At 66.2% G+C, this 49,288-nt stretch carries 41 protein-coding genes and 1 tRNA gene; 31 read left to right on the forward strand and 11 right to left on the reverse strand.

Translation table 11 applies throughout. From position 1 onward, the window contains the following. Positions 1 to 636: 636 nt before the first annotated feature. A tRNA-Gln gene (locus HWN72_RS00005) sits at positions 637 to 710 on the reverse strand. A gap of 155 nt (positions 711 to 865) precedes the next feature. On the opposite strand from HWN72_RS00005, the gene HWN72_RS00010 reads away from it, so the two are divergent. Next, on the forward strand, positions 866 to 2,230 hold the full coding sequence (locus tag HWN72_RS00010) for a Ppx/GppA phosphatase family protein (RefSeq protein WP_036528496.1): 1,365 nt from the start codon (positions 866 to 868) through the stop codon (positions 2,228 to 2,230). Then, on the forward strand, positions 2,227 to 2,907 hold the full coding sequence (locus HWN72_RS00015; protein WP_008833541.1) for an RlmE family RNA methyltransferase: 681 nt from the start codon (positions 2,227 to 2,229) through the stop codon (positions 2,905 to 2,907). The genes HWN72_RS00010 and HWN72_RS00015 overlap by 4 nt, the downstream gene beginning before the upstream one ends. Positions 2,908 to 3,716: 809 nt before the next feature. Here HWN72_RS00015 and HWN72_RS00020 read toward each other — a convergent pair. After that, a complete protein-coding gene (locus HWN72_RS00020; RefSeq protein WP_008832976.1) occupies positions 3,717 to 4,328 on the reverse strand; it encodes a cytochrome c family protein in 612 nt (203 codons plus the stop codon). 135 nt (positions 4,329 to 4,463) lie between these two features. On the opposite strand from HWN72_RS00020, the gene HWN72_RS00025 reads away from it, so the two are divergent. The 9 genes from HWN72_RS00025 (at position 4,464) to HWN72_RS00065 (ending at position 12,734) form a co-directional block, all read left to right on the forward strand. Further along, entirely contained in the window at positions 4,464 to 5,363 is a 900-nt protein-coding gene (locus tag HWN72_RS00025) for a prephenate dehydratase (RefSeq protein ID WP_008832975.1), read from the forward strand. A gap of 159 nt (positions 5,364 to 5,522) precedes the next feature. Continuing rightward, positions 5,523 to 6,224, forward strand: coding sequence for a hypothetical protein (locus HWN72_RS00030; RefSeq protein WP_008832974.1), 702 nt, complete (start codon positions 5,523 to 5,525; stop codon positions 6,222 to 6,224). Then, positions 6,221 to 7,540, forward strand: coding sequence for a DUF4350 domain-containing protein (locus HWN72_RS00035; protein WP_211149442.1), 1,320 nt, complete (start codon positions 6,221 to 6,223; stop codon positions 7,538 to 7,540). Before HWN72_RS00030 ends, HWN72_RS00035 begins: the two co-directional genes overlap by 4 nt. After that, positions 7,537 to 8,508 (forward strand): MoxR family ATPase, encoded by a 972-nt coding sequence (locus HWN72_RS00040; protein ID WP_008832972.1) that lies wholly within the window; start codon positions 7,537 to 7,539, stop codon positions 8,506 to 8,508. Before HWN72_RS00035 ends, HWN72_RS00040 begins: the two co-directional genes overlap by 4 nt. A 4-nt stretch (positions 8,509 to 8,512) precedes the next feature. Continuing rightward, on the forward strand, positions 8,513 to 9,841 hold the full coding sequence (locus HWN72_RS00045; protein ID WP_211149443.1) for a DUF58 domain-containing protein: 1,329 nt from the start codon (positions 8,513 to 8,515) through the stop codon (positions 9,839 to 9,841). Beyond that, entirely contained in the window at positions 9,838 to 10,857 is a 1,020-nt protein-coding gene (locus tag HWN72_RS00050; protein WP_069708760.1) for a stage II sporulation protein M, read from the forward strand. The genes HWN72_RS00045 and HWN72_RS00050 overlap by 4 nt, the downstream gene beginning before the upstream one ends. Continuing rightward, positions 10,854 to 11,756 (forward strand): RDD family protein, encoded by a 903-nt coding sequence (locus HWN72_RS00055; RefSeq protein ID WP_211149444.1) that lies wholly within the window; start codon positions 10,854 to 10,856, stop codon positions 11,754 to 11,756. The genes HWN72_RS00050 and HWN72_RS00055 overlap by 4 nt, the downstream gene beginning before the upstream one ends. A 4-nt stretch (positions 11,757 to 11,760) precedes the next feature. Then, a complete protein-coding gene (locus HWN72_RS00060; RefSeq protein ID WP_211149445.1) occupies positions 11,761 to 12,222 on the forward strand; it encodes a GNAT family N-acetyltransferase in 462 nt (153 codons plus the stop codon). Continuing rightward, positions 12,222 to 12,734 (forward strand): GNAT family N-acetyltransferase, encoded by a 513-nt coding sequence (locus tag HWN72_RS00065; protein ID WP_069708762.1) that lies wholly within the window; start codon positions 12,222 to 12,224, stop codon positions 12,732 to 12,734. Before HWN72_RS00060 ends, HWN72_RS00065 begins: the two co-directional genes overlap by 1 nt. Before the next feature lie 122 nt (positions 12,735 to 12,856). Here HWN72_RS00065 and HWN72_RS00070 read toward each other — a convergent pair whose 3' ends face one another. Continuing rightward, positions 12,857 to 13,879 (reverse strand): zinc transporter ZntB, encoded by a 1,023-nt coding sequence (locus HWN72_RS00070; protein ID WP_036528482.1) that lies wholly within the window; start codon positions 13,877 to 13,879, stop codon positions 12,857 to 12,859. An 88-nt stretch (positions 13,880 to 13,967) separates the two neighbouring features. On the opposite strand from HWN72_RS00070, the gene ispG reads away from it, so the two are divergent. Further along, the gene (gene ispG / locus HWN72_RS00075) at positions 13,968 to 15,098 is read left to right on the forward strand and encodes a flavodoxin-dependent (E)-4-hydroxy-3-methylbut-2-enyl-diphosphate synthase (protein ID WP_036528480.1); all 1,131 of its coding nucleotides are present in this window, start codon (positions 13,968 to 13,970) and stop codon (positions 15,096 to 15,098) included. A gap of 150 nt (positions 15,099 to 15,248) precedes the next feature. Here ispG and HWN72_RS00080 read toward each other — a convergent pair whose 3' ends face one another. Further along, on the reverse strand, positions 15,249 to 16,121 hold the full coding sequence (locus HWN72_RS00080; protein ID WP_211149446.1) for a LysR substrate-binding domain-containing protein: 873 nt from the start codon (positions 16,119 to 16,121) through the stop codon (positions 15,249 to 15,251). A gap of 162 nt (positions 16,122 to 16,283) precedes the next feature. Here HWN72_RS00080 and HWN72_RS00085 point away from each other — a divergent pair, with 162 nt between their 5' ends. The 5 genes from HWN72_RS00085 (at position 16,284) to HWN72_RS00105 (ending at position 22,089) form a co-directional block, all read left to right on the forward strand. Beyond that, positions 16,284 to 17,141: a transketolase gene (locus HWN72_RS00085; protein WP_008829411.1), complete on the forward strand. Its 858-nt coding sequence runs from the start codon at positions 16,284 to 16,286 to the stop codon at positions 17,139 to 17,141. A gap of 31 nt (positions 17,142 to 17,172) precedes the next feature. Then, positions 17,173 to 18,180 carry a transketolase family protein gene (locus HWN72_RS00090; protein ID WP_211149447.1) on the forward strand — a complete coding sequence of 336 codons (1,008 nt, stop codon included), beginning with the start codon at positions 17,173 to 17,175 and terminating at the stop codon, positions 18,178 to 18,180. A gap of 100 nt (positions 18,181 to 18,280) precedes the next feature. Next, on the forward strand, positions 18,281 to 19,597 hold the full coding sequence (locus HWN72_RS00095) for an MFS transporter (RefSeq protein ID WP_248005702.1): 1,317 nt from the start codon (positions 18,281 to 18,283) through the stop codon (positions 19,595 to 19,597). 18 nt (positions 19,598 to 19,615) lie between these two features. After that, the gene (locus HWN72_RS00100) at positions 19,616 to 20,491 is read left to right on the forward strand and encodes an NAD(P)-dependent oxidoreductase (protein ID WP_211149448.1); all 876 of its coding nucleotides are present in this window, start codon (positions 19,616 to 19,618) and stop codon (positions 20,489 to 20,491) included. A 230-nt stretch (positions 20,492 to 20,721) separates the two neighbouring features. After that, positions 20,722 to 22,089 (forward strand): carbohydrate porin, encoded by a 1,368-nt coding sequence (locus HWN72_RS00105; RefSeq protein ID WP_211149449.1) that lies wholly within the window; start codon positions 20,722 to 20,724, stop codon positions 22,087 to 22,089. A gap of 75 nt (positions 22,090 to 22,164) precedes the next feature. On the opposite strand, the gene HWN72_RS00110 is transcribed toward HWN72_RS00105, so the two are convergent. The 3 genes from HWN72_RS00110 to rpoB form a co-directional block, all read right to left on the reverse strand. Beyond that, a complete protein-coding gene (locus tag HWN72_RS00110; protein WP_036528472.1) occupies positions 22,165 to 22,743 on the reverse strand; it encodes a hypothetical protein in 579 nt (192 codons plus the stop codon). A 567-nt stretch (positions 22,744 to 23,310) separates the two neighbouring features. Continuing rightward, a complete protein-coding gene (gene rpoC, locus HWN72_RS00115; RefSeq protein WP_211149450.1) occupies positions 23,311 to 27,597 on the reverse strand; it encodes a DNA-directed RNA polymerase subunit beta' in 4,287 nt (1,428 codons plus the stop codon). 80 nt (positions 27,598 to 27,677) lie between these two features. Next, complete coding sequence (gene rpoB / locus HWN72_RS00120) at positions 27,678 to 31,844, reverse strand: DNA-directed RNA polymerase subunit beta (protein WP_211149451.1); 4,167 nt, start codon at positions 31,842 to 31,844, stop codon at positions 27,678 to 27,680. Positions 31,845 to 32,289: 445 nt separating this feature from the next. Between rpoB and HWN72_RS00125 the strand changes: the two genes are divergently transcribed. The 8 genes from HWN72_RS00125 (at position 32,290) to HWN72_RS00160 (ending at position 37,847) form a co-directional block, all read left to right on the forward strand. Further along, entirely contained in the window at positions 32,290 to 33,396 is a 1,107-nt protein-coding gene (locus HWN72_RS00125) for a hypothetical protein (RefSeq protein ID WP_008829402.1), read from the forward strand. A 185-nt stretch (positions 33,397 to 33,581) separates the two neighbouring features. Further along, on the forward strand, positions 33,582 to 33,749 hold the full coding sequence (locus tag HWN72_RS00130) for a hypothetical protein (protein ID WP_156799875.1): 168 nt from the start codon (positions 33,582 to 33,584) through the stop codon (positions 33,747 to 33,749). A gap of 24 nt (positions 33,750 to 33,773) precedes the next feature. Next, positions 33,774 to 34,319, forward strand: a complete 546-nt coding sequence (locus HWN72_RS00135; RefSeq protein WP_008829401.1) for a DUF2975 domain-containing protein — start codon at positions 33,774 to 33,776, stop codon at positions 34,317 to 34,319. Further along, a complete protein-coding gene (locus tag HWN72_RS00140) occupies positions 34,319 to 34,546 on the forward strand; it encodes a helix-turn-helix transcriptional regulator (RefSeq protein ID WP_008829400.1) in 228 nt (75 codons plus the stop codon). The genes HWN72_RS00135 and HWN72_RS00140 overlap by 1 nt, the downstream gene beginning before the upstream one ends. 83 nt (positions 34,547 to 34,629) lie before the next feature. After that, positions 34,630 to 35,796, forward strand: coding sequence for a low temperature requirement protein A (locus HWN72_RS00145; RefSeq protein ID WP_211149452.1), 1,167 nt, complete (start codon positions 34,630 to 34,632; stop codon positions 35,794 to 35,796). 310 nt (positions 35,797 to 36,106) lie between these two features. Next, on the forward strand, positions 36,107 to 36,619 hold the full coding sequence (gene rplJ, locus HWN72_RS00150; RefSeq protein ID WP_008829398.1) for a 50S ribosomal protein L10: 513 nt from the start codon (positions 36,107 to 36,109) through the stop codon (positions 36,617 to 36,619). A gap of 87 nt (positions 36,620 to 36,706) precedes the next feature. Beyond that, the gene (gene rplL, locus HWN72_RS00155; RefSeq protein WP_008829397.1) at positions 36,707 to 37,081 is read left to right on the forward strand and encodes a 50S ribosomal protein L7/L12; all 375 of its coding nucleotides are present in this window, start codon (positions 36,707 to 36,709) and stop codon (positions 37,079 to 37,081) included. 151 nt (positions 37,082 to 37,232) lie between these two features. Further along, positions 37,233 to 37,847: a hypothetical protein gene (locus tag HWN72_RS00160; RefSeq protein ID WP_211149453.1), complete on the forward strand. Its 615-nt coding sequence runs from the start codon at positions 37,233 to 37,235 to the stop codon at positions 37,845 to 37,847. 94 nt (positions 37,848 to 37,941) lie between these two features. Here the strand turns inward: HWN72_RS00160 and HWN72_RS00165 are convergent, their stop codons facing one another. Beyond that, complete coding sequence (locus HWN72_RS00165; protein ID WP_211149454.1) at positions 37,942 to 38,376, reverse strand: nuclear transport factor 2 family protein; 435 nt, start codon at positions 38,374 to 38,376, stop codon at positions 37,942 to 37,944. Next, the gene (locus HWN72_RS00170) at positions 38,373 to 38,795 is read right to left on the reverse strand and encodes a cytochrome c family protein (protein ID WP_172705011.1); all 423 of its coding nucleotides are present in this window, start codon (positions 38,793 to 38,795) and stop codon (positions 38,373 to 38,375) included. Before HWN72_RS00170 ends, HWN72_RS00165 begins: the two co-directional genes overlap by 4 nt. A gap of 90 nt (positions 38,796 to 38,885) precedes the next feature. Between HWN72_RS00170 and HWN72_RS00175 the strand changes: the two genes are divergently transcribed. From HWN72_RS00175 to HWN72_RS00190, 4 genes are all read left to right on the forward strand, one after another. Beyond that, positions 38,886 to 40,304: an MATE family efflux transporter gene (locus tag HWN72_RS00175; protein WP_211149455.1), complete on the forward strand. Its 1,419-nt coding sequence runs from the start codon at positions 38,886 to 38,888 to the stop codon at positions 40,302 to 40,304. Positions 40,305 to 40,480: 176 nt separating this feature from the next. After that, positions 40,481 to 40,768: a co-chaperone GroES gene (groES, locus tag HWN72_RS00180; protein ID WP_008829392.1), complete on the forward strand. Its 288-nt coding sequence runs from the start codon at positions 40,481 to 40,483 to the stop codon at positions 40,766 to 40,768. 41 nt (positions 40,769 to 40,809) lie between these two features. Further along, positions 40,810 to 42,453, forward strand: coding sequence for a chaperonin GroEL (gene groL, locus HWN72_RS00185; RefSeq protein ID WP_008829391.1), 1,644 nt, complete (start codon positions 40,810 to 40,812; stop codon positions 42,451 to 42,453). A gap of 324 nt (positions 42,454 to 42,777) precedes the next feature. After that, entirely contained in the window at positions 42,778 to 43,839 is a 1,062-nt protein-coding gene (locus HWN72_RS00190) for a serine hydrolase (protein ID WP_211149456.1), read from the forward strand. 73 nt (positions 43,840 to 43,912) lie between these two features. On the opposite strand, the gene HWN72_RS00195 is transcribed toward HWN72_RS00190, so the two are convergent. After that, positions 43,913 to 44,239 carry a hypothetical protein gene (locus HWN72_RS00195; protein ID WP_036528456.1) on the reverse strand — a complete coding sequence of 109 codons (327 nt, stop codon included), beginning with the start codon at positions 44,237 to 44,239 and terminating at the stop codon, positions 43,913 to 43,915. 200 nt (positions 44,240 to 44,439) lie between these two features. Here HWN72_RS00195 and polA point away from each other — a divergent pair, with 200 nt between their 5' ends. Beyond that, the gene (polA, locus tag HWN72_RS00200) at positions 44,440 to 47,283 is read left to right on the forward strand and encodes a DNA polymerase I (RefSeq protein ID WP_211149457.1); all 2,844 of its coding nucleotides are present in this window, start codon (positions 44,440 to 44,442) and stop codon (positions 47,281 to 47,283) included. Between the two features lie 176 nt (positions 47,284 to 47,459). Further along, complete coding sequence (locus HWN72_RS00205; protein ID WP_211149458.1) at positions 47,460 to 48,584, forward strand: mechanosensitive ion channel family protein; 1,125 nt, start codon at positions 47,460 to 47,462, stop codon at positions 48,582 to 48,584. Between the two features lie 120 nt (positions 48,585 to 48,704). On the opposite strand, the gene HWN72_RS00210 is transcribed toward HWN72_RS00205, so the two are convergent. Continuing rightward, complete coding sequence (locus tag HWN72_RS00210; RefSeq protein WP_008829704.1) at positions 48,705 to 48,932, reverse strand: hypothetical protein; 228 nt, start codon at positions 48,930 to 48,932, stop codon at positions 48,705 to 48,707. Between the last annotated feature and the right edge of the window lie 356 nt (positions 48,933 to 49,288).

Raw genomic sequence — 49,288 nt, forward strand, 5'->3', positions numbered from 1 at the left:
GACATTACAACGACTTAGACGCTAAGAGCCAAGCTCCACGGAAGCCCGTGTCCGCACTAGGTCCGTTTTCCAACACAACATTTCTTGAGCAGCACAACGCCCGCACCGCTCGTTAAAGGCAGCGCAGCGGCGTGTGCCAGCGTCTCTAAGATGAGGAGCGGGCGTAACTTCCTGTTAGCCCCGCAAAGGCAGAAATCGCAGGCAGGGAGACCGCCTTCGGAGGACCTGCCCCGCCTCTGTGTCGCCATCGCCAGCTATCGCCTCAAGAGTACCCGCCGTCGCGGAGCAGGTTAGGGAGGCGACTAAGGCGGTGCTGTCCATGTCTGTCCGGAAATTTGTGCTCAGTACGTTTCGGCGCAGAGCATTCATCGTACGCATCCGGCGCATGATGACATACGCCAGGCATGGCCGAGACGATTGCCGGCATAAGCCGACTGTTGATCCAGGCGCGCCCATCATCGCTTGAGCGGGAGAACGAGCAGCCGTATCACCGCAAAGTCGCCACAGGCGCAGCCCTCGACGCCGCACAGTAGCTGGCAGATCCTGCAAAGCGGGTACGAGAGCCAGCAGCGACACTCGGCGCGGACGTCATTCGTCGCAGCGGGCCAAGTTCGTTTCATGGATGTATGGAGAGATTGGATGCCCCGCGAGGATTCGAACCTCGATAGACGGAATCAGAATCCGTAGTCTTACCATTAGACGACGGGGCATCGGGAGGCGTCCCACTAGCGGCGGTCGTGATTCGGGTCAAGCACCTTGATGCACTAAAAAACCGCTGCCCTTGCCGGTTGGCGCGCGGGGCGTTAGCATCGCTTTCAGGTGCCCGCCCGATCGGCGGGAAGACATTAGAACGAGTATCGAATTTATGGCGGACCACGATCCGCCGGTTGCCAAAGTCGAAGTGTCCGGAACAGCCAAGGTGACGGGTCGTCCGTCGCGGCGGCGCAAGGGTAGAAGGGGCAAGGCGAAGGCGTCTGCAAGTTCCCAGTCCAGCCCTCAGCCGTCCGGCACGAAAGCCAAGGGGAAGGCGCGCCCGAAAGGCAGCGCTACCAAACCCGAGGCAGCCAAGGCGCCGCGCGTAGAAAAGACAGCCGCACCGCCCGCACAGGCGCCGACGCAGCCGGTTCGTCCGGTTTCTTCGATGGCCGCCCCTTCGATGGCCGTCCCCGTGGGGCAGCCCGGGGGGCAGGGTTCGGGGCGCCAGGCCTATGCGGCGATCGATCTCGGCACGAACAACTGTCGCCTGCTCATCGCGCGGCCCTCGGGCGAGAATTTCACGGTGATCGACGCCTTCAGCCGCGTCGTGCGGCTGGGCGAGGGCATCGCGCAGTCCGGGCGCCTGTCCGACGCAGCGATGGAGCGCACGCTGGCCGCACTGCGGGTCTGCGCGGACAAGCTGATGCGCCGCAACGTCTATCTCGCACGCTCTGTCGCCACGGAGGCGTGCCGCCGCGCGACCAACGGGCCGGAATTCATCGAACGGGTGCGGGAGGAAACCGGCATCCATCTCGACATCATCTCCGCGCGTGAAGAAGCGCGCCTGGCGGTGCTGGGCTGCCACGTGCTGCTGGAGGACGGCTTCGGTCCGGCGATGATCTTCGATATCGGCGGCGGCTCGACCGAACTGGTGCTGATCGAGAGCACCGGCACCGTTCCGCGCATCCTCGACTGGCAGAGCGTGCCCTGGGGCGTCGTCTCGCTCACCGAAAGCTGCGGGCCGGAAGGCACGACGCAGGCGGAACGCCTCGAACGGTATCGCCACATGCACAGCCTGGTGGCGGAGAGCTTCTCCGCGTTCTCCAAGCGCGTCGGTCCGGCGCGCGAGAGCGCCAGCCAGGAGGGGCCGTTGCGCCTGCTCGGCACCAGTGGCACCGTCACCACGCTCGCCAGCCTGCATCTCGAACTGCCGCAATACGACCGGCGCATGGTCGACGGGCTGATCGTGCCCGCCGAATCGATGCGCGGGATCAGCACGCGCCTGTCCTCCATGGCGATCGAGGAGCGACGCGAGCTCAACTGCATCGGGCGTGAGCGGGCGGACCTCGTGGTCGCCGGCTGCGCTATCCTCGAAGCGATCCTCGACCTCTGGCCGGCCGCGCGGCTTGGGGTTGCCGACCGCGGCATCCGCGAAGGCATTTTGCGCAGCCTGATCGCCTCGCACTCGCCGGGTCCGGCATCTGGAATTAGAAACATGACCGACACCATCCGTAACGCAGTCCACGCCCGATGAGCCGCTCCGGCCGCGATCCCGGCGAGCGGCTCAAGACAGCCAAGAAGCGCTCGACCAGTTCGGCGCGCTGGCTGACGCGCCAGCTGAACGATCCTTACGTCAAGAAGGCCAAGGCCGACGGCTATCGCAGCCGCGCCGCTTATAAACTGCTGGAACTCGACGAGAAATTCGAGCTGTTCAAGGGCGTGGAGCGCGCCGTCGATCTCGGTATCGCACCGGGAGGGTGGAGCCAGGTGCTGCGCCTGAAGCGGCCCAAGGCGAAGATCGTCGGCATCGATCTCCTGCCCACCGACCCCATCGAGGGGGTCACCATCTTCGAGATGGATTTCATGGCGGACGCGGCCCCGGCGGCGCTCGACGCGGCGCTGGAGGGAGCGCCGGACCTCGTGTTGTCGGACATGGCGGCGAACACCGTGGGGCACAAGCAGACCGACCATCTGCGCACCATGGGCCTGGTTGAAACGGCGGCGGACTTCGCCATCCAGTACCTGGCACCCGGCGGGACGTTCCTGGCCAAGGTGCTGGCCGGGGGGACGGACACGCAGCTTCTGGCGCTGCTCAAGAAGCATTTCACCAGCGTCAAGCACGCCAAGCCGCCCGCAAGCCGCAAGGATTCGTCCGAGTGGTATGTCATCGCGAAGGGCTTCAAGGGGCGCGGTGAGGCGGTTGAGGATTGACATTTTTCGCCATATAGGTTATATGGCCCGACATCCGGAGCAATGCAGATCACATTGCTTCGGTGTATCGGGTCGGCGTCGTGGGCCGGGATGCGGTTTCAGCCGTGATCACGCACCTAACGCGTCCGTTCGAAGACCCGGACTGTCTCTGCGCTACCGGAAACGCCGTCCATACGTTCCTGCGACACACGGCAGGACATGGGACGGCCATCCCGGATAGCCTTCGGCCGATAACGATGCGAACCCTAACGACGGCCACATGGGACTTTCCGATGGAATACAGGTCGAGCCGGGCTGCACCGTGAGTTACCCGGCCGCTCGCCAGAGCTTCACGGAACACAAAACCCCGCGTCCCAGCTTGGACGCTCCCGACGCCGACCCGATGTTACCTTCGGATGCGTTGATTTCCCCGGCGTAATGGCCCGCACTCGCCAGCGGGCAAAAGTCGTATGTGCTGCACGCGCAACCCCGTCATCCTCGCGAAGGCGGGGACCCATCTGATGCCGGTTCAACAGGCACCGTCAGGAGATGGGTTCCCGCTTTCGCGAGGATGACGGTTTTCTGGTGGCGCAAAGGTTGGCGCTCTGCTCATCGGGCTTCGGCAAGCTCAGCCTGATCGGGCTTGGGAGCTTTGTGCCACCGCCGCTCACCCTGAGCTTGTCGAAGGGTCCCAGCCTTCGCTGGGATGACGGGGTTGTTTGCAAGGTCGCGCCGAACTTGTCTCGTAAAGACGAAAACGGCCCGCTAGCGACTCGGCGGCGCTAGCGGACCGTTTTCAACCGGCGATCCCTTGAAGGGGCCGGATCGGGTTATTGCGCCGCCGCTTCGGACGCTTCCGGTGCGGCTTCACCCGCCGCAGGCGCTGCCGCGGCGTCGGCCGCCGGAGCCGCGTCTGCGGCCGGCAGCGGCAGGTTCGAGCCCTGCGAATTCAGGTAGGCGATGACGTTGGCGCGGTCTTCCGGCTTGGACAGACCGGCGAAGGTCATCTTGGTGCCGGGCGCGAAGGCCTTGGGGCTCTTGAGCCAGTCGTTCAGGCTGTCGAACGACCAGTTGCCGCCCTTGCTCTTGAGCGCGTCGGAGAACGCGAAGCCGCCCACGCCCTGGCCGATCGCCTCGCCCACCACGCCGTGCAGGTTCGGGCCGATGCCGTTGGCGCCGCCCGCATTGATCGTGTGGCACGAGGTGCACTTGGCGAAAGTCGCCTCGCCCTTGGCCACGTCGGCGGCGGCGAGAAGCGTCGCGATCGGTGGATCGCCGCCGCCCGGGCCTTCCTCGGCCACGCCTTCGACGGCATAGCCCGCAGTCTCCGGCGCGTGATGCTTGTCAGCCTGAAAATACATCGAACTGGCGATCGTCAGTCCCAGGCCGACGATGCCCGAAAAAAGAGTCCAACCGGCGATAGTATTGAAACGATCGTCCATTCAGCATGCCCCGCGGTGATTATTCACTCATCCTGTTGGCTTCGGGCATTAATGTCCGCCTTGATCCAGCGCAAGTGCCGATACGGAATTCGGCCATTGCGCTTGTTCGCCACGCCGCCTAATCGCGCGCACGTCATGCATGCTTATCCCCAGCCCGCCATCGCCCTCGTCGCCGAGATGGAAGCCGCCGCCCAGGCACAGCCCGCGCGCGCCGTCGCGTTTCAGGGCGCGCCGGGCTGCAACGGCCACCGCGCCGCGCTCGAATACGATGCCGGTTGCCTGCCGCTGCCGTGCTTCTCGTTCGAGGATGCGCTGGACGCGGTGAAGGAGGGGCGGGCCGACCGCGCGATCATCCCGATCGAGAATTCGCAGCACGGCCGCGTCGCCGACATCCACTTCCTGCTGCCCGAAAGCGGCTTGTCGATCGTGGGCGAGCATTTCACCCCGATCAGCCACGCACTGATGGCGCTGCCCGGCGCGAAAGGCCCGTTTTCGGCGGCCTACAGCCACCCGCAGGCGCTCGGCCAGTCGCGCCATTACTTGCGCGAGCGGGGCATCGTGCCGATGGCCTATGCCGACACCGCGGGCGCTGCGGCACTGGTGCGCGAGCAGGGCGACCCCGACGCCTGCGCCATCGCACCCCGGCTGGCGGCCGAACTCTACGGGCTCGACATCGTCGAGGACCGGGTGGAGGACGCCTCGGACAACACCACCCGCTTCGTGGTGCTGGCGCGCGAGCCGCTCGACCCGTTCGACCTCAAGGGCACGCAGGCGATGACGACCTTCATCTTCGAGGTGAAGAACATCGCGGCGGCGCTCTACAAGGCGCTGGGCGGTTTCGCGACCAACGGCGTCAACATGACCAAGCTGGAGAGCTACCAGATCGGCGCCAGCTTCGCGGCGACGACTTTCTACGCCGATATCGAAGGCGCCCCCGGCGAGGCGCGCATTGATTCGGCGCTGCAGGAGCTGGCGTTCCACTGCAAGTACGTGCGCCCGCTGGGGACCTACGAGCAGGCGCGCAAGCGGGGCTGACCCCTCCACCACCCGCTACGCGGGCGGTCCCCCTCCCCATTCCTGCGGAACGGGGAGGATTTGCCTGATCCTCCCTGTCGCGCAGCAATGGGGAGGTGGCAGTCGCGCAGCGACTGACGGAGGGGGCCTTTTCCCGACACGACGAACCCTTTCAACCGCTTGCGCCGCACTTCCCGCCATGCAATCGTGCCGGGCGTGACGATTGGCGGGGGCACTGAAGCGGGTTCGGCCGCAGACGCGGCGCGGGACTGGAAGGCCGTGCGCGACGCGGCGGACATCCAATTCACGCCGCTCCCGGACCCCAAGCCCGTTCCCCCCACCGACATTCCCGAATGGCTGAAAGCGCTCGGCCGGTTGCTGGAGGCGATCTTCACGCCGGTCGGCAAGCTGCTCGGCATGTCGTGGCCGGTGTTCCAGTGGATTCTCATCGCCGGAGCGGCGGCGCTGGCGCTGTTCATCCTCTGGCGCCTGCTGATCGAGCCTAGCCTCGACGCCTGGCGCAGCCGCCGTCCGAAGCTGGAGGAGGTCCACTGGACTCCGACGCAGGCCGAGGCGGTGGCGCTTTTGGAAGACGCCGACAACCTCGCCGCGCAGGGTCGCTATGGAGAGGCCGCGCATCTGCTGCTCCGGCGCAGCGTGCGCCAGATTTCCGACGCGCGGCCCGACTGGCTCCATCCCGCCAGCACCGCGCGCGAGATCGCCGTGCTGCCGATGCTGCCCGAGAGCGGCCGCAGCGCCTTCGCCGTGATCGCCGGGCGGGTCGAGCGTGCCCTGTTCGCGCTGCGGGATCTCGACGCGCAGGACTGGAGCGCCGCCCGCACCGCCTATGCGCAGTTCGCGCAAGTCGAGCTTCGGGCATGAACGTGAAGACGAAAGGCGTAGCAGTCGGCGCCAATCCGTTCTCGCTCTGGGCGGTGCTGGCGATGGTGGTGCTCGGCGCGCTGCTGTTCGTGGCGCTGCTGTGGATGATCGGCACCGGCATCGGCATGGGCACCGCCAACGACGGCAAGGCACATGCGGAGGGCAAGGGCCTCAACGGCTATGCGGCGATGGCCGACTACCTCGAACGGCGCGGCTTCGCGGTCGAGGCGACGCGCAATCCTGCGGCACTCAAAAGGCCGGGACTTCTGGTGCTTACCCCGCCCGCGATCATCAAGGGCAAGGAGATCGACAAGATCGTCAGCGCCCGGCGCTCGATCGGGCCGACGCTGGTGATCGCGCCCAAGTGGCAGCCGATGCCGCCGATCCGCGAGCAGCGCGACAAGGCGAAGAAAGGCTGGGTGCGCCTCGGCGGCGAAAGCACGCTGGACTGGCCGGGCTTCCTCGACGAACTGACGCTGAGCGACGATACCTTGCCGAAAGCGCAGGCGGGCTGGCGGGCCGACGGGATTTCCGGGACGCTGCCGACCGGCACCGTGCAGGCGGGCAAGGGCGAGGGGCTGGTGCCGCTTGTCGTCAGCCGCGACGGCAAGCTGGTGCTGGCGGGCTTCATGGACGACGGTGGTCGCTACGACGGCCTCGACGCGATGGCGCAGGACGGCCAGCACTATATCGAGGGCGAGGACTACGAAGAGGGCCGCTACCCGGTAGTCATGGTCTTCGAGCCGGACCTCCTCGACAACTACGGGATGGCCCGGATCGAGAGCGCGCAGTTGGCCGAGGCTCTGGTGCGCGCCACCGGAGTAGCGCCGGGCGGTGCTGTCGTCTTCGACATGACCCTGCCCGGCTACGGCCATGCGCAGAACCTGCTGACGCTCGCCTTCACGCCGCCGTTCCTTGCCGCGACGCTGTGCCTGTTGCTGGCGGCGGTGGCGGTGGGCTGGCGCGCGTTCCTGCGCTTCGGGCCGCCGCTGGTGCCCGAGCGGGCCATCGCCTTCGGCAAGCGCGCGCTGGTGAGCAATGCCGCCGGGCTGGTGCGCCGTACGCGCCGTTTCCACCTGCTCGGCCCGCCTTACGCCGACCGCGCGCGGGAACGGCTGGTCGCGGCGCTGGCCCTGCCGCGCGGCGTGGATGCCGAGCACACCGACGCCGCCATCGACCGGGCGCTTGCCGCGCGCGGGGCTGATGGTGAGCCCTTCTCCGTGATCGCCGCCCGCCTCCATGCGGCCGGGCGTTCGCACGATCTCCTCAAGGCCGCGCGCGATCTCCACGCGCTCGAAAGGACGCTGACCCGATGACCGAGACTGCACCCGATATCGCACAAGTAGGCGCGCTCGCGCAGGCGATCCGCGCCGAAGTGGGCAAGGGCGTGATCGGGCAGGCCGAGACGATCGAGCATCTGCTGATCGCGCTGATGGCGCGCGGCCATGTACTGCTGGAAGGACCTCCGGGGACCGCCAAGACCTTCCTTGCGCAGTGCTTCGCGGCGACGCTGGGGCTGGACTTCGGGCGCATCCAGTTCACGCCGGACCTGATGCCGGGCGACATTCTCGGCTCCAACCTGTTCAACTTCCAGACCAGCCAGTTCACCCTGACGCACGGCCCGATCTTCTGCGACCTGCTGCTGGCGGACGAGATCAACCGCACCCCGCCCAAGACGCAGGCCGCGCTGCTCGAAGCGATGCAGGAGCGCCGCGTGACGCTGGACGGCACCGCGCATCCGCTGCCGCCGCACTTCACCGTGGTCGCCACGCAGAACCCCATCGAGAGCCAGGGCGTCTACCCGCTGCCCGAGGCGCAGCTCGATCGCTTCCTGTTCAAGGTGCTGGTCGATTATCCCAGCGCCGAGGAGGAGCGTCGCATCGTCGCGCGCTATGGCGAGAATCGCGGTGCGCCGACACCGGCGGAGGTGGGCATCGTCACGGTCACGACCCCTGCGCAGCTGGAAGCGGTGACGCGGGCAGTGGCCTCGGTGAAGCTGGCGGACAGTGTCACCGACTACATCGTGCGCCTCGTGCGTGCGACCCGCGAGTCTGCGGACCTGTCGAGCGGTGCCTCCCCCCGCGCCGCCGTGTTGCTGGCCGGTGCCGCTCGCGCCCGCGCCGCGCTCGACGGGCGCGACTACGTGGTGCCCGATGATGTGAAGGCACTGGCGACTTCGGTGCTGCGCCATCGCCTGCTGCTCAGCCCGGCGGCCGAGATCGAGGGCAAGCAGGTCGAGGCGCTGGTCGCCCAGCTGGTCGAGCAGACCGAAGCGCCGCGCTGATCCGGTGAAGTTTGCCTTCGCCCCGATAGTCCCGACGGCCCGCGCGGCGGTGACGCTGGCGGCGATCGCCCCGGTTGCGCTGGTGATCGCGGCGGCGAGCCCGGACTTGTGGGTGATCGCGCCGGTCGCGGGGCTCGCCGTGCTGGTGCTGGTGGTGATCGACGCGCTGCTTGGCGGCCGGGTCGCGGACCTTCGGGTTACGGTGCCCGGCGACGTCGAAGTCGGCGCCGAGGGCCGGATGGAGGCCGCAGTCGCGCTGCGCTCCGGCAGGCCCTCGCGCGCGGAACTGGCGCTGGAGTGCGACCCGCGCCTCGCACCCGGCGGGCGGCTGGTGTTTCCGCTCACCGCCGGTGACGACGGCTGGCGCGGCTCCGGCACCTTCACGCCCTCGCGTCGCGGCACGGGCAAGGTCACCCGCGCATGGCTGCGCTGGACCGGGCCGCTGGGCCTCGGCGCGCGGCAGTTGGCGGGGACTCTGGACGAGACGGTGCGGGGCTGGCCCAACGTCGCCGCCGTGCGCTCCCCCACGCTGCAGACGTTCCTCAAGGATGCTCAGTACGGCCTGCTCGCCCGCCGCATCCGGGGCGAGGGCACGCAGTTCGAATCGCTCGCCGAGTACCAGCCCGGCATGGATCGCCGCCGGATCGACTGGAAATCGTCGGCCCGCCACGTGCACCTCTATGCCAAGGAATACGAGGTCGAGCGCAACAACCAGATCGTCTTCGCCTTCGACTGCGGGCAGGCGATGTGCGAGCCGATCGCCGGGATGCCCCGCCTCGATCGCGCGGTCTCGGCGGCGCTGGCGACGGCCTTCGTGGCGCTCAAGGGCGGCGACCGGGTCTCACTGTTCGGCTTCGCTTCGCGGCCCGAGGTGGCGACGCCCTTCGTCACCGCCAGCAGCGAGTTCCACCGCCTCCAGCGCGCGGCGGCGGGGCTGGAGTACCGCACGGAGGAGCCCAACTTCACCCTCGCCCTCGCTACGTTGGCGGGGAGGCTGCAGCGCCGCTCGCTGATCGTGATCTTCTCCGACTTCTCCGACCCCACCAGCGCTGAACTGATGATCGAGAGCATCGGACGGCTGGTGTCGCGCCATGTCGTCCTGTTCGTGACGATGGCGGACGAGGAACTGGAGACGCTGTCCACCGCCGAGCCCGACGACATGGAAGTGCTGTCGATGGCGGTTGCCGCCGATGGCCTGCTGCGCCAGCGCGCGCTCGTCACCCGGCGGCTGCGGCAGATCGGCGTCGATGTGATCGAAGCGCCGTGGCGGCAGGTCGGCACCCGGCTGATCGATGCCTACCTTGCCATCAAGCGTTCGGGAGCGATCGGATGAACGCGATATCGAATGCTGCCATCGAAAGCGCCGCGCTGCGTTCCGACCGCTTCCGGCTGGAGCGCGAGGCGGACTGGCAGCGGCTCGAGAACATCGTCGTGCGCATGGAGAAGGGCCGCCTGCGCGGCATCTCGGACGAGGACCTGCTGGCGCTGCCGGGCCTGTACCGCACGGTCGCCTCCAGCCTCTCCATCGCGCGCGAGACTTCGCTCGACGCGGCGACGCTGGGCTATCTGGAATCGCTGGTGCAGCGGGCGTGGTTCGTGGTCTACGGCCCGCGCTCGTCGTTGTGGGAGTGGCTGCGCGGGTTCCTCGGCGGCGGCTGGAGCCGGGCGGTGCGCGGCATCGGCTTCGAGATCGGGATCGCCCTGCTCGTCATGGTGGCGGGCGCGGTGGTCGGCTGGCTGCTCGTTTCGCACGATCCCGAATGGTACTTCGCCCTGATGGGCCGCGAGATGGCGGGCGAGCGCGTCCCCGGCGCCAGCGCCGATGCGCTGCGCGGCACGATCTTCGGCAATACCGAGAAGACGGGCATGAGCATTTTCGCTGCCCAGCTGTTCAGCAATAATGCGCAAGTCTCGATCCTCGCCTTTGCGCTCGGTTTTGCGCTCGGTATTCCGTCGCTGCTGCTGCTGGTCCACAATCTGGCCGGGCTGGGGGCGATGGGGTGGGTCTACTGGAAGGCGGGGCTGCTGCTCGACTTCGCGGGGTGGATCAGCATCCACGGCACGACCGAGCTGTTCGCGATCCTGCTCTCGGGCGCGGCGGGGCTGCATGTCGGGCGCGCGATCGCCTTTCCCGGCAATCGCCCGGTGCTGACCGCGACCGCCGAAGCCGGGCGCCGCGCGGCGGTGGTCATGGTGGGCGTAGTGCTGATGCTCGTCGTCGCCGCGCTGCTGGAGGGCTTCGCGCGCCAGCTGGTCGACCAGACGCCCGCGCGCCTCGCGGTCGGCGGATTCATGCTGCTGGCGTGGAGTGCCTACTTCTTCGCCTATCGCGGGAGGGCCGGGCGATGAAGCGCCGGATCAACCGTGCGCGCGTCGGCAAGCAGCGCGTGCTCGTGACGCCGGAGGGCATCGCGCTGCCGGTCACCGTGGCGGGGCGCGGCGCGCGCGTGGGGGCGCTGATCCTCGACCTTCTTATCATCGTCATGCTGATAATCGGCACCTCGATCGCGCTGATGCAGGTCGCTGGCGGCGCGGCGCAGATCGCGCAGGCGGTCGACGGCAAGGGGGCCGGGGCGCAGGTCTTGCAGTTCCTCATCGTCGTGTGGATCGTGGCGATGTTCCTGTTCCGCAACGCCTACTTCCTCTACTTCGAGCTGGGGCCAAGGGGCGCGACGCCGGGCAAGCGCATGACCGGCATCCGCATCGCCGCGCGCGACGGCGGCCGCCTCACCGCCGAGATGGTGATCGCCCGCAATCTCCTGCGCGATATCGAGATGTTTCTGCCGATCCCGCTCATCGCCATGGCGGGGCCAGACAACGGCATGGCCTGGCTGGCGGCGGCGGGGTGGCTGGCGATCTTCCTGCTCTTCCCGCTGTTCAACCGCGACGCCCTGCGCGCGGGCGACGTGATCGCGGGAAGCTGGGTGCTCGAACGCCCGAAGCAGAAGCTGGAGGCGGCGATGACGACCTCCGAAGCGTCGGTGGCCGAGCGCTTCCAGTTCCGCTTCGAGGATCACGAACTGGCGGTCTACGGCGAATTCGAGCTGCAGGCGCTGGAGCGCGTACTGCGTGAGGACCGGACCGACGCGGTCGAGACGGTCTACCAGACCATCGCCGAGAAGATCGGCCGCAACGACGGCTGGGGCGCCGAGCGGCGCTTCCTCTCGGACTACTACACCCAGTTGCGGGCGCGGCTGGAAGCGGGCATGCGGATGGGCCGCCGCAAGGCCGACAAGCACGCAGAGTAGACCGATGAACCTCACCATAAGGCCCGACGACCTCACCGGAGAGGCGGTGCTGGCGCTGCTCCAGTTCCACCTCGACGAGATGCATCGCTGGTCCCCGCCCGAGAGCGTCCACGCCATGCCCGCAGCGCGCCTGCGCCAGCCGGACGTCACGTTCTACTCCGCATGGGACGGCGATGTGCTGGCGGGCTGCGGCGCGATCAAGCACCTTTCCGAAAGCCACGGCGAACTCAAGTCGATGCGCGCTGCGCCCGAGTATCGCGGCCGGGGCGTGGGCAAGGCGCTGCTGCTGAGGCTGCTGGAAGAGGCGAGAGCGCGCGGCTACGCCCGTGTCAGCCTCGAGACCGGGCGGCCCGAGCCGTTCCACCCGGCCCACGGCCTCTACCGCGCGCACGGCTTCGTCGAGTGCGCGCCTTTCGGGGACTACGTCTCCGATGATTTTTCGATCTGCATGACCAAGGAACTGTAATGGAGCTTCGTACCGCCACCCCCGCCGATGCCGCCGCGCTGGCGCGTCTGGGCACCGACAGCTTCGTCGCCAAGTTCGGCCACCTCTACGTGCCGGACGACCTGGCGAACTTCCTTGCCGGTTCGCACAGCGAGGCCAAGGTGGCGAAGGAGATCGCCGACCCTGCGATGCGGGTGATGCTGGCGGAGCGGGACGGGCACCTGCTCGGCTATTGCAAGCTGGTGATGGCCTGCGGCTGGCCCGAACATGCGCGGTCAGGGAACGTGATCGAACTCAAGCAACTCTACACCGCGCCCGAGGCGACCGGGCAGGGCATCGGCGCGGCGCTGATGGACTGGGCGCTGACGGAAGCGGCGGCCTTCGGGGCGGGCGAGGTCCAGCTCTCGGTCTATTCCGACAACCCCGGGGCGCAGAAATTCTACGCGCGCTACGGGTTCGAGAAAGTCGCCGACATTCATTTCATGGTCGGCGAGCAGCGGGACGAGGAGTTCCTGTTCGCGAAGGTTCTTTAAGGCTCCTCCCTGTCGCGAAGCGATGGGGAGGGGGACCGCCCGCGTAGCGGGTGGTGGAGGGGGCGAACCCCTCCGTCAGCGCTTCGCGCTGCCACCTCCCCATTCCTGCGGAACAGGGAGGATCAGAACCACTTCAACCGCCTGAGCAGTGCGATCTCCACGCCCAGGATCGCCGCGCAGATGCCGACGATGATCCAGAAGCCGTGCGATCCCTGCTCCGCCAGCGGAATGTCGCCGACGTTGATCCCCAGCAAGCCGGTGATGAAAGTCAGCGGCAGGAACACCCCAGCCACCACCGCCAGCACATACTGCGTGCGCTGGCTGTTCGCGGCGGCGCGGGCGCGGATGTCGTCCTGCAGCACGACCGCCGATTCCTTGCTGATGTCGAGGTCGTCGAGATAGCGGCGCAGGCGGGCGATCGATTCGGCGATCTCGCGCCGGTCGTGGTCCTCGAACCAGCCGGGCGCGCCGTTGGCGATGGCGGTCAGCGCCTCGTGCTGCGGCGACATATGGCGCTTGAGGGCAAGGCTCTGGCGGCGGATCATGGCGATCTTGTCGAGGGTCTGGTCGGTATAAGTATCGGCCGTCTCGTCCTCGAGGTCGTCGATCATGGCGTTCATGTCGACGATGGCGTGGCTCATGCGGTCGATCAGGTGCTCGGTGAGCGCGGTGACGAGCGCGCCCGCGTCATGCGGCCCGCTGCCCGCGTCGAGATCGTCGGCGACGAGGCGGGGTGTCTGCAGCGGCGCGCGGCGCAGGGTGACGACGCGGCTGCCGTCGCTCCACAACTGCAGCGAAAGCATGTCCTCGGGCGCGGCGCCGGGGTTGAAGTTGATCCCGCGCAGCGTCGCCACCAGCGTCTGCCCCTCGCGAAAGGCGCGGGGGCGGTTGGCGTCGCTGGTGAGCAGTTCGGCCGTGGGCTCGGGGATGGCGCAGTGCGCCTCCAGCCACTCCTGCATGCCGGGATGGGTGCGCAGGAGATGGATCCACAGCACTTCGCCCTCTACGCCGGGCTTCCAGCGCTGTGCCTCTTTCCATCCGACCACGCGCGCACCGCCCCGGCCGTCGAGCACGCGCCCGAACAGCAGCGGAAGTTCGGAGGTCTCGTCGTCGGTGAGGGGTTTGTCGGAAGCATGCACAGTCATGGACGCGTGAATGCCCGAAATCGCGCGAAGTCGCCAGCACACCGGAATGCGTCTTCAATCCGCAAGGCAGAGCGCCTATAGAGGCTTCATGTCCTCCATCCGACCCTGGCGCGATATCGAGCGCCGCAAGAGCCGCCAGATCATGGTCGGCAGCGTCCCCGTCGGCGGCGATGCGCCGATCACGGTCCAGACCATGACCAACACCCTGACATCCGACGCGAAGGCGACGATCGAGCAGATCCGCCGCTGCGAGGATGCCGGGGCGGACCTTATCCGCGTCTCCTGCCCCGACGTCGAATCGACGGCGGCGTTCCGGGAGATCGTGCGCGGATCGCGCGTGCCGCTGATCGCGGACATCCATTTCCACTACAAGCGCGCTCTGGAAGCCGCCGACGCGGGCGCGGCGTGCCTGCGCATCAACCCCGGCAACATCGGCTCGTCCGACCGCGTCGCGGAAGTGGTGCGCGCCGCCAAGGCCAACGGCTGCGCGATCCGCATCGGCGTGAACGCGGGCAGCCTCGAGAAGCACCTACTCGAAAAGTACGGCGAGCCTTGCCCCGATGCCCTCGTCGAATCGGCGATGGACCACATCAAGCTGCTGCAGGACCACGACTTCCACGAGTACAAGGTGGCGGTGAAGGCCAGCGACGTGTTCCTCGCTGTCGCCGCCTATCAGGGGCTGGCGGACGCGGTGGACTGCCCGCTGCACCTCGGCATCACCGAGGCGGGCGGGCTGATCGGCGGCACCGTCAAGTCCTCGATCGGCATGGGCATGCTGCTGTGGTCGGGCATCGGCGACACCTTGCGCGTCTCGCTCTCGGCCGAGCCGGAAGAGGAAGTGCGCGTCGGCTTCGAGATGCTCAAGGCGCTCGGCCTGCGCACGCGCGGCGTTCGCGTGGTTTCGTGCCCCAGCTGCGCGCGGCAGGGCTTCGATGTGATCCGCACCGTGGAGGCGCTGGAAGAACGCCTGCAGCATATCAAGACGCCGCTCTCGCTCTCGGTGCTGGGCTGCGTCGTCAACGGCCCCGGCGAGGCGCGTGAGACCGACATCGGCCTCACCGGCGGCGGCAACGGCAAGCACATGGTCTATCTTTCGGGCGTGACCGACCACACCGTGCAGAGCGAATCCATGCTCGACCACATCGTCAGCCTGGTGGAAGCCAAGGCGGCGGAGATCGAGGCCGCCAACGCCGCGCAGGAAGCCGTCGCGGCGGAGTGAGGTGTTGGGGTGGGGCTGCGACCCTTCGACAAGCTCAGGGTGAGCGGGTATGGTGTAACAACCTCTCCGCACCCTTGGGTTGAGCAGAGGTAAGATGGACTTTTCAACCCCGCTCAGGCTGAGCTTGTCGAAGCCCCCACCGGCAGGATTTCAGGTCTCGGCCGAAGCCAGTTCCGCCAGCAGCCACGTCTCGAACGCCCGGATGATCGGGCGGTCCGCGTGGATCAGCGGATAGACCAGCGAATGCAGCGTCTCGCGAATCGTGCATCCCGGTAGCGGCGCGACCAGCCGCCCTTCCGCCAGTTCGCGCTGGGCGAGGCGGGTCGATTCGAGCGCTACGCCCAGCCCGTTGGCAGCAGTGGCGATCACCATGAAACTGCGGTCGAAGCGCATCGCGTAAGCCTTCGGCGCCGGGACGCCGGCAAGTTCCGCCCAGCGCGCCCAGGTCACGCGGTTGCGGTCGCCATTGATCAGCGGCAGCGCCATGACGTCCGCCGCGCAGGTGATCGAGGCGGCCATCTGCGGTGTGCAGAGCACCGTCACCTCCTCTTCGCCGAGCGGGATTGCCTTGACCGGGCCGGGCAGCGGCGGGCCGTTGACGATGTCGGCATCGACCTCGTCGGCGGCGAAGCGCGAATAGTCGGTGCTGGCGGTGATGCGGATGTCCATGCCGGGGTGGCTTTCGAGGAACGCGGGCAGGCGCGGGGTCAGCCACAAGGCCGCGAAGCTGGGCGCGGCGTGCAGGCGCAGGAACCGGGCGCGGCGGGCCGAGACTTCTTCCAGCCCGCGCCGGATCTCCACGAACCCGGCGGCGACGTGGCGGTACAGGGCCTCGCCGTCCGCGCTCAGTTTTATCTGCCGGAGGCTGCGGTCGAACAGGCGGGTGCCGAGGCTGTTCTCCAGCTTGGTCACCGCGTGGCTCACCGCGCTCGGCGTCAGGCCGAGTTCGTCGGCGGCCTGACGGAAGGAGCCCTGGCGGGCGGCGGCTTCGAAGACGCTGAGAGGCTGTAATGCAATCGGCATAGGTGAATCTCAGTCACCATATAGTGAGAAACGTCCATTTGTCATAGGTGCATGTGGAATTGATAAAGCGGCAACAGATCAGAAAAACTGACGCCGAGAGGATCGCACGAAGCGCCCACAGACTGGGGCCAAAGGCATCTCCTCGCGTCGTGAGGAGAATTGATGACCGTTTCCGCAACCAACATGCCGGTCGCCGAGCTTTCGCGCCGCGCCTACAACATCCGTCGCCATGCGCTGAAGATGGGTCAGGTCCAGGGCCAGGGCTATGTCGGGCAGGCGCTCGGCGTCGCCGACGTACTCGCCGTCTCGTACTTCCGCGCGCTGACCTACCGTCCCGGTGAGCCGGAGTGGGAAGGCCGCGACCGGTTCCTGCTTTCGATCGGCCACTACGCCATCGCGCTCTACGCGGCGCTGATCGAGGCGGGCGTGATCCCGCTGGAGGAACTGGAGACGTACGGTTCGGACGACAGCCGCCTGCCGATGTCGGGCATGGCGTCGTACACGCCGGGCATGGAAATCTCGGGCGGCTCGCTGGGGCAGGGTCTCGGCATCGCGGTGGGCATGGGGCTCGGCCTCAAGCGCAAGGGCACCGGGCAGTTCGTCTACAACCTGATGTCGGACGGTGAACTGGGCGAAGGTTCGACCTGGGAAGCCGCCGCATCGGCCGCGCACTGGAAGCTCGACAACCTCATCACGATCGTCGATTTCAACAACCAGCAGGCCGACGGTCCCTCCACGCAGGTACTGGGCATGGGCGACATCGCCGCCAAGTTCGCCGCCTTCGGCTGGCATGCGCAGTTCGTGAACGGCAACGACATGGAAGCGCTGGTCGAAGCCTTCGACAAAGCGCGCGAACTCGACGATCCGCGCCCCCGCGTGATCGTCGCCGACACCCTCATGGGTCGCGGCGTGCCGTTCCTGGAGGAGCGCGAGAAGACGCACTTCATCCGCGTCGATGAGGACGAGTGGGACAAGGCCATCGAAGTGCTCGACGCCGGCTACGCCGCCGCAGCCGCCTGATCCTCCCCAGATTTACGAAAGACTGACCGCAATGTCCGTTGAAGCACCCGCTAAACCGCGCCTGAAGACCTCCGCGATGATCGCCTCGATCGCCGCCGAGGGCCAGCGCACCGTCTCCGCTCCGTTCGGCCACGCGCTCTCGAAGCTGGCCGAGACGAAGCAGAACATCGTCGGCATGTCCGCCGACCTCGCCAAGTACACTGACCTGCACATCTTCCAGCAGAACCACCCCGACCGGTTCTACCAGATGGGCATGGCCGAACAGCTCCTCATGATGTCGGGCGCAGGCATGGCGCGCGAAGGCTTCCAGCCCTGGCTGACGACTTATGCCGTCTTCGCCGCCCGCCGCGCCTACGACTTCCTGTGCCTCGCCATCGCCGAGGAAGGGCTGGACGTGAAGGTGTGCTGCGCGCTGCCCGGCCTCACCACCGGCTACGGCCCCTCGCATCAGGCGACCGAGGATCTCGCGATCTTCCGCGGTATGCCCGACCTCACCATCGTCGATCCGTGCGACGCGATCGACATCGAGCAGGCGGTGCCGCAGATTTCCGACCACAAGGGCGCGGTCTACATGCGCCTGCTGCGCGGCAAGGTGCCCGCCGTCCTCGACGAATACGACTACAAGTTCGAACTCGGCAAGGCGAAGATGCTGCGTGACGGCGCCGACGTGCTGTTCATCTCCTCGGGCCTGATGACCATGCGCACCCTCGAAGCCGCCGACCGCCTGCGCGCCGACAAGGTCGAGGCCGCCGTGCTCCACTGCCCGACGATCAAGCCGCTCGACGAGAAGACCATCATCGAGGCCGTCGCCGCAAAGCCCGGTCGTCTGGTCGTGGTGGCCGAGAACCATTCGGTGATCGGCGGCCTGGGCGAAGCGGTCGCGGCCTGCTTGCTGGGCAGCGGCACGGTGCCTTCGGGCTTCCGCCAGATCGGCCTGCCCGACAAGTTCCTCGACGCGGGCGCTCTGCCGACGCTGCACGACCGCTACGGCATCTCGACCGACCAGGTCGTTGCCCGCACGCTTTCCTGGCTGGGTTAACCCTTCCGGGTCGCAACGGGAGCGCTTCCCGGCCGTTCTCAACGGGCCCGTGAAGCGCTCCTTCGAAAACCGTATCAAAGAACATAAAAGGAGAGAGGCGTTGAGTCTCGCAACCGAGATGCCGCGCGATGTCGCCGCGCCCAAGGACGAACACCGCGAACGCCTGTACGCCAAGGTGACCTGGCGGCTGATGCCGTTCCTGTTCTTCTGCTTCTTCGCGGCCTACCTCGACCGCGTGAACGTCGGCTTCGCCAAGCTGCAGATGGCGAGCGAGCTGGGCCTCAGCGAATATGTCTACGGCCTTGGCGCGGGCATCTTCTTCATCGGCTACGCGCTGTTCGAGGTGCCCAGCAACCTCATCATGCACAAGGTCGGCGCGCGGCTGTGGATCGCGCGGATCATGATTACTTGGGGCATCATCTCAGGGCTTTTCGCCTTCGCGCAGACGCCGATGCACTTCTACATCCTGCGCTTCCTGCTGGGCCTTGCCGAAGCCGGGTTCGCGCCGGGCGTGCTGCTCTACATCACCTACTGGTTCCCCTCGGCCCGCCGGTCGCGCGCGATGTCGATCTTCTTCATCGCCATTCCGATCTCGGGCGTGCTCGGCTCGCCGCTGTCGGGCTGGATCATGGACACCTTCCACGGCTCGTCGGGCTGGGGCGGCTGGCGCTGGCTGTTCCTGCTCGAAGCGATCCCCGCGCTGATCGCCGGCATCGCCACCTTCTGGATGCTGCCCAACCGCCCGGCCGACGTCGACTGGCTGTCGGCTGACGACAAAAAGATCATCGAGGCCGATCTCGCCGAGGACAACCGCGAGAAGACCGCGCACATGTCGCTCCGCCAGTTCCTGGCCGACAAGCGCCTGTGGCTGCTCAGCCTGCTCTATTTCTGCATCGTCATGGGTCAGTACGCGATCTCGTTCTGGCTGCCGACGATGGTGAAAGCGGCGGGCGTCACCGATCCGCTGGAGAACGGCCTGATCAGCGCGATCCCCTTCCTGTTCGCGGTCGTCGTCATCCTCGTCCTTGCCCGCAGCGCCGACCTTCGCCGCGAGCGCCGCTTCCACCTGATGCTGCCGATGGCGATGGGTGCGATCGCCCTTGCGCTCTCGCCGCTGGCGATCGGCAACCTGCCACTCTCGGTGCTGATCCTCTCGTTCGCGACGGCGGGCCTGCTGACCCAGACCGCGCAGTTCTGGTCGATCCCGCCCGCCTTCCTCGGCGGTGTGTGGGCGGCGGCAGGCATCGGCGCGATCAACGCGATCGGCAATGTCGCGGGCTTCGTCTCGCCCTTCGTCATCGGTTGGGTGGTGGACGCCACCAAGTCGCTGTCGGCGGGGCTCTACACCATCACCGCGGTCGAACTGATCGGCGTGGCCCTCGTGCTGCTGATCCCCGCCCGCCAGGTCAATCGCTGATCCATGGGAATACGTGAAATGAGCAAGGTAGCATTCGTCGGTCTGGGTGCCATGGGCATGCCGATGGCCCTCAATCTCCTGAAGGCGGGCCACGCCGTCACCGGTTTCGACCTTCGCACCGAGCCGATGGAGGCTCTGGTCAAGGCAGGCGGCTCCTCCGCCACCAGCGCGGCGGGCGCGGCCGAGGAAGCCGACGTGCTGATGCTGATGGTGGTCAACGCCGCGCAGGCCCGTTCGGTCCTGTTCGACGGCGGCGCGCTGGCGGCGCTGCCCGAACGCGCCGTGGTGCTGCTGACTGCGACCTGCCCGCCGATCGAAGTCGCCGCGATCGCATCCGAGGTCGAGGCCGCAGGCCGCCGTTTCGTCGATGCGCCGGTTTCGGGCGGCACGGCGGGGGCGAAGGCAGGCTCGCTGTCGATGATGGTCGCCTGTTCGGACGCGCTGTTCGCCGAACTCAATCCTGTGCTGTCGGGCGTCGGCGGCAAGCTGTTCCATGTCGGCCAGAACGCCGGGCAGGGCTCTGCGGTGAAGGTCGTCAACCAACTGCTGTGCGGCGTCCACATCGCCGCTGCCGCAGAGGCGCTGGCGCTGGCGAAGCAGGTGGGCGTCGAACCCGCGATGGCGCTGGAGATCCTCGGCGGATCGGCGGCGGCAAGCTGGATGCTCAACGATCGCGGCCCGCGCATGCTGGAGGCCGAGCCCGAAGTGACGAGCGCGATCGACATCTTCGTCAAGGACCTCGGCCTCGTGCTGGAGGCCGGGCGCGGCGCCAGGGCGGCGACCCCGCTGGCGGCGCTGGCCCACCAGTTCTTCCTGAGTACCTCGGGACGCGGCGACGGCACCGTCGACGACAGCCAGGTGATCCGCGCCTACGACCTGCTCAACGGGGCCTGACGTACATGCCCATTCGTCATTGCGAGCGAAGCGAAGCAATCCAGGGCGGCGTGGTGCTGCCCTGGATCGCCGCGGACCTTTGGTCCTCGCGATGACGAGGCGAGTGAACACAAGCGCTCGCTGACAACCAACCCACGCTGAGACGGGCTGCCGGACCCACCGGCACGCCGCCGGGCGCGCATATGCGCCCCGGCGAGCGGCCCGCTGCGTCCATCCGAGAGGACACCGAAATGCCCGCAGCCACGCTTCCCCCGCCGCTACCCTCGATCGAGGTCGTGCAGGTCGCCGCACGCGATACCAAGGACCAGACCTGGTCCACCGAAACCACGCCCAAGCAGTCGGAGCCGTTCGAACGATCGGGCCCGAAGACAACCGCCGCTTCCGCCCCGGCCGAACAGCCGCACCTGCTGGGCGACTGGGCGGGCATCCGCACTTCGCTGGAGGACATCGGCATCAAGCCGACCGTCAGCTACATCGGCTTCGTCGCGGGCAACCTGAATTCGGGCACCAGCAAGCAGGCGCAGTACGCCGGGCAGCTCGGTGCCAGCCTCGACTTCGACATGGGCAAGATCGCCGGGATCGAGGGCGGCACCTTCCGCGCCGCCGTCACCAACCGGCACGGCAACAACATCAACGACACCAACAACCTCGACCTGCTGCAGTACCCGCAGGGCGTGTTCGGCGCCGGGCAGATCTGGCGTCTGGCGGGGCTGTGGTATCAGCAGACGATCGGCCCGGCGGAGATCAAGCTGGGCAAGATGTCGATGGGCGAGGACTTCGGCTCCACCACCTGCCACTTCCAGAGCCTGTACTTCTGCGGCGTCGTGCCGGGTCACACCAGCTTCAACTACTGGTACAACTTCCCGGTCACCACCTGGGGCGGCCGGGTGAAGGTGAAGGACAAGCTGGGTTACACGATGGTCGGCGTCTACCAGCGCAACGACAACAATTTCCCGCAGAACAAGGGCTTCTACATGGGCTTCAAGGGCCAGGGCGCCTTCGTCGCTGTGGAGCGCGGGTTCGACGTGAAGCTGGGCGGGAACCCGAAGCTAGCGGGCACGTACAAAGTCGGCGCGTTCTTCGACACCTCCAAGAGCAACAATCTCGTCTATGACGACAATGGCGGCTTCGCGCAGCTGACCGGCGACCCGCTCGCGCGTGAGCGTGGCCGCGCCAGCATCTACGCCGTCGCGCGCCAGCAATTCACCGCCGCCGATGCCGACGGCGCGGGCGCTCTGGAAGCTTTCTTCAACTTCGTGAGCGCCGACCACCGGACCAACAAGCTGGTCAACGTCATTACCGCGGGCGTGACGTATTCGGGCCTGATCCCCGGACGCCCGAAGGACCAGATCGGCCTTGCCGTCGGTCGCTCACGCGTGAACCGCAACTTGCGCGACCTGCAGGACGCGCGCAACGCGGCGCTGGGCGAAGACATCGAGCCGCAGAGCAACGAATACGCGATCGAGGCGAACTATTCGATTGCCCTGATGGCCGGTCTGAGCCTGCGCCCGAACCTGCAGTGGTACATCAATCCCGGTGGCCGTCAGGGCGCGAAGAACGTGCTGGTCGCGGGCACCGGCATTTTCGCGAACTTCTGACAGATGGCAAAAGGCCCCGCCGGATCGCTCCGGCGGGGCCTTTTCATGGTAAGGACGATGTCCTTTCCCGATGGATCAGAAGTGCGCGACGACACCGGCCATCGGGCGGATGCTATCGAAGTCGTAAGTATCGACTTCGAAGCGCAGACGCAGGCCGCCGTTGCCGGTCACACCGCCCAGGCCGATGTCCTTGGGGCCGACTTCGACGCCGACGCCGTAGATCCAGTCCTTCTGGTCCGAATAGGCGCGTTTGCCGTTGACCCACTCGTGTCCGGCCGAGGCGTAGATCATGCCGCTATCACCGGCGCGGGCGCCGACGCGGCCCTTCACGCCGTATTCCCAGTCGATGTCGCCGAAGCCCTTGGCGACGTTGCCTTCGGCACCGACGAAGACCGGGCCGAGCGGCACGTTCACACCCGCGACGCCCTGGATCAGCGCGCCGTTCATCTTGCCGCCGCGCGGGGAGCCGAACTCGCTGCGCTTGTCGTAGCTGTCGTAGCCGCCCATGATGCCGAAATAGGGCTCGATGCCGAAGGCGGGCGTGCCGTCAGGCGCGGTGGCCTCGGTGGTCGCCGAAGGATCGGCGTCCTGCGCGTAACCGGCGACGGGAAGCGTGGCGATCAGGGCAGCCGCGCAGAGTGCAATCTTCTTCATAACTCAAACTCCATCATGGCAGCCGGGGGGAAAGCGCCGCCAGTTGTACGAGGGATCGAGGGGCGCGGCATCGCTGCCGTGTCCGTACAGGGACGCAGCAAACGGCACCGCCGTGCGGGGGTAACGAGGTCTGTTCGCGTTGGGGTGACGGGATGGACCGGCAGCTATCGCGCTGCGCCGCCGCCGTGGCGGGAAAGGTCCATGTACCTGATCAACAACAGTTCGTGTGTCTTAGCTACCTTCGATCATCTCATGAGGGGAAACCCGAGGGTGCACGGGGGGTTCCGCTCAACTCGTCGATGGCGACAGATGTGTGACATTCATGCAACGAGTATTTGGGCGATCGACTGCAGCGTGATCGACTTCAATTGTATCGTCGTCATACCGGCGACGGCGGGAACCCATTTCCTGACGGCGCCCGTTGCACGATCATCAGATGGGTCCCCGCCTTCGCGGGGATGACTAGGGGCGGAGGCGAAATTCGCCCGTCCCGTCCTATCCCGAATGCAAAAAGCCCCGCCGGATCGCTCCGGCGGGGCTTTTCAATCTGCCCTGACGCGGTGAGGCTTATTCTGCCTCGTCGCCCTTGATCAGGTAATCGCCGGCATCGGCGTCGGTGCCATGGGTTTCGCCCTCGACTGCCGCGAGCGGGCTGTCGCCCAGGTCGTCCGCCGCGTTGCGCAGCAGTTCGGCCTTGTGCTCTTCCTCGGCGGTGTTGGCGAGGATCATGGCTTCCTGCACGCGGCGGGTGGCCGCGCGGAGCGCCGCGTCACGGCTGGAAGCCGCCACGCGAACGCGGTTCATGCCCGCACCCGTACCGGCCGGGATCAGACGACCGACGATGACGTTCTCCTTGAGACCGATCAGCGAGTCCTTCTTGCCCTCGACCGCCGCCTGCGTGAGCACGCGGGTGGTTTCCTGGAACGACGCGGCCGAGATGAACGAGCGGGTCTGCAGCGAGGCCTTGGTGATGCCCAGCAGAACTGGCTTGCCGATCGCAGGGCGCTTGCCCTCGGGAAGCTTGCTGTTGATCTCGGCCATTTCCTCGTAGTCGACCTGCTCGGCCGCCAGCAGCGTGGTGTCGCCGCCGTCGGTGATCTCGACCTTCTGCAGCATCTGGCGAACGATCACCTCGATGTGCTTGTCGTTGATCTTCACGCCCTGCAGTCGGTAGACTTCCTGGATTTCCGCAACCAGGTATTCCGCCAGCGCTTCCACGCCGAGGACTTCCAGGATGTCGTGCGGATCGGGCGAGCCCGAAACCAGGTTGTCGCCCTTCTTGACCCAGTCACCTTCCTGAACGTCGACGACCTTCGACTTCGGGATCAGGTACTCCACCGGTTCACCCTCTTCCGGGATGATCGCGATCTTGCGCTTGGCCTTGTAGTCGCGGACGAACTCGATGCGGCCGGAGACCTTGGCGATGACCGCGTTGTCCTTCGGCTTGCGGGCCTCGAACAGTTCCGCGACGCGCGGCAGACCACCGGTGATGTCGCGGGTCTTGGCGGCTTCGCGGCTGGCACGGGCGATGATGTCGCCCGCTTCGACCGTCTGGCCGTCCTCGACCGAGAGCGTGGTGCCCGGCGCCATCATGTAGCGGGCCGATTCGCCGCTCGCGTCGTCGAGAAGGGTGATGCGCGGACGCAGATCTTCCTTCTTCTTGGCGCGGGCCGTCGAACGGTCCTCGGTGACGACGCGGCTGGTCATGCCGGTGGCGTCATCGACGTGCTCGGTCAGGGTGCGGGTGTCGATCAGGTCCTGATACTTGATGATACCCGACGTCTCGGTGATGATCGGCAGGGTGAACGGATCCCACTCGGCCAGGCGTTCGCCCTGCTCGACCTTGGCGCCGTTCTTGTGCAGCAGCACCGTACCGTAAGGCACGCGGTGCAGTGCGCGTTCACGGCCTTCGGTGTCGAACAGCACGATCTCGCCGTTACGGGCCAGCGACAGCATGCGGCCGCGCTTGTCCACGATCGTCGGGATGTCGCGATATTCGACATGGCCCGCGCTGATCGCTTCGAGGTGCGAGGTTTCGTTCAGCTGTGCCGCACCGCCGATGTGGAAGGTACGCATGGTCAGCTGCGTGCCCGGTTCACCGATCGACTGCGCCGCGATGACGCCGACGGCTTCACCGATGTTCACCGGCGTACCGCGAGCGAGGTCACGGCCGTAGCAGGTGCCGCAGACGCCCTGGGTCGCTTCGCAGATCAGCGGCGAGCGGATGCGCGCCGACTGCAGGCCGGTCACTTCGATCGCAGCCACGGCGGCTTCGTCGAGGAGCTGGCCCTTGGTCGCGATGACGTTGCCTTCCTTGTCGACGATGTCCTCGGCCAGGGTACGACCCAGGATACGCTCGGCGAGCGAGGCGATCACCGAACCGCCCTGCACGATCGAACGCATTTCCAGCGCGCGCTCGGTGCCGCAGTCATCGACGACGACGACGCAGTCCTGCGAAACGTCGACCAGACGGCGGGTCAGGTAACCCGAGTTCGCCGTCTTGAGCGCCGTATCCGCAAGGCCCTTACGAGCACCGTGGGTCGAGTTGAAGTATTCAAGAACGGTCAGACCTTCCTTGAAGTTCGAGATGATCGGCGTTTCGATGATCTCACCCGACGGCTTGGCCATGAGGCCGCGCATACCGGCAAGCTGCTTCATCTGCGCCGGGCTACCACGCGCACCCGAGTGGCTCATCATGTAGATCGAGTTGATCTGTGCCATGCGGCCGGTTTCGGGGTCGATCGGCTGGGCCTTGATCTCGTCCATCATGGCGTTCGCCACTTGGTCGCCGCAGCGGCTCCAGGCGTCGATCACCTTGTTGTACTTCTCCTGCTGGGTGATGAGACCGTCCTGGTACTGCTGCTCGTAGTCGGCAACCAGTTCCTTGGTCTCGGCCACCAGCGCCACCTTCGAGTCCGGAATGATCATGTCATCCTTGCCGAAGGAGATGCCCGCCTTGAACGCGTTGCGGAAGCCGAGCGACATGATCGCGTCGGCGAACAGCACCGTGTCCTTCTGGCCGGTGTGACGGTAGACCTGATCGATGACGTCACCGATTTCCTTCTTGGTGAGAAGGCGGTTGACGACGTCGAAGGGCACCGTGTGCGACTTCGGCAGGCATTCACCCAGGAGCATGCGGCCCGGGGTGGTCTGGAAGCGCTTCATGTACTGCTGACCGTTCTCGTCGGTCTGCGGCACGCGGGCCTCGATCTTCGAGTGCAGGGTCACGGCACCGACGTGCAGCGCCTGGTGCACTTCGGCCATGTCCGCGAACTTCATGCCTTCGCCCGGCTCGCCGTCGCGGTCGAGCGACAGGTAGTACAGGCCGAGGATCATGTCCTGCGAAGGCACGATGATCGGCTTGCCGTTGGCGGGCGAGAGGATGTTGTTGGTCGACATCATCAGCACGCGCGCTTCAAGCTGGGCTTCCAGCGAGAGCGGCACGTGGACGGCCATCTGGTCACCGTCGAAGTCGGCGTTGAAGGCCGAGCAGACGAGCGGGTGAAGCTGGATCGCCTTGCCTTCGATCAGGACCGGCTCGAACGCCTGGATGCCCAGACGGTGGAGCGTCGGCGCGCGGTTCAGCATGACCGGGTGCTCGCGAATGACTTCGTCGAGGATGTCCCAGACTTCCTTGCGCTCCTTCTCGACCCACTTCTTGGCCTGCTTCAGGGTCATCGACAGACCCTTGGCGTCCAGACGGGCGTAGATGAACGGCTTGAACAGCTCGAGCGCCATCTTCTTGGGCAGGCCGCACTGGTGCAGCTTGAGTTCCGGACCGGTCACGATGACCGAACGGCCCGAGTAGTCGACGCGCTTGCCGAGCAGGTTCTGACGGAAGCGGCCCTGCTTGCCCTTGAGCATGTCGGACAGCGACTTCAGCGGGCGCTTGTTGGCGCCGGTGATGACGCGGCCACGGCGGCCGTTGTCGAACAGGGCATCGACCGCTTCCTGCAGCATGCGCTTTTCGTTGCGCACGATGATGTCCGGCGCGCGCAGTTCGATCAGGCGCTTCAGACGGTTGTTGCGGTTGATGACGCGGCGATACAGGTCGTTGAGGTCCGAGGTCGCGAAGCGGCCACCGTCCAGCGGCACCAGCGGGCGCAGTTCGGGCGGGATGACCGGCACGACGTCGAGGATCATCCACTCGGGGCGGTTGCCCGAATCGATGAACGATTCCACGACCTTGAGGCGCTTGATGATCTTCTTGGGCTTGAGTTCCGACTTGGTCGTCTCAAGTTCCTGCAGCAGATCCGCGCGCTCCTGCTCGAGGTCGAGGTTCATCAGCATGTGCTTGACGGCCTCGGCGCCGATGCCGGCCGAGAAGGCGTCTTCGCCATACTCGTCCTGGGCGTCGAGCATCTCGTCTTCGGTCAGGAGCTGGTACTTCTCGAGCGGGGTCAGGCCCGGCTCGATGACGATGTAGCTCTCGAAGTAGAGGACGCGCTCAAGCAGCTTGAGCTGCATGTCGAGCAGCAGGCCGATGCGCGAAGGCAGCGACTTGAGGAACCAGATGTGCGCGACCGGGGCGGCCAGTTCGATGTGGCCCATGCGCTCGCGGCGCACCTTGGTGACGGTGACTTCGACGCCGCACTTTTCGCAGACGACGCCCTTGTACTTCATGCGCTTGTACTTGCCGCACAGGCACTCGTAGTCCTTCACGGGACCGAAGATGCGGGCGCAGAACAGGCCGTCACGCTCGGGCTTGAACGTGCGGTAGTTGATGGTTTCCGGCTTCTTGATCTCGCCGAAGGACCAGGAGCGGATGCGCTCGGGGCTCGCCAGACCGATCTGGATCTGGTCGAACGTCTCGGGCTTCGCCATCTGGTTCGTGAACTTGGTCAGGTCGTTCATAGTTTTATCCCTCTAGAGGGTGAAATCTTGTCTGGGCGGGAGAGAGTAGGGGCGAGGCCGAAGCCTCGCCCTTGCATCCCTTACTCCGCCGCCAGGGCGACGCCGTCGTCGTCTTCGGCATCGTCGTGGCTGGTCAGCTCGACGTTGAGACCCAGCGAGCGCATTTCCTTGACGAGAACGTTGAAGCTCTCGGGAATGCCGGCCTCGAAGGTGTCGTCGCCCTTGACGATCGCTTCGTAGACCTTGGTGCGGCCGACAACGTCGTCGGACTTCACCGTCAGCATTTCCTGCAGGGTATATGCGGCGCCGTAGGCCTGGAGAGCCCAGACCTCCATCTCACCGAAGCGCTGGCCGCCGAACTGCGCCTTACCGCCCAGCGGCTGCTGGGTGACGAGCGAGTACGGACCGATCGAACGGGCGTGGATCTTGTCGTCGACAAGGTGGTGCAGCTTGAGCACGTACTTCATGCCCACCGTGACCTTACGATCGAAGCGGTCGCCGGTGCGGCCGTCGAACAGGTCAACCTGACCCGATTCGTCCAGACCTGCCAGCTTGAGCATGTCGGTGACGTCCTTCTCGACCGCGCCGTCGAACACCGGCGAGCCCATCGGCACGCCCTTGCGGACGGAGTCGGCGAACTCGACGATCTGGTCGTCCGTGCGCTCGGCGATGTCTGCGGCGTAGTTGTCGCCGTAGATTTCGGTCAGCAGTTCACGAACGGCCTCGGGCGGCTGCCCTGCGACCGGGTTGGGGTTGGCCACGCGCCATGCGTCCAGAGCATCGCCGATGCGCTTGCCCAGACCGCGTGCGGCCCAGCCAAGGTGCGTCTCGAAGATCTGGCCCACGTTCATGCGCGAAGGCACGCCGAGCGGGTTCATCACGAAGTCGACGGGGGTGCCGTCTTCCAGGAAGGGCATGTCTTCCAGCGGCAGGATGCGGCTGATGATACCCTTGTTGCCGTGACGGCCGGCCATCTTGTCGCCCGGCTGCAGCTTGCGCTTCACCGCGACGAAGACCTTGACCATCTTCAGGACGCCCGGAGCCAGCTCGTCGCCGCGCTCCAGCTTTTCCTTGCGGTCCTCGAACTTCTCCTGGATCGCCTTGACGGTGAGGTCGTACTGGGTCTTGACCGCTTCGAGCTGCGACTGGACGTGGTCGTCGGCAACGCCGAACTTCCACCACTCGTGACGCTCGACTTCGGCCAGCACCTCGTCGGTGATGTCCACGCCCTTCTTGAGGCCCTTGGGCGCCGAGGTGGCGACCTGGCCGAGGAGCATGTCCTTCAGACGGTTGTAGGTGGCGCGGTTGAGGATCGCACGCTCGTCCTCGCGGTCCTTGGCGAGGCGTTCGATTTCCTCGTTCTGGATCGCGCGGGTACGGTCGTCGACCTCGATGCCGTGGCGGTTGAAGACGCGCACGTCGACGATGGTGCCCGAAACGCCCGGCGGCAGACGCAGCGAAGTGTCGCGGACGTCCGAAGCCTTTTCACCGAAGATGGCGCGCAGGAGCTTTTCTTCCGGCGTCATCGGGCTTTCGCCCTTCGGGGTGATCTTGCCGACGAGGATGTCACCGGGGTGCACTTCGGCGCCCACGTAGACGATGCCCGCTTCGTCGAGGTTGCGCAGGGCTTCCTCGCCGACGTTCGGGATGTCGCGGGTGATGTCTTCCGGACCCAGCTTGGTGTCGCGGGCCATCACCTCGAACTCGTCGATGTGGATCGACGTGAACACGTCGTCCTTCACGATGCGCTCGGAGATGAGGATGGAGTCCTCGTAGTTGTAGCCGTTCCAGGGCATGAACGCGACGAGCACGTTGCGGCCCAGCGCCAGCTCGCCGAACTCGGTCGACGGGCCGTCGGCGATGATCGTGCCGGTCTCGACCAGCTCGCCCACCTTCACCAGCGGGCGCTGGTTGATGCAGGTCGACTGGTTGGAACGCTCGAACTTCTGCAGCCGGTAGATGTCGACGCCCGACTTGCCGGCTTCGATGTCGCCCGAGGCGCGGATGACGATACGGGTCGCATCGACCTGATCGACGATGCCCGCACGCAGAGCCGAGATCGCGGCGCCCGAGTCACGAGCGACGGTCTCTTCCATGCCGGTGCCGACGTAAGGCGCATCGGCCTTCACGAGCGGCACGGCCTGACGCTGCATGTTCGAGCCCATGAGAGCGCGGTTGGCGTCGTCGTTTTCCAGGAACGGAATGAGCGATGCGGCGACCGAGACGAGCTGCTTGGGCGAAACGTCCATCAGCGTGATCTGGTCGCGCGGGCTCATCACGAATTCGCCGTTCTGGCGAGCCGAGACGAGTTCCTCGACGAACGAGCCGTCACCGGTCAGTTCGGCCGAAGCCTGCGCGACGGTGTGCTTCTGCTCTTCCATCGCCGAGAGATAGACGACGTCCTTGGTCACCTTGCCGTCGAGCACCTTGCGGTACGGCGTCTCGATGAAGCCGTACTTGTTGACGCGCGCGAAGGTCGACAGCGAGTTGATCAGACCGATGTTCGGGCCTTCCGGCGTTTCGATCGGGCAGATGCGGCCGTAGTGGGTCGGGTGAACGTCGCGGACTTCGAAGCCGGCGCGCTCACGGGTCAGACCGCCCGGGCCCAAGGCCGAAACACGGCGCTTGCGGGTGACTTCCGAAAGCGGGTTGGTCTGGTCCATGAACTGCGAGAGCTGCGAGGAACCGAAGAACTCGCGAACGGCAGCCACGGCGGGCTTGGCGTTGATGAGGTCGTTCGGCATGACCGTCGACACGTCCACCGACGACATGCGCTCCTTCACGGCGCGCTCCATGCGCAGCAGGCCGACGCGGTACTGGTTCTCCAGCAGCTCGCCCACCGAACGCACGCGGCGGTTGCCGAGGTTGTCGATGTCGTCGATCTCGCCCTTGCCGTCCTTCAGGCCGACAAGCTCCTTCACCACGGCGAGGATATCCTCGACGCGCAGGGTGGTGACGGTGTCCTCGGCATCGAGGCCGAGGCGCATGTTCATCTTCACGCGGCCAACGGCCGAGAGGTCGTAGCGGTCGGCGTCGAAGAACAGGCCGTCGAACAGGGCTTCGGCGGTTTCCTTCGTCGGCGGCTCGCCCGGACGCATGACCTTGTAGATCGCTTCCAGACCCATATCGCGATTCTCGGCCTTGTCGGCCTTCATCGTGTTGCGGATCCAGGGACCGGTGTTGACTTCGTCGATGTCGAGCAGGTCGATCTGGTCGAAGCCCGCCGCGTCGAGCGCGTCGAGGTTTTCCGGCGTCACTTCGTCACCGGCTTCGATGTAGATGCGGCCGGTCGACTCGTCGATCAGGTCCTTGGCGGAATAGCGGCCGAAGATTTCCTCGGTCGGCAGCAGCAGCTCTTCCAGACCGTCCTTCTGCGCCTTGTTCGCGGCGCGCGGGGAGATCTTGGTGCCGGCGGCGAACACGACTTCGCCCGACTTCGCATCGACGATGTCGAAGGTCGGCTTCGCGCCGCGCCATGCCTCGGGAGTGTAAGGCAGCTGCCACCCGCCCGAGCCGCGCTTCCACGACATGGTGGCGTAGAAGTGGTTCAGCACCTGCTCGCCGTCGAGACCCAGCGCGTAGAGCAGCGAGGTGACGGGCAGCTTGCGCTTGCGGTCGATGCGGACGTTGACGATGTCCTTGGCGTCGAACTCGAAGTCGAGCCACGAACCGCGGTACGGGATCACGCGGGCGGCGAAGAGGAACTTGCCCGAAGCGTGGGTCTTGCCGCGGTCATGGTCGAACAGGACGCCCGGCGAGCGGTGCATCTGCGAAACGATGACGCGCTCGGTGCCGTTGATGAAGAAGGTGCCGTTCTCCGTCATCAGGGGCATGTCGCCCATGTAGACGTCCTGCTCCTTGATATCGAGGACCGAGCGGGTCTCGGTCTCGGCGTCGACCTCGAACACGATGAGGCGCAGTGTGACCTTCATCGGCGCGGCGTAGGTGATGCCGCGCTGGCGGCACTCGGTCACGTCGTACTTGGGGTCTTCCAGCTCGTAGTGGACGAAGTCCAGCTCGCTGGTGCCCGCGAAGTCGCGGATCGGGAACACCGAACGCAGGGTCTTCTCGAGGCCCGAGACGTAGCCGACCGACGGGTCCGAGCGCAGGAACTGTTCGTAGCTCTCGCGCTGGACTTCGATCAGGTTGGGCATCTGGACGACTTCGTGGATGTCGCCGAAGATCTTGCGGATGCGCTTCTTCGCAGTGCGCACCAGCGGCGTGGTGTCGATGGGCTTGGTGGCCATGAGCTGGTCTTTGCCTCTTCGTGTGAGGACCGAGTCGCAAGGGACACGGCCTTCGTAAAAATTCGTCGTCGCGAGTGACGTCGCCTGCCCGAAAGCAGACCATCCGGAACGCAAGAAAGGCCGCCCGGCACGCGGATTCCCGGGGTTCGGGTCTCCATGCGGCCTGCAGCCTTCCACGTCGGATGAAATCCCGATCGCCTCCTTCCCGGGCGTGTCCCCGCGCATGGACATGCCTTGCTCGAAGCGATCGAGCGAGGCCGCCATATAGGAGCCGGGGTGCAGGGTGTCAAACGGCGTGAACGGGCGAATGCCGTTAATCTGGCGTAAATCCGCCGAAAACCGTGTTCTTGCCGAAAGCATCAACTCGTCGCAGGAGGTCGATCGGACCGTCCCGTATTCCGCACTTGCGAAAGGACTTTTGCACAGGGCGCGCATTGTTTCCGGTATGATACACTTTTCCGTCCCCCGCTCGCCCAGCGCACTGACCGCGATTGCCGCTGTCCTCGCGCTTTCCGCAATCCCGGCCGCTGCGCAGGAAGTGCAGGCTCCTGCGACGACGCCTTCGCTGTCACTGCCGCAGGATATTAGCGCCACGCCGCCTTCCGCCGCTCCGGCGACCACGCCGAACGTCACGCTGCCGCCTGAATCGACCGCGCCGCTCAACGTGCCCACCGACACTGCCACCACGGCGGGCACGGCACCGACTTCGGTGACGCCGACGCAGCAGCAGACTGTCGTTCTGCCTGACGTGCCGCCGCCCGCCACTCCCGATGAGGCTGCAGCCGAACCGTCGAGCACGGCGGCGCGGACGCGTACAACGACCCGCGTTTCTGCCGCGCCGCGCGCCGAACGCGCCGCGCCGGTGCAGCCAACTGTCCCGACCGCTCAGGATAACGGCACTGCAGGCGATGGCACGCTGGCTCAAGGTTCCGTTCCGCCCGCAGCTCCGGCTCCCGCGCGCGCCGAAGTCCCGCCGCCTGCCGCCCAGCCAGCGCCGCCGACCACCGACGGCGATGGCTTCCCGGTGGCCGAAGTCGCCGGCATTCTTGCCGCGCTTGGCGTGGCGGGCGTGGGCATCGCCGCGATGCGTCGCCGTCGCTCCGATCCGGTCTACGAGGAGGCCGAGTATGTGCCCGAGCCGCTTGAGCCGGTGGGTGCGCTTGAGCCGGTTCCCGCCCCCGCGCCAGTGGTCGAAGCGGTGCATCCTGCAGTCGCCGAGCCCATCGTTGCCGAGCCCGTTCCGGTGCAGCGTGATCGCGTGATCGCTGGCAATTCGGCCACGGCGATCCTTGCGGCCTCGCCGTTGCCGCAGACCCCGGAGGAGCGCTACGAACTGCTCGACGCCATGGCCGCCGCCGACCCTGACGAGGGGAATCCCTTCACATCGCGCAAGGGCAGGCTGCGCCGCGCGCGTCTTCAGTTGCAGCATCGCGAGAGCCTGGAAGCCGAGGGCAAGGCTGGAAACCGCTTCGACTTCCGCACCTACAGGCCGTCGATCAAGACTCCCGGGGCCTCCACCCCTGCAACCAACCAGGAGCTTACCGACGCCTGACCGGCCCGGCCCGCCGGTTGTCACGCCCGGCGACATGGTCGAGCCCCAACGGGGGCGGCTCCAGACCGGAGCCGCCCCTTTTTTGCGCGCCCAACGGCAACATATCGTTTTTCGATATTATCGATTGACGATATGCAGAATCGGATTTATTGAATCTCGATATCAAGCATATCGGAGAACGAACAATGATCCGCCCTGACACGCACCGGATGGCACCGCCTCTGCTCTCGCTGCTCCTTGCGACGCTCTTTCTGGCCGGCTTCTGGCTCCCCACCGTCACGGCCCCCGCCGAGGCATCGGCCCACGGGCAAGTGATCGTCATCGGAGCGCGGGTCGTCCCCGCGCTCATGTGATCCGGACGGGAAGGAAACCAGACGATGAACACGATCACCCGTGACCCGCTCCTCGCCATCGCCAAGGGCGTTCTATGGTTCCTCATGGCGGTCCTGGCGCTCGGCATGGGCGCGAGCCTGCTGGCAGCGCCGCTGCTGGCGATCTTCCACGGACCCGCAAGCACCGCGCTGGCAGAGCATCTGGAGAGCGTGCCGACTGGACCGTTCCTCTGGGCGATCGCGGGCATCCTGCTGCTGGCGGCACTGCTCTGCGCCTTGCTGCTGCGCCTGTTCCAGCTCCTCAAGCGCATCGTCGATACGGTTGGCGAAGGCGATCCCTTCGTGCCCGACAACGCCTCGCGCCTCACGCAGATGGCCTGGCTGACGCTCGCGGTGCAGCTCGTCGGCCTGCCGATGTCCGGTATCGGCGCGTGGATCAACGCGCTCACCAAGGGCCAGGGCCATACCGACCTGGAAGTGATCGGCGGCGTCGACGGCAACGGCCTGCTGCTCATGCTGATCCTGTTCATCCTCGCCCGCGTCTTCCGCAAGGGCGCCCAGATGCGTGCCGACCTCGAAGGGATGGTGTGATGGGCGACGAAACGGAAGGCACGAACATCGTGGTCAAGCTCGACGACCTGCTCCACGCCCGCCGCATGACGTTGACCGAACTGGCCGAGCGGATCGGCATCACGCTCGCCAACCTCTCGATCCTCAAGACCGGCAAGGCCAAGGCGATCCGTTTCTCCACGCTGGAGGCGATCTGCCGCGAACTGGGCTGCCAGCCGGGCGATCTGCTGGGCTACGAGGCGCACTGAACCCGGGGCCACGGCGAGACTTGCCGCCCCGGTGGTCTCGCCTCTAAGGTCATCGACCAAACAGCAGGGGCCCTGCCGCACAGATGACCAAGACCCGCAGCTGGCGACCGTTCGGCGCCCGCGATCCGCATGAACCGCACCGCGTCTCCACGCCGCTCGAACTGTTGTTCGACCTCGTTATCGTCATCGCCGTGGCCAGTGCCGCCGAGGGATTGCACCATGCGGTGGCTGCAGGCCACGCGGCGATGGGCGTGACGACGTTCGCGATGACCTTCTTCGCGACGTGGTGGGCGTGGATGAACTTCACCTGGTTCGCCTCGGCCTACGACAGCGACGGGCCGGTCTATCGTCTCATCACTTGCGTCATCATGGCCGGAGCGCTGGCCGTGGCAGCCGGGGTTCCGCGCGTCTTCGCGGGCGGCAGCCTGACGCTGGTGATCGTCGGCTACATCGTTATGCGTGTGGCGATGGTGGCGTTCTGGCTGATCGCCGCGCGCTCAGACCCCCGCCACCGGGCGACGGCAGTGAGCTATGCGGTCGGGATCGCGGTGACGCAGCTGTACTGGACCCTCGCGCTGCTGGTGCTGCGTCCGGCCGGGTTCAGCGCAGTGGCGGGACTGTTCGTGCTGGGCGCGCTGATGGAGATGGCCGTTCCCGTCATCGCCGAAGCGCGCGGCAAGACGCCCTGGCACCACCACCACGTTGCCGAGCGGCACGGGCTGTTCGTCATCATCGTGCTGGGCGAGGTGCTGCTCTCCAGCGCCGCCGCATTCACCTATGCCGATGCGCCGGGCGGACACCCGGCCGAACTGATCGTCCTGGCCCTTTCCGCACTGGCGATCACCTTTGCGATGTGGTGGCTCTATTTCTCGCAAGAAGGCCCGCTCGATCAGGAGCGCTTTTCCAGCTCGTTCAACTGGAGCTACGCTCATGCGCTGATATACGCAGGCGGCGCGGCGACCGGCGCAGGTTTCGCCGTCGCCATAGACAATGCCGCCGGGCAAGGGCACCACGCCCCTATCCTTGCAAGCAATCTCGCCGTCGCTGTGCCGTTGGCGGTCTACATGGTGGCGCTGTGGTTCGTGCGCGATCGGTTGGTGCTGACGGGACCGTGGCGTCACGGCCTGCTCGCCTTCGCGGCGGCGGTGATCGTGGCGGGGCACATCGGGCACTGGGCGCTGCCCGCGATGGCGCTCATCACCATCCTCGCCGTCGTTGCCCGCAGCCAGGTGCAATGCCGCCAATCCTGACCGTCCGGCCTTGACTCAGCACCGGCAATCCGCCATTGGCCCGCTCCGACTGATGGGGTGATTCCCGTCTGTCATCCGTCCGAGACCGCTGCTGAGGGCTCCCCTCTTAATTCGCAGCCTAGACGGGGACAAGGAAATCACCCGGCCCCACTCCTTCGAGCGTGGTGCCAACATCGTGTTTCGACCAAAGGTCATGCACGAGAACTCCTTCCCCTTCGACGGACTCGCCCGAGGTGCTGCAAGCGCCCCGGACAATACGTAGCCGGCTACGAAGGGCTCGCCTTTCGTAGCCATTGTGAAGGAGTATGGCATGGATCGTTCGCAGAAAGCCGAATCGGTCGCCTCGCTCAACGCGGTTTTCGCAGAGGCCGGCGCGGTGGTAGTCACCCGCAACCTCGGCATGTCGGTGGCCCAGTCCACCGCCCTGCGCGGAAAGATGCGTGATGCGGGCGCGACCTACAAGGTTGCGAAGAACCGTCTTGCCAAGCTTGCCATCGCGGACACCGACTACGTCGGTATCGGCGACTTCCTGACCGGCCCCACGGGTATCTCCTCTTCGGTGGACCCCGTTGCAGCCGCCAAGGCCGTCGTTGAATTCGCCAAGACGACCGACAAGATCGAGATCGTCGGCGGCGCGATGGGTTCGCAGGTTCTGACCCCCGAAGGTGTCAAGGCTCTCGCCTCGATGCCCTCGCTCGACGAACTGCGCGCCAAGCTCATCGGCCTCGTTCAGGCTCCGGCGACGAAGATCGCCCAGCTGCAGACCGCTCCGGCGGCCAAGCTGGCTCGCGTTTTCGCTGCCTACGCCGACAAGGCTGCCTGAGCGCTCGCTTAAGCAGAACGTTTCTTACGATTTATTCCGCCGCCGGGCATGAGGCCCACGGTGGACCACAGATCAGGAGTTATAATCATGGCCGATATCGCCAAGCTTGTTGAAGAACTGTCGCAGCTCACCGTTCTGGAAGCCGCTGACCTCGCCAAGGCTCTCGAAGAAGCATGGGGCGTTTCCGCCGCTGCTGCTGTCGCAGTTGCCCCGGCCGCTGGTGGCGCCGCTGCCGAAGCCGTTGAAGAGAAGACCGAATTCGACGTGATCCTCACCGGCGACGGTGGCAAGAAGATCAACGTCATCAAGGAAGTCCGCGCCATCACCGGTCTGGGCCTCGCTGAAGCCAAGGCTCTCGTCGAAGGCGCTCCCAAGGCCGTCAAGGAAGGCGCGACCAAGGCTGAAGCCGAAGAAATCAAGAAGAAGATCGAAGAAGCCGGCGGCACCGTCGAGCTCAAGTAATCTTCTTCCCGGTTCTTCCGGGCAGATAACGGAAAGGGCGGTGCCGCAAGGCGCCGCCCTTTTTGCGTTCCTGTTCCGTAATCCTGCGTTCAGCTTCGGGGAGGCAGCTTCGCATTCGCAAAGGGTCGAGTCACGAAGGAGAACATCCCCAATGCGAATGCCCCCCAGGAAGTACCTCGTCGGCGCTGCCGTGCTCGCCCTGCTTGGCGCCGGAGCGGCCGAGGCCGCCAGTACCCGGTTGCACACGATGAAGGTCGATGCGCCCGACGGCACCGTCGTCCACGTCCAATACACCGGTGACGTCGCGCCCAAGGTGCAGTTCGTGCCCGTCGATGCCCAAGGTCAGGTAGCGCAGCAGGCGGACATGCCGGTCATGGCCGATCCTTTCGCGCACATGGACCAGATCTCCGCGATGATGGACGCGCAGATGAACGCCATGATGCAGCGCGCGGCACTCATGCAGCAGCAGGCGGCCCGTATACAGCAGCAAGTGACGGCGGCGAGCGCGGACGGTGCTGCGATGCCGGGTCTCACGATGGTCGGCGACATGCCCAAGGGCGCGCATGTGACGTATTATTCGTCGAGCACCGATGCCAGCGGCTGCACGCGTTCGGTTTCGTATAGTTCCGACGGCTCGGGCGCACAGCCGAAAATGACGCAGGCTGCGTCCGATGGCTGCGATGCGGCGAAGGCGCCTTGGCAGGCCATTCCGGCCAAGGCGGAAGCCCCGGTCGAGCAGGCCCCGCCGCCCGGCCGCAAGGTCTGACCTGAACGCGTAATTCCGCGACGTCCCCGGTCCCTTGGACGTCGATCGACCGGGCCTTGCGCCGGGACAGGCGCAAGGCCCTTTTCTTTGGCAGTCAGGCCCGGTGGAGCACGCTCGCCGGGCTGATCCACAACGTACGCGGGCGGCGGTGGACAATGCGCCAAGCCCCGTCCTCGCGGCGCAGGTGATCGCGGTAGAAGCCGTTGTGGTCGAGGCCCACGACGCTCGTCACCAGCCAATAGGTTCGTGCGGCCGCTTCATCAGGAGTGGTGAATTCGACGTGGCAGGTCGTCAGATGGTGGCTGACGAAACCCGGCGTGCCGTCTGCCGGAGCGGGGATTACTGACGGCGCGGTCATCCAGGCGCGGATCGCCTCGCGCCCTCTGATCGTCTCATGCGCCAGTTCCAGAACGCCGTCCCCAGCGAAGCAGTCCGCGTAGGCATCTGCTCGCCGCGCATCCCCGGCCTGCGCGCAGCGTGCCAGATGCTGCTGGATTTCCGCGAGCGCGATGGACTCTTCGGGCGTCACTTCAGCGTTTCGAGATAGTCGATGATCGCCTTGCGCTTCTGCGCGTCAGCCACGGGGAGGACCATCTTCGTGCCCGGGACCATTTTCATCGGCCCCTGCAGCCAGGTGTCGAGGGTCTTGCGGTCCCACGTGATGCCGGAGCCCTTCAGCGCCGGGCTGAACGCATAGCCCTCCACCTCGCCAGCCTTGGAGCCGACGATGCCGTGCAGCGTCGGGCCGATACCGTTGCGACCCGGCTCGGTCGAGTGGCATGAGCGGCACGTCGCGAAAGCCATCGGCGCCGGGTCTGTGACGGCAGCCGGCGGCGGCGCGGCGGCGGTCGGGGAAGGCGTGGGAGATGCCTGCTCGGGAGCCTTCTCTCCGCAGCCGGCAAGTGTGGCGGCAAGGGCGAGGGGGGCAAGGATCGCGATCTGTTTCATGGTATCCCGGTAATACATCGGCCGTGCCATTCAAAGCGCCGGGACGAAATCGCTTCCCCTCGTCCCGGCCAGCATCTATCGCGCGGGCCGATGCGGGAGAGAACCAGAAACCACCCCTTGCGCGAGGAACTGCGCGCCACCCTGCGCCTTGCCGGGCCGCTGGCGCTTGCCAACATGCTGCAGATGGCGGTCTTCGCGATCGACGTGATCTTCGTGGCGCGGCTGGGGCAGGAGGCGCTCGCGGCGTCCAGTCTCGCCGTCGCCATCGTCGCGGTGGTGATGATGGGTCTGAACGGCGTGACCGGCGCGGTCGCCCCGTTGATAGCCGCCGAGATCGGGCGCCGCCGGAATTCCGTGCGCGAGGTGCGGCGTTCCGCCCGCATGGCGCTGTGGCTGGCACTCGGACTGGGGCTGGTGGCGGTGGGAATCTGCTTCTTCGGTGAACGGATCATGCTGCTGACCGGCCAGAGCCCTCGCATTTCGGTCATATCCGGGCACTTCATCCGCGTGATTTCGCTGGCGCTGGTGCCGATGGCGGTCGCCAATGTGTTGCGCACGTTCGTCTCGGCGCTGGGCAGGCCCGTCTTCGCCACGGTGATCACGGCGCTGTCGATCGGCGTGAATGCGCTGGGCAACTACGCGCTGGTCTTCGGTAACCTCGGCATGCCTGCGCTGGGCCTGACCGGCTCGGCGCTGGCGAGCACTATCACCGCCTGCGTTACGGTGCTGGCTTACGTCGTCGCCATCCGCAACGATCGCAACTTGCGCCGCTTCCACGTCTTCGGGCGCTTCTGGCGGCCCGAATGGCAGCGCCTGCGCCAGATGCTGCGGCTGGGCCTGCCGATCTCCGCGACCCTGATCGCGGAGGGCGGGCTGTTTTCCGGCGCCGCCTTCCTGATGGGACTGGTCGGCGAGGTCGAACTGGCCGCGCACACCGTCGCGCTGCAGATCGCCGCCTTCGCCTTCCAGGTGCCTTTCGGCATAGGCCAGGCCGCGACGATCCGCGTCGGCTATCACTACGGCGCCGGGGACCGCGATGCGATCGCGCGTGCCGGATGGGTGGCGATCGCGATCGGGCTCGGTTTCGTGGGACTGTCGGCGCTGGCGATGCTGCTGATCCCGCGTACGATCATCTCCGCCTACGTCGACGTTTCCGCGCCCGCCAATGCGGCGCTGGTCGCGCTGGCGGTGCAATATCTCTTCGTCGCTGCGATATTCCAGTTGACCGACGGCGTGCAGGCAATTGCCGCAGGCGTGCTCCGCGGTGTGCAGGACACGCGGATTCCTGCCTTGATCGCCATCGTCGGCTATTGGCTGGCGGGCTTCGCGACCTCGGTAGCGCTGGGCCTGTTCACACCGCTCAGAGGCGTAGGCGTGTGGATCGGCCTCGCGGTCGGCCTGACGGTCGCGGCGATCCTGCTCCTTGGCCGCTGGCACTGGCGCGGTCGATTCGGCCTTGTGCCGGAGCGGTCGATGCCTATCTCGGCGCCGATCGTCGCGCTGTCATAGAGCGATCATCTATCGGGCGCACCAGTTCGCCGCGAAGTTGAACGGCAGATAAATTTTTCTGCGAAGGCCCCATTGACGGCCTCCGGGCACCGGACCATATCTCCGCTCATTGGCACTCTCCTTCACCGAGTGCCAAGCCCAGTTTTATATTTCGTTGGATCTAGGGAGACACCCCAATGACTTTCCGCCCGCTGCACGACCGTGTTCTCGTGCGCCGCGTTGAAGCCGAGGAAAAGACCGCCGGCGGCATCATCATCCCCGATAGCGCCAAGGAAAAGCCCGCTGAAGGCGAGATCGTCTCCGTCGGCACCGGCGCCCGCGCCGAGAACGGCACGATCACCCCGCTCGACGTCAAGGTTGGCGACCGCGTCCTGTTCGGCAAGTGGTCGGGCACCGAGGTCAAGGTCGCTGGTGAAGACCTGCTCATCATGAAGGAATCGGACATCCTCGGCGTCATCGCCTGAGCATCCGATCCTACCATCTGATTTACTGAAGGAATTCAAAAATGGCAGCCAAGGACGTAAAGTTCTCGCGCGACGCTCGTGAGCGCATTCTCGCCGGTGTCGACACCCTCGCCAATGCCGTAAAGGTGACCCTGGGCCCCAAGGGCCGCAACGTCGTCATCGAGAAGAGCTTCGGCGCACCCCGCATCACCAAGGACGGTGTTTCGGTCGCCAAGGAAATCGAACTCAAGGACAAGTTCGAGAACATGGGCGCGCAGATGCTGCGCGAAGTGGCCTCGAAGGCCAACGACAAGGCCGGTGACGGCACCACCACCGCGACCGTCCTCGCCCAGGCGATCGTTCGCGAAGGCATGAAGTCCGTTGCAGCCGGCACCAACCCGATGGACCTGAAGCGCGGCATCGACCTCGCCGTCCTCAAGGTCGTCGAGAACCTCAAGGCGCGTTCGACCCCGGTTGCCGGTTCGTCGGAAATCGCCCAGGTCGGCATCATCTCCGCCAACGGCGACGTCGAAGTCGGCGAGAAGATCGCTGAAGCCATGGAGCGCGTCGGCAAGGAAGGCGTGATCACCGTCGAGGAGGCCAAGGGTCTCGAATTCGAACTCGACGTCGTCGAAGGCATGCAGTTCGACCGCGGCTACCTGTCGCCCTACTTCGTCACCAACCCCGAGAAGATGACGGTCGAACTCGAAAACCCGTATATCCTCATCCACGAGAAGAAGCTGTCGTCGCTGCAGGCGCTGCTACCGATCCTGGAAGCGGTCGTGCAGTCGGGCCGTCCGCTCCTCATCATCGCCGAGGACATCGAGGGTGAGGCTCTGGCCACGCTCGTCGTCAACAAGCTGCGCGGCGGCCTGAAGATCGCTGCGGTCAAGGCTCCGGGCTTCGGCGATCGCCGCAAGGCCATGCTGGGCGACATCGCCACGCTGACCGCCGGCGAGATGATCTCGGAAGACCTCGGCATCAAGCTCGAGACCGTGACCCTGGGCATGCTGGGCCAGGCCAAGAAGGTCACCATCGACAAGGACAACACCACGATCGTCGACGGCGCCGGTTCGGCCGACGAGATCAAGGGCCGCGTCGAGCAGATCCGCGCGCAGATCGAGGTCACCACCTCGGACTACGACCGCGAGAAGCTGCAGGAGCGCCTTGCTAAGCTGGCTGGCGGCGTCGCCGTCATCAAGGTCGGCGGTGCCACCGAAGTCGAGGTGAAGGAGCGCAAGGACCGCGTCGACGACGCTCTCCACGCGACCCGCGCCGCTGTCGAAGAAGGCATCGTCCCCGGTGGCGGCACCGCGCTGCTCTACGCAACGCGCGCCCTTGAGGGCCTGGCCGGCGCCAACGAAGACCAGACCCGCGGCATCGACATCGTCCGCAAGGCGATTGCCGCTCCGGTCCGTCAGATCGCCGAGAACGCTGGCAGCGACGGCGCCGTCGTCGCGGGCAAGCTGCTCGACCAGTCGGACGAAGGCATCGGCTTCAACGCTGCCACCGACGTCTACGAGAACCTGAAGGCCGCCGGCGTCATCGACCCCACCAAGGTCGTGCGCACCGCGCTGCAGGATGCCTCGTCGGTTGCCGGTCTGCTGATCACGACCGAAGCCGCGATCGTCGAGCGTGCCGACGACAAGCCCGCAATGCCGGCGATGCCCGGCGGCATGGGCGGCATGGGCGACATGGGCTTCTGATGAAGCCCTGACCCAGCGTCAGCATATCGAAGGGGCCGGGAGAGCAATCTCCCGGCCCTTTTGCTTGTTCTGGCGACGTTCGCTGCGCCCGACCCTTCGACAAGCTCAGGGTGAGCGGAGATAGTGCAGACCTCCACCCCGCTCGGGCTGAGCTTGCCGAGGTCGATCGATGCACACCGCGTAAACTTCGTTCATCTGCGTGAAAGGAGAGTGCGCATTTGGGAAATCGCCGCAAGTCCAATGCAACTCATCGCTGGACTCTGGCGTTTCGTCGCTGGAACGTTAACCGTTTGGGAATATGGACGAAGGTAGGGTGTGGGCTGCATGACCGGGGCAGACCGACTTTTCGCGCGGTGCCGCAAGGGCGCCGGACGCTTTTTCGCTGCTGCGACGATGCTCGCGGCCGTCACATCGCCGTATGTCGCGCAGGCGGAGCAGATCGATCCGCTCACCCGCCCGACCGAGCAGGTGGTGCAGGTCCAGAACAGCTTCGACGATATTTTCGGCACCGACCAGCGCGGACCGCGTACCTATAATTCTCCGTTCGGTCAGCAACTTGCCGCCGTCGCCAATGCCTCGCAGGGGCGCATCGGCGTCGCTGCGATGGACCTCGCCAGCGGCCGGATGGTCGACGTGCTGGGCGATCAGCGCTTCCCGATGGCCAGCACCAGCAAGATCGCCATCGCCGCGACTTTCCTGGAAGGCGTGGACAAGGGCAAGTGGAGCCTGTCGAGCGAATTCCCGCTGATGGTTCCGGTCGGCTCGGCGCCGTTCTCCAGCGCGATCGCACCGGTGCGGCCGGGTGAGTACATGTCTGCCACGCGCCTGATCGAGCTGATGATCACGCGCTCTAACAACTACGCAACCGACGCACTGCTGAAGGTCATCGGCGGTCCCAAGGCGGTCAATGCCTGGATCCAGCGCGCCGGGATCGACGACTGGCATATCGACCGCGACATCGCGACGCTGGTGCGCGACGATGGCGCCATCGATCCCGCCCGCGTCGTCGACAAGCGCGACAGCGCCACGCCCAAGGCCATGGTGAACCTGCTCTCGGGCATTTACCAAGGCAAGTGGCTGAGCCCGTCGAGCCGCAACGTCCTGCTCGGTGCGATGAGCCGCTGCCTGACCGGCAAGCGCCGTATTCCGGCCGGACTGCCTGCGGGGGTGGAGGTGTCCCACAAGACCGGCTCGCTCAACAACACCTCCAGTGACGTCGGCATCATCCAGACGCCCGATGGGCGGGTCTTCGCGGTTGCCATCTACGTGACCGGACAAGGCGGGCGCCCCGGGCGCGAGACGCGCATCGCCAACATCGCGCGCACGATCTACAACGGCTATCAGGCCGAAGGTCCGAACTACCCGCGCAGCGCCTCGGCGCGCTGAGCATCCGGACTACGGCGAAGGACACAAAAAAGGGGCCGCGAAGGCCCCTTTCCCGTTTCTTCGATCCGACAGATCAGTTGGTGTGCGGATTGCCGTCTGTGTGATCGTCGAGTTCCTTGGCGACGTCGTTCGCGGCCTTCTCGGCGTCGGCGGCGATGTCGTCGGTGGTCTTTTCGGCGCTCTTGGCTGCGTCCTTCGCGGCGTCGGCGGTGTCGTTGGCGGCCTGCGATGCGGTGGCGCCGGCATTGCCCAGCGCATCACCTACGTCCGAGGCGGTGTCGGAGAGGTCGTCACCGGCAGACGAAGCGGCTTCGCTGGCGGCGTCCTGGGTCTTTTCCGAGCAGGCGGCCAGCGACATGGCGGCCACGGCTGCGGCGGCAACGAAAACGATCTTGCGCATATTCTATCCCTCTTTCTGCGAGTTACCCCGTCGGCGAAAACGCCGCGTGAGCCTCTTCAACGGGCTCAGACCCGTGGGTACGAGGCACACTGCGGCGTTTCAAGCGCCCGGCGAAAACACCTGCGGACATGAACGGTTCCTGTGCAGCGAAGAAATCACCGCTGCTGACGCCGCCACGACACGCTGCTAGGGGTTGCGGCATGGATTCCAAGCAGCACCTCTATCTCGTCGATGGCTCGGCCTACATCTTCCGCGCCTATCACCGCCTGCCGCCGCTCACCAACCCGGAAGGGACGCCAGTGGGCGCGGTCTACGGCTACACGACGATGCTGTGGAAGCTGGCCGAGGATCTCAATAAGGCCGACGGTCCGACCCATCTGGCGGTAATTCTCGACGCTTCCAGCCACTCGTTCCGCAACGACATCTACGCCGACTACAAGGCCAACCGCCCGCCGCCGCCCGAAGACCTTGTCCCGCAGTTTCCGCTGATCCGCGACGCGACGCGTGCGTTCTCGCTGCCTTGCATCGAGGAGCAGGGTCTTGAGGCGGACGACCTCATCGCCTCCTACGCCCGCGCCGCCACGGCGCAGGGCTGGGACGTGACGATCGTGTCCTCGGACAAGGATCTCATGCAGTTGGTCGGCAAGTGCGGCATCGGCGGCGGCTGCGTCGACATGCTGGACACGATGAAGAACCAGCGCATCGACATTCCCGAGGTGATCGAGAAGTTCGGTGTCCCGCCCGAGAAGGTGGGCGACGTGCTCGCGCTGATGGGCGATGCGGTGGACAACGTGCCCGGCGTCTACGGCGTCGGCCCCAAGACCGCGACCAAGCTGATCCAGGACTACGGCGATCTCGAATCCGCGCTGGCCGCCGCGCCGGAGATGAAGAAGTCCAAGCTGCAGGAACGCCTGATCGAGCAGGCCGAGCAGGCGCGACTGTCCAAGGTGCTGGTGACGCTGAAGGAGGACTGCACCCTCCCGATGGCGCTCGACGACTTCAAGCTCGACGCGATCCCGCCCGAGCCGCTGGCCGCGTTCCTCTCCACCCACGGCTTCACCAGCCTCTTGAAGCGCCTCGACACCGGCCACGGCAGCCCCGAGCGCGCGACGCAGCTGAACCCGGCGAAGGCGACAACCGCTGCCGCTGCCAGCCCGACCGAAGGCGCGGCGCGTCAGCCCCTGCCCGAATGGCCCGCGATCGATCGCGATGCCTATGAGTGCGTGACGACGGACGCGCAGCTCGACGAGTGGATTGCGAAGGCCTTTGCCGCGCGGCTGGTCGCGGTGGACACCGAGACTTCGATGCTCGACGCGATGCGCGCCGATCTGGCGGGCATCAGCCTCGCGGTCGGGCCGAACGAGGCGTGCTATATCCCGCTGGGCCATGGTGGTAGCGATATGTTCGCCGAAAAGCCCGTTCAGGTATCGCTAGGTGCCGCTGTGTCCCGCCTGAAGCCGCTGCTGGAGAGCGATGCGGTGCTCAAGGTCGGCCAGAACATCAAGTACGACCTCAACGTGCTGGCCCGCCACGGCATTGCGGTGTCGCCGATCGACGACACGATGATCGTCAGCTTCTGCCTCGACGCCGGCCGCCAGATCGAGGGCATCGGCGGCGGGCACGGCATGGACGAGCTTTCGCAGCGCCACCTTGGCCATACCACGCTGACTTTCAAGGAAATCTGCGGCACCGGCAAGAAGGCGATCCCCTTCGGCGAAGTTCCGCTCGACCGCGCGACGCAGTACGCCGCCGAGGACGCCGACGTCACCTGGCGCCTGCACTCTGCGCTCAAGCCGCGCCTCTCCTTTGAGGGCGGCACCCGCATCTACGAGCGCGTCGATCGCCCGCTGATCCCGGTCGTAGCGCAGATGGAGCGCCACGGGGTCAAGGTCGACCGCGAGAAATTGTTCGGTCTTTCCAGCCAGTTCGCCGAGGCCATCGGCGCGCTGGAGAAGGAGATCTTCGAGAAGGTCGGCCAGGAATTCACTATCGGCAGCCCCAAGCAGCTCGGCGACATCCTGTTCGACAAGCTCGGCTACAAGGGCGGCAAGAAGGGCAAGAGCGGCCAGTATTCCACCGACCAGTCGGTGCTTGAAAAGCTGGCCGCCGAGGGCGAGGTCGTCGCCACCAAGGTGCTGGAATGGCGCCAGCTTTCCAAGCTGCGCTCGACATACACCGAGGCCCTGCAGGCCGCGATCAACCCGGAGACGGGCCGTGTCCACACCAGCTACAGCCTCGTCGGCGCGCAGACCGGGCGTCTGTCCTCGACCGACCCTAACCTGCAGAATATCCCGATCCGCACCGAGATCGGCCGCCAGATCCGCCACTGCTTCGTCGCCGAGCCGGGCAACGTCCTGCTCGCCGCCGACTATTCGCAGATCGAACTGCGCCTCGCCGCGCACATGGCCGACGTGCCCAGCCTCAAGGAAGCGTTCGCGGCGGGCGAGGACATTCACTCGCGCACGGCGATGGAGATGTTCGGCACGGTCGATCGCGACACGCGCGGCCGGGCCAAGACGATCAACTTCGCGATCCTCTACGGTATCTCGCGCTGGGGCCTCGCGGGCCGTCTGGGCACGTCCTCGGACGAGGCGCAGGCAATGATCGACCGCTATTTCGAGCGCTTCCCGGGCATCCAGCGCTACATCCACGAGACGCTGGAGAGCGTGCGCGCCAAGGGCTATTCGGAGACGCTGTTCGGCCGCAAGACGTGGTTCCCGCGCGTCAATTCCAAGAACCAGGCCGAGCGCCAGGGCTCCGAGCGCGCGGCGATCAACGCGCCGATCCAGGGCACCAGCGCCGACATCATCAAGCGGGCGATGGCGCGCATGACCCCGGCGCTGGTCGAGGCGGGCCTGCCGAACGTGCGCATGCTGCTGCAGGTGCACGACGAACTCGTCTTCGAACTGCCCGAGGGCGACGTCGCGGCAGCCTCTCCGGTGATCGAGCGGGTGATGGCCGAGGCGGCGCTGCCCGCCGTGACCCTCGACGTGCCGCTGGGGATCGAGATCGGCCACGGCGAGAGTTGGGGCGCGGCGCACTGAAGGTTCTGCCCACCCCGTCCGGCTAAGGCCTTCGGGCCAAGCCTTCCGGCCCTCCCGCAAGCGAGAGGGCTGCTTCCGATCCTCTCCCCTCCCGATTGCGGGAGGGGCTGGGGGTGGGCCGGGCAAAAACCACGACCACTCGCGAAACTGCTGCACTGCAGCATCGTTTGCTCCCCATGATCGACTTTATCGAGAGCCACATCGCGGGCCTTCCGAACTGGGCCGAGAGGCCGGTGGTCGCCATCGTCACCGCGCTGATCGGGGTGGTGCTGGCGCTGGCGATCCACACGATACTCTTCCGCGTCCTCGTCCGGGTGGCGCGGGGAAGCACCAGCGATGCCGACGACCTCGTCGTCAACCGCCTCGAACGCCCGACCCGCTGGGCCTTTCTCTCGATCGGCATGGTCATGGCCGCGCGCGAGGCTCCGGCACTCGATGCCGTATGGGACCGGCTGGCCCCGTTCGTCATGCCGCTCCTCACCGGCTGGGTGGCCATCGCGATCTTCCGCGCCTTCATCGAGGCGATGATCCTGCGCGCCGACATCACCGTCGAGAACAACCGCAACGCCCGCCGCCGCCGCACGCGCCTTGGCATTATGAGCCGCCTCGGCACCTTCCTGATCGTGTTCCTGACGATCTCGGGCATGCTGGCCTCGATCCCCGGGGTGAAGGAGATCGGCGTTACCCTGATGGCCTCGGCCGGCCTTGCCGCGCTGGCCGTCGGCGCCGCCGCGCAGCCCGCGCTCAAGGCGCTGATCGCGGGCATCCAGATGGCGATGACCGAGCCGATCTCGATCGACGACGTCATCATCCTCGACGGCGAATGGGGCCGCATCGAGGATATTCGCACCACTTACGTCGTCGTGCGCCTGTGGGACGACCGCCGCCTCGTCGTCCCCTCCAACCGCTTCCTCGAGGACACCTTCCAGAACTGGACCAAGACCACCTCGCAGCTGCTGGGCACCGTGTTCCTATACCTTGATCACGGCACCGACATCGGCCCGATCCGCGAGGAATATACCCGCCAGATCAAGGCCCACCGCCTGTTCGACCAGCGTGCCCAGATCCTCCAGGTCACTGACTGCCGCGACCAGACCCTCGAAGTGCGCCTCCTCATGAGCGCCCGCGACGGACCGACCCTGTTCGACCTGCGCTGCGAAATCCGCGAGAGCATGATGGACTGGATTCGCCGCGAAATGCCGGAAGCGCTCGCCCGTCGCCGCCAGTTGCAGGTCGCGCCGATGGAGCTTGCGGCCGCCCCTTCGATGGTGGAGGCGATGGGGAAGGGAGCCTTGAATTAAGAGGAAGGTGCGAGGGCCATCGCCCTCGCGCTCCCGTTATTGTCGTCGTCGTGCCCTGCGCTCGGGGGTGTGCAAGGTGACGCAGGTTTACACGGTTTACACGGTCCAGAGGGAAAAGTGTCACCTTGGGGCCGTTTCGGGGCCGAAAGTGTCACCTTGCAGGGCAAATGTGTCACCTTGCGCGCCCGATGTGTCACCTTGTGGTGTAACCTTGTGTGTAAAGGTGTCACCTTGTGCGGCTTGACGCTCCTGCCGGAAGAGGGCGCCCCAGGCCAGCCCCTCGTCCCAGACCTCGGCGAACTGCGGGCCGAGCCGCGCGCGCAGGCGATAGGCCGACTGGCGAGACATCCCCACCTCCCGCGCCGCCGCCGCAACCCCTCCCGTCCGAGCCAGCGCCGCGACGAAGGCATGAACCCTGGCTCTGGTCCAACGATAGTCGGCGTTGCTCCGGCGGGGCGATCTGGGTGCGCGAGGCTGGGTCATGCCGGGGAGGGTATGACGGGGTGGGGGATGTAGGAAAGTTGGATATTAAAGGCCAGTTTGTCGCCCGAAGCATGACACTAACAAACAGTTGACCTGACTAACGACCTATCATAATGACAGGTTCATGCAGAGCGGCGCGAACACGGTCCTTCAATTCACCCTCCCTTTTGGGGGGATGCAGGATCGCATTCGTGCTGCCGCAGAGGCGGGGAGCGTACTCA

It is taken from the genome of Novosphingobium sp. HR1a, assembly GCF_015594425.1.
Lineage (GTDB): Bacteria > Pseudomonadota > Alphaproteobacteria > Sphingomonadales > Sphingomonadaceae > Novosphingobium > Novosphingobium resinovorum_A.

What these genes read in the sequence shown, in the direction of transcription:
- rplJ (WP_008829398.1), top strand. Translation starts at nt 36,107, where the DNA reads ATGGATCGTTCGCAGAAAGCCGAATCGGTCGCCTCGCTCAACGCGGTT.
- HWN72_RS00205 (WP_211149458.1), top strand. Translation starts at nt 47,460, where the DNA reads ATGATCGACTTTATCGAGAGCCACATCGCGGGCCTTCCGAACTGGGCC.
- HWN72_RS00170 (WP_172705011.1), bottom strand. Translation starts at nt 38,795, where the DNA reads ATGAAACAGATCGCGATCCTTGCCCCCCTCGCCCTTGCCGCCACACTT.
- HWN72_RS00140 (WP_008829400.1), top strand. Translation starts at nt 34,319, where the DNA reads ATGGGCGACGAAACGGAAGGCACGAACATCGTGGTCAAGCTCGACGAC.
- HWN72_RS00160 (WP_211149453.1), top strand. Translation starts at nt 37,233, where the DNA reads ATGCGAATGCCCCCCAGGAAGTACCTCGTCGGCGCTGCCGTGCTCGCC.
- HWN72_RS00015 (WP_008833541.1), top strand. Translation starts at nt 2,227, where the DNA reads ATGAGCCGCTCCGGCCGCGATCCCGGCGAGCGGCTCAAGACAGCCAAG.
- HWN72_RS00090 (WP_211149447.1), top strand. Translation starts at nt 17,173, where the DNA reads ATGTCCGTTGAAGCACCCGCTAAACCGCGCCTGAAGACCTCCGCGATG.
- HWN72_RS00085 (WP_008829411.1), top strand. Translation starts at nt 16,284, where the DNA reads ATGACCGTTTCCGCAACCAACATGCCGGTCGCCGAGCTTTCGCGCCGC.
- HWN72_RS00040 (WP_008832972.1), top strand. Translation starts at nt 7,537, where the DNA reads ATGACCGAGACTGCACCCGATATCGCACAAGTAGGCGCGCTCGCGCAG.
- polA (WP_211149457.1), top strand. Translation starts at nt 44,440, where the DNA reads ATGGATTCCAAGCAGCACCTCTATCTCGTCGATGGCTCGGCCTACATC.
- HWN72_RS00020 (WP_008832976.1), bottom strand. Translation starts at nt 4,328, where the DNA reads ATGGACGATCGTTTCAATACTATCGCCGGTTGGACTCTTTTTTCGGGC.
- HWN72_RS00070 (WP_036528482.1), bottom strand. Translation starts at nt 13,879, where the DNA reads ATGACTGTGCATGCTTCCGACAAACCCCTCACCGACGACGAGACCTCC.
- HWN72_RS00175 (WP_211149455.1), top strand. Translation starts at nt 38,886, where the DNA reads ATGCGGGAGAGAACCAGAAACCACCCCTTGCGCGAGGAACTGCGCGCC.
- HWN72_RS00035 (WP_211149442.1), top strand. Translation starts at nt 6,221, where the DNA reads ATGAACGTGAAGACGAAAGGCGTAGCAGTCGGCGCCAATCCGTTCTCG.
- HWN72_RS00010 (WP_036528496.1), top strand. Translation starts at nt 866, where the DNA reads ATGGCGGACCACGATCCGCCGGTTGCCAAAGTCGAAGTGTCCGGAACA.
- HWN72_RS00195 (WP_036528456.1), bottom strand. Translation starts at nt 44,239, where the DNA reads ATGCGCAAGATCGTTTTCGTTGCCGCCGCAGCCGTGGCCGCCATGTCG.
- HWN72_RS00110 (WP_036528472.1), bottom strand. Translation starts at nt 22,743, where the DNA reads ATGAAGAAGATTGCACTCTGCGCGGCTGCCCTGATCGCCACGCTTCCC.
- HWN72_RS00050 (WP_069708760.1), top strand. Translation starts at nt 9,838, where the DNA reads ATGAACGCGATATCGAATGCTGCCATCGAAAGCGCCGCGCTGCGTTCC.
- HWN72_RS00145 (WP_211149452.1), top strand. Translation starts at nt 34,630, where the DNA reads ATGACCAAGACCCGCAGCTGGCGACCGTTCGGCGCCCGCGATCCGCAT.
- HWN72_RS00135 (WP_008829401.1), top strand. Translation starts at nt 33,774, where the DNA reads ATGAACACGATCACCCGTGACCCGCTCCTCGCCATCGCCAAGGGCGTT.
- HWN72_RS00060 (WP_211149445.1), top strand. Translation starts at nt 11,761, where the DNA reads ATGAACCTCACCATAAGGCCCGACGACCTCACCGGAGAGGCGGTGCTG.
- rplL (WP_008829397.1), top strand. Translation starts at nt 36,707, where the DNA reads ATGGCCGATATCGCCAAGCTTGTTGAAGAACTGTCGCAGCTCACCGTT.
- groES (WP_008829392.1), top strand. Translation starts at nt 40,481, where the DNA reads ATGACTTTCCGCCCGCTGCACGACCGTGTTCTCGTGCGCCGCGTTGAA.
- HWN72_RS00055 (WP_211149444.1), top strand. Translation starts at nt 10,854, where the DNA reads ATGAAGCGCCGGATCAACCGTGCGCGCGTCGGCAAGCAGCGCGTGCTC.
- HWN72_RS00025 (WP_008832975.1), top strand. Translation starts at nt 4,464, where the DNA reads ATGCATGCTTATCCCCAGCCCGCCATCGCCCTCGTCGCCGAGATGGAA.
- HWN72_RS00130 (WP_156799875.1), top strand. Translation starts at nt 33,582, where the DNA reads ATGATCCGCCCTGACACGCACCGGATGGCACCGCCTCTGCTCTCGCTG.
- HWN72_RS00100 (WP_211149448.1), top strand. Translation starts at nt 19,616, where the DNA reads ATGAGCAAGGTAGCATTCGTCGGTCTGGGTGCCATGGGCATGCCGATG.
- HWN72_RS00080 (WP_211149446.1), bottom strand. Translation starts at nt 16,121, where the DNA reads ATGCCGATTGCATTACAGCCTCTCAGCGTCTTCGAAGCCGCCGCCCGC.
- ispG (WP_036528480.1), top strand. Translation starts at nt 13,968, where the DNA reads ATGTCCTCCATCCGACCCTGGCGCGATATCGAGCGCCGCAAGAGCCGC.
- HWN72_RS00210 (WP_008829704.1), bottom strand. Translation starts at nt 48,932, where the DNA reads ATGTCTCGCCAGTCGGCCTATCGCCTGCGCGCGCGGCTCGGCCCGCAG.
- rpoB (WP_211149451.1), bottom strand. Translation starts at nt 31,844, where the DNA reads ATGGCCACCAAGCCCATCGACACCACGCCGCTGGTGCGCACTGCGAAG.
- groL (WP_008829391.1), top strand. Translation starts at nt 40,810, where the DNA reads ATGGCAGCCAAGGACGTAAAGTTCTCGCGCGACGCTCGTGAGCGCATT.
- HWN72_RS00125 (WP_008829402.1), top strand. Translation starts at nt 32,290, where the DNA reads ATGATACACTTTTCCGTCCCCCGCTCGCCCAGCGCACTGACCGCGATT.
- HWN72_RS00190 (WP_211149456.1), top strand. Translation starts at nt 42,778, where the DNA reads ATGACCGGGGCAGACCGACTTTTCGCGCGGTGCCGCAAGGGCGCCGGA.
- HWN72_RS00105 (WP_211149449.1), top strand. Translation starts at nt 20,722, where the DNA reads ATGCCCGCAGCCACGCTTCCCCCGCCGCTACCCTCGATCGAGGTCGTG.
- rpoC (WP_211149450.1), bottom strand. Translation starts at nt 27,597, where the DNA reads ATGAACGACCTGACCAAGTTCACGAACCAGATGGCGAAGCCCGAGACG.
- HWN72_RS00065 (WP_069708762.1), top strand. Translation starts at nt 12,222, where the DNA reads ATGGAGCTTCGTACCGCCACCCCCGCCGATGCCGCCGCGCTGGCGCGT.